The sequence below is a fragment of the Alteromonas sp. C1M14 genome, from assembly GCF_018860965.1.
GTDB lineage: Bacteria > Pseudomonadota > Gammaproteobacteria > Enterobacterales > Alteromonadaceae > Alteromonas.
The window spans coordinates 1-57,671 of sequence record NZ_JAHKQF010000018.1 but is presented as its reverse complement, the minus strand read 5'-3'; the positions used below and the strand labels follow the sequence as shown (position 1 = coordinate 57,671).

Genomic DNA, 57,671 nt, shown 5'->3' with positions numbered 1-57,671 from the left:
TACCCCGATACGACTGGGAGAAAGACTAAATCGCTCTTACCAATAGGTGAATGAAATACAGTTTTTCTTTCGATCTTTCATTGATGACAAAAGGATAAGCATCGTCCAGCCCCATACTACTGTTTAGTGCATTAAGTAGGTTGGTCAGCTTATCCCAATCTTCGATGAGGGTATTGAAGCTCTCATCGTTAAAGGTGGCTGTATGGGGATAATCATCGATAAGGGGGTTAGCCAGGGTTTTGTTTTCTAAGCTCGTGCCGTATTCATTGGCAGATTCTAACGTATCAACCATATGTAAATAATGAGCCCATGTTTCCGCCCAGTCTTCCCATGGATGCATACTGGCGTAAGCACTGATACAGCGGTCTGGCCAATCCGCGGCTGGCCCTTCATTATAATAGCGCTCTAAACTTTGCTGATAGTCTTGCCGCTCGTCACCAAACAATCGTCTAAACTCATCTAAGCAAGGACTGTGTTTGACTAAAATATCCCAATAATAATGCCCAGATTCATGACGAAAATGACCGATTAATGTACGGTATCTTTCGTTCATTTTCTCCCGCATTTCCAGTCGTTTAGTTTCTTCCGCTTCTTTGAGATTAATGGTGATCACGCCATTACTATGACCAGTGGTAACCGTGTTCTTAATGGTAAGCTCGCGACCGTATAAAGCCTCTTCCAGTTCATCTTCTAAAAATCGAAACGATAAACCATCACTGGCTTGAGCTTTGCCTATAATGGGGAGGCCCAGTTTATTGAGAGTATAGACAAGGTGCCGTTTAGCCTGCTCCATGCGGAACCATAATTTAAGATTATCGGGCTTGGATAAATCGGGAATGGTTTCGGTTAAGGCGCACGACTGACACAAACTATCCGCACTGTCTAACGGGATAAGCCAGTTGCAAATATTGAGGTCGGCGTAATTTGCACATTGCTTGTACGCTTTACCATTAAAGGTCGCGATCCAATGGCCATCACTGTTTATATCACAAGAAGATATCACCTGTGCATCGGTCAAAAAGCCCACTGGGCGCTGACACGACAAACACAAACTGTTGGTGAAGTATAATGTGTTTCCACATGTGCATTGGTATTTTTTCACACGATATCTTCTATCTGATTGTGGCTCAATGGGTATTTCAAGGGCACTTAAACTACACTACAACGGGTGCAAAAGATACAACACCCCCGCGCACCGTAAAAACGGATTAAGAGGATCGACGTTTAACATCCCCTTATTTTTTCGGCGCTGTTTTATCGTATTCCACAAAATCTTCTAAAGCAGCACCGGGATCTTCTTCTCCTGCCACCGAATCGCAATCATCGTCGTTCACGTCGGTTTCAGGCAAGGTGATTTCTCGTTCGTGTGGTGCGTGTTTGTCAGATGCTGTCATCATTTTACCCCTTAGTTGCAGGTCATTACAGCCGTTGATGTAATGTGTTTTTGACATATCCCGCATGGCGCCAACGTTATGGCGTTGCAATTAGCTATTGGTTAAGTTTATACGCAAAATCAGAAAAGTTGATCGAAACTCTCATGAATAAATCCTAAAAGGCAGCTCTGTTTATACTTCGTGCTGCATACAGATGGGTACGCAAGCGACGATTGGCTTTGTTAGGATCGCCCTAGCTGTGTTGATGCCATCTAACCGTGTTAATGCCAATTAGCAGCGTTGATGCCAACATGCCATTACAAAAACGCATGATGCTATAAAGTTTTATTGTTAGATCTGGTTGTTTTCTGCCTTTACACTCGTAGTCGTTATCTTCGGTATATATCACCAGCGAAACGTTTTCGTGAGTTCATACCCTAAACCTGTCTCTATTTATGTGTAATCGGAAGGCAACTAGTTCACCTTCCGTACTCCTTTAGACCCGCTTGTAGCGGGTCTTTTTTTATGGGGCAAAAAAACAATGGGGAAGGTTAATCTCGGTAAGATGGATCAGTACGGTCGAGTTTTCGTAGCATGGCTTGCCAGATCAGGTCGATACTTTGTGCCATGTAGCGAGGGCTAGACGCTTGTTGCGCCACATGTTCGCAAATCTCGTCGTCAGGAATAAGTAATTTACCGCCGGTTTTCATGGCTTCAATTTGAATTTCGCAGGCCTTATTTAAATAATACATACGATAATATGCTTCAGCGACCGTGCGCCCCACCGTTAACAACCCATGGTTACGTAAAATCATACTGTGCTTATTACCAAGGGCGGCAACAATGGCTTCTCGTTCGTCGCACTCAAGTGGGATCCCTTGGTAATCGTAATACGCCACACGGTTGAAAAACTCCATGCTGGTTTGATTAACCGGTAATAGCCCTTCTTCTAAGCCGGCAACGGCCATACCTGCCATGGTGTGGGTATGCATAACACAATGGGCATCATCCCGAGCCATGTGCACAGCGCTGTGTATGGTAAACCCTGCAGGGTTCACCGACGCCTCCTCAATACCTGCGTTTTCTCCCTGCACATCCACTTCAATAAGGTTACTTGCGCACACTTCTTCGGGCAGTAATCCGTAGCTATTCAGTAAAAAGTGGTGGGAATTTCCAGGACATCGAGCAGAGAGATGAGTAAATATATTATCGCTCCAGCCATGTAGAGCGAGTAATCGGTAAGCGGCAGCTAAATCTACGCGTAAATTTTCAGCTGCATTGTCACTAGGGGCAGGCATTGCAGACTCCTTGGCAATATAAGTATAGAGACTGCATGCACGTTAGATGACCATACGCCATCTGGCAAATCACTTTTTTGCAAAGTGCCATACCAAAAAGTCATAGGCTGGCATAAGCGTAGACCTGTGTTGCCTTGTCTAACCCCGTTATGGTGTCTCTGACATCATATATTGAATAGCGGCTGCAAGATCTTCTTCAGAACACGCTGCACACAAACCCATAGGCGGCATTTGATTGATACCCGACATCGCATTTTTCAGTAAGGTATCCATGCCCTTACTTTCCACTCGCTCTTCCCATTGTGCGGTGTTATGCGCAATGGGTGCATTAGAAATGCCCGCAGCATGACACATCACACAAGCCTGATTATATACCTGCTTGCCTTTATCAGCGGTATCGTCTGCGTACGCGGCCTGAAACATGCCCAAACCAAGGATGGCGATAAAACATTGTTTTTGTAACATGAACTTTCCCGTTATCAATATGAACCTGCAAATGCAGAAAAGTTAACACACACCGCTTGAACGGGGTTATACACTAAAGTCCCTTTTTTCATGCTACTTTTTCCTATTTTTTCTACTACTTCCGTCATAGTCGTAACACGCTTTTGATCAACAGCGGCTAATTAAACAATAGCTTTTCAAAATGTGCATAGTGGCTAAATGACGTACATAGCAAATTGCTACCTCTACCATAGGGTAATCTTTCTTCACACGGTTCTTTGGTGTCGTCATAGTAATGCGGACTGCTGCACAAGATATGTTTTATGTATTTTAGCTTGTGAGACAGCAGTAAAGTCTGCAGGAAACAATAACAATACGAATTGTCCTGGCAATACGGATGTAAATACGCAAGAGGTCAAATAGAAACCACTTTTTTGTCTTTATCAACTTCGGTGAAAGACAAAATGACTGACTACGCATAATAAAATGACCACTGCAGGCATACCTTCAACCGTCAGAAATAACAGGTATTGCCATGAAAGAGAAAACACCATTTTTAACCACAAAAAGGAAACTCAAGTTGGTAAGCGCGATAGGTCTGGCATTAGCGACCAATCATGCTTCATCACAAGAGTCAGACACTGATGCTGCTGCCATCAGTGATGTAGAAAGGATCGCGGTTATAGGCGCAAAAACAACGCGTACCACCGCAACAATTGATCAAGATTACATAGACGCGCAAGCGCCGGGTATCGCACCACAGAACCTGCTTAGAGATCTTCCCGGTGTTACGGTACAAACGTCCGATCCTTACGGCATGTACGAACTCATTAACACCATATCGATACGGGGCTTCGATGCGGGTCAGTTGGGTATCACCATCGATGGTGTTCCCCTTGAATCGGTAAATAACAGCGAAGGTGGCACCATTGCTCGCTATGTTTTAAGCGAAAACATTGCAGGCGTAGAAGTATCACCGGGTTCCGGTGATGTTAGCCAGCCCACCCAACACGCGCTAGGCGGAGCCATTCGTTATTTTAGTAGCGATCCAGAAGATGAAGTGGGCGGAAGCGCTTCATTTACCGTTGGTTCTTTTAACTTTCAACGTAGCTTCATTCGGGTAGATACCGGCGAACTATGGAAAGGTGGTCCAACGGCTTATATTTCAGGCGCCCGTTTACGTTCAAACACCTTCGAAATCGACAATGCCACATTAGCGAACGACCACGTAGAAGCGAAGATTAAGCAAACTTGGGATGAAAATAGTCTGACGTTTCATATGACATGGGATAACCGTGACGATCACGATTACATGGAATATGACCTAGATGGAAACCCCGCGGCATGGTGGACCATTATTGATGGGCTTACTGGCGATCCTGAAATCGATTGGATGTATTACGAGTATTGGAAAAACGGCCGCCGTACTTGGCTTTACAATCTTGTGGGCGATTTTTGGCTAACGGAAAACTTCAACGTAAAAGTCACGCCCTATTATGAAAGAAAGCACGGCTATGCTTGGTACTCAGTAACACCAGCAAATGCCCAGTCACTTTACGATAGCGCCATTGAAGGCGGGCGTACCGATATCGAGTACGAACCCAACGGTATTATGGCTCAGCGTAAAGGCCAACGCCCAGGCGAACGCTACGGTACGACGGTAAATGCGGTGTGGGAAATTTCCATGGACAACACCTTGGAATTTGGTGCCTGGTACGAAGATTACGATTATGATCCGAACCTGCCTTTGCAAAACTCCAGTTTAGAAGATGGCAGAATCACCGATGAAATTATCGGTTGGAGCTACGATCGTCACTTCAGTACCCAAACCACGAACTTCTATATCAAAGACACATTACGTTTTCTTGATGACGATTTAAGTGTGGAAATTGGCGCAAAAGCCCTAATGGTTGACCGTCATTTTGAAGGCATCGCTAACCTTACCGACTACAATTCCAATACTTACCGCGACTTTAGTGTTGAAAATGAAGACTTGTTTCAACCCCAGCTTGGTGTGAGTTATTTTGTCACCCCAGATACGCAAGTCTTTGCAAACTATGCTGAAAACTATGCGGGTACGCCAAGCGAAGCCTTGGTATCGACAATATTTAACCCCGATATTTCGCCAGAACAATCAACCAATATAGATGTAGGTTTGCGTACTAGCGGCGAGACATGGAGTGGTTACATCGCCTTGTACAGTATCGATTATCAAGATCGTATCATCTCTATTTCGTCTCGTGACATTCAAACCATTTCAGGGTCGGCATACACCAATGTGGGCGACATGGAAACCTACGGTGCCGAATTGTCTGGGGAATACCGCCCTAACAACCAGTGGAAGTACACCGCATCGATTTCTTATAACAGCTCGAAATTTGAAGACGACTATTACACTTACGACGCCGATACCGATTCGGACGTACTGGTTCCAGTTGCCGGAAATGATATTTTCGACCAACCCGAAGTAACAGGAAGCTTTGTTGCCGCCTATAAAGGTGACAACTACTTCTTCAACCTCGACGTGAAGTACACAGGTTCACGCTACGCAAACTCTATCAATACCGAAGAAACCGACGCCTACACCTTGGTGAATGGCTCTGTGGGTTGGGAAGGTGACGATATGAGTCATTTCTCGAATATGCGCTTTCAACTCGCTTTCTACAACTTGCTTGATACTGACTATTTGTCAGCCATTAGCACCAGTGAAACCGGCGGCGGCTCATACAAGATGGGGACGCCCAGAACAGTTTATGCCAGCGTTGAATACAACTTCTGATAACACTAGCCGGCAGGCAGCAATGGCTGTCGGCTAAAGGCTAAGGATCACATGCGTTGAGTTACTGATCTTAGAATTTAATGAGGAAAATTATGAAATTACGAAAGCTGATCTCCGTTTGTTCGGCAGTCTCTAGCTTCGCTTTTGCGAGTACCGCTGTTGCCGAACTGGAAATAGAAAAGGTAGGACTAATTAAAAACCTACCCGATACCCCCCATATTATTGTGTCGGAGTATAGCCGCTCTCATGTGCTAGACCCAGAAACATTTAGCCATCAGGGCACCATTTCTGAAGCAACACAAAAAGTGTTGTCGTTAGATGGTAAAACCTTATACACCACCCGTACTTATTACGATAAAGGTCGTGAAGGCGCAAAACACGACAATGTGCGTTTCTGGGATATGGAAACCCTTTCGCCCACCATCGAAGTTCCTGTGGTCGACAAGTTAGCCATGACCGGAATGCAAATACCCTTCATGCAGGGCTCGGCTAAACAGAAATGGTTATTCTTGCAAAATGCGACACCAGCAACGTCGGTAACTGTGTTTGATGTAGCCGGCAAAAAACAGGCTGCAGAAGTACCCTTACCGGGCTGCTGGGGCATTTACCCCATCATGAACGATGAGAACCGCTTTGTTTCTTTGTGTGGTGATGGTCGCTTGTCGGCAATCACGCTAAAAGAAAACGGTGAGTATGGTTCTACGGTACGAAGCGAGGTTATTTTTGATGTAGATAGTGACCCCTTGTTTGTGTTTGCTGAACGTGAAGGCGACACCCTATTTTTTGTTTCGTTTAACGGCAATTTCTACACCATTGACATTAGTGGCGAACGCCCTGTGCTAGCAAGTAAAAAGCAGATGGTGCCAGACGGTACGCCGGGTAACTACAAACCCAGTGGCTATCAGCTAATGAGTAAAATCGCGGGCACCAGTTACCTGTATATCCTTATGCAGGAAGAAGCCTGGGACGGCTCCCACGTAGAGCCCGCCACTGAAGCATGGGTTTACGACTACAAAAATAACAAGATTGTGTCTCGCAGCACCATTGCCGATGGAATATCCCTGCAATATTACTCTGGCGAAGGCAAATACGTATTTTTAGGCACGAAGAAACACGGTCTAGTTCGCTATTTTGTCGATCCAAATGCGGCTTATACCCTGCGTCGGGATAAGTTCATGAAAATGGAACGTCCTTCAGCCTTTACCCTATAGGGAAATATTATGGACTCAGGAATCGCAATACTTTCTGCCATCAGCGCTGGGTTAATCGCATTGATTTTCGCCAAAGCGGCTGTGGGTAAGTTATTCAACTTTTTTGAAACCCAGGGCATTATCCGCGACTACAAATTGTTTCCAGAAAAAATGGCTCCAGCACTGGCCGTATTGGTGTTGAGCCTAGAACTGGCTACGGTTGTTTTAGTGTTAATCCCGTCATTTAGAAGCGTTGGCGCCCTACTAGCTATGGCTCTGTTAGTTGGCTATGCCGCTGCCATTGGTATCAATCTTAAGCGCGGTCGCGTGTCCATTGATTGTGGCTGCGGTGGATCAGGTCAGGGTATCAGCCCTTGGCACCTGTTACGCAATGCTATTTATGCCGGCATCGCTAGCCTCGCCGCCTTTTTACCCGTCGAACAAATAAGCGGTTTTGTACCGGCTACCACCTGCGTAATGAGCATCATTATGCTGTGGGGTGCAATTATGCTGTTTGAACAATTACTAAAAATTAAAGCCCACATTGTGGTTTCAGATTTACGTTAATAAGGAAAATATTATGGAAGCGATTAACATTATTGTTGGTGTTTTATTTGTTGTGGTAATGGGTCTGGTTGTTGCTATGTGGGCACTGGCTCGTCAAACGGGTATCTTATTTGAGCGGGTCGCCCCTCTTGGTGCTTTGGTTACCGACAGTGGCCCTGCGGTTGGACAGCCGGCTCCCCAATTCGATATTCAATCATTAAGTGGTACAGGTGCAGTAAGTGTAGGCGGCCCTCAGTCTCACAGTACCTTGCTGTTTTTCCTCTCTCCCACCTGCCCGGTATGTAAAAAGCTGATCCCCTTGCTCACTAAGATCCAAAACGATGAACGTTCATGGTTAAAAGTGGTATTGGCCAGTGACGGCAAGGCCGACGAACATGCTCGTTTCATTGAATCTCACAAGTTATCCGCCTTTCCTTACTTATTGTCGACCGAGCTAGGCATGGCGTTTCGTGTGAGTCGTTTACCTTTTGCACTGCTCATTGGTGAAAACGGAAACGTGCTAGCGAAAGGGCTGGTAAATAACAGAGAACAAATTGAAAGTTTGTTTAACGCAAAAGAAATGGGTATTGCCTCTGTGCAGACCTACATTGAGCAGGCTGAAAATTCTGCTCACGCATAATACCCAAGGAGAAATCAATGACCAATATTTTATCTAAACTTAAAGACAGATTAGATAGCATGACGGAGAAATCAGTCCGCCGTCAGGCTACTAACTCTGGCCGCCGTAGCTTTCTTGCCAAAGCCGGCCAAGCAATGGTGGGCATGGCTGTGGTTCCCATGCTGCCCTACGACCGCCTAGGCGAAGCATCTGCAGCGGAATTCACTCAAAAAGGTGACAGTGCTTTTGATGCCGACGATCAACAATGTGATTATTGGCGCTACTGTGCGTTGTCGGGCACCCTTTGTACTTGTTGTGGTGGCTCGGTAACCGACTGCCCCCCTGGCAGTGATATTTCTAAAGTGTCGTGGATTGGTACGTGTGAAAACCCCGTGGACGAAAAATCTTACCTCATTAGCTACAACGACTGTTGCGGCAAGATGTCGTGTAACGGTTGCCGCTGTAGTAACCACGAACGTGAACGTCCTGGTTATCGCTTGGGCCTTCATAATGGCATTAACTGGTGTATGGCGAATAATAAAAACGCCTACCACTGTACCGTTGCTGCCATTGTAGGAACAGCATAAACATTCCGTTATAGCCGGCTTCGGCCGGCGCTTTGGAGGTAAGAATGATCATTCTGAAACCCCGTGTTTTTATACTGGCCGTAGCCACGGCTGTTTCTTTTATCGGTAGTTCTGCTGTTGCCAATAGCAATTTGTCATCCATTCATGGTATTTCAGATAATGCACCGGTCGCGAATAAATACGCCCTTTTTTGTGGCGGTTGTCATGGTTTAGACGGCATGGGTGAAATAGAAGCCGATGTTCCCCAAATGCCACCAAACATTGGTGCATTTTTATATGATGAAGAGGGCGCCTGGTACATGGTTAACGTGGGAGGCGTAATGAGCGCAGGCATCAGCGACAAAGATGCAGCAGATATCATGAACTATGTCATTACGTCATTCGGAGCAAACAGTGTACCTAATTCAACGTATAGATTTACCGAACAACAGATTGCTAAACTACGTAAGCAACCCCCAGACGATCTGGTGAAATTGCGCAGAGATATCGCAAAACGACTCGAAAAACGCGGTATAGCGTTACCCGATCATTACCCGTGGAATTAACTACTCTTTTGAAGCATTAACACTCAGGACTTTGCCAGCAGTACCGGCACATTACCGAACCGCCTAGACCCTATTGGTAAGGCGCTTTTCATGTATCCCGTGAGCTATCAGGTAAAAAGGAAAGTGACTGATGAATTTCAAACAACTTCAATACTTTGTATCAACTGCAAAACATGGAAGTATCACCGCTGCAGCAAGAGAATTAGACGTTGCTCAGCCAAGTATTAGCCAACAACTTGCGAATCTTGAATTTGAACTAAAAAACACGCTTTTCGAACGCAATTATAAGGGCGTGCATTTAACAGAAAGCGGTCGGGTGTTTTATTCCCATGCCACCGAGCTGCTTAATCGCATGATTTTTGCTAAAAACGCCATTACCGATATGGCCAAGTACCCCAGTGGCACGGTGTCGTTAGGACTGACCCAGTCTATAGACAATATTTTGGCCATTCCTCTTGTGGATGAATTATCAAAAATATTCCCAGACATCAAAGTTCAAATTACCACCCTACCCTCCAAATGCTTAAACAAGGCATTAGCAGACAAAGAAATCGATATCGCCCTTAGCTATAAAGAAGAAGTACCCACGGCCAATATCATTCGCAAACCACTGATTCGTGAAGATCTGTTCGTAGTAGTAGGTATTCACGGGGCAAAAGCTTATAAAGAATTGCTTTCCGTGGATGCCCTTACCTTTGATGCTATTTGTCATTTAGCAGTGCTGGCCCCCGGCCATAAAGACACTTTACTAGACACCCTTAAAAACATGGAAGTGAAAAAAGAGAAGAAACTGAAATTACTGGCTGGATTTGGGCAATTATCAACAGCTTTACGTGTGGTGGCCCAAGGCACAGGAATTATGATTGCGCCATCGTCGGCGTCGTATCACTTAGCAGAAAAAGGGTTAGTAAAATTAATCCCTTTAATTGATGATGAGCTAAAACGAGAAGTCACCATTAATACCCACGTAGACAGCTCGATTACCAAAGCAATGAGTATTGTTATGAGTAAAATTATTAGCCTAGCGCGGATTGCAAACCAGAATAGTTCATGGGCAGGAGAGTTTGTTTATGCTGATGGTGAAGCCAGACAAAGTATTCCAAGCGCCAGTGTCAGCGAGCTTGTTATGTGCAAATAAAGAGTAAGTAATTACTTACTTATGGGCATAACCTACATTTAAGATGGATTTCGGCGAACGAGACAAGGGTTCGCCATCAATGTTGGCGGTATCCGACATTTGATAATCGGCAAAGCGAGCATCACCACGGTGCAGCAACCCATAAAAGAGCTGGCAGCCCGCAGTACCGAGTTATTGATTAATCGAGTGTTAAACCGCGCGGTAGAGAAAACGAACAAGGTGTTTGATTGCAAGGTGATCACCCGGGAATCCACCAGTGCCAACACGAAAAATCATGAGCAATAAGATTTAAACAATTGTTTTTAAGTACTTTTTTAGATTTATAGGTGTGCAGGTGTGCAGGTAAAAAATGCAATTAGTATTTGAAACCAATAAAAAAATCCATTAGTTTAAATTATGTACTTACTCAAAGGGAATTGAGATGTTACCCCGCTACGGATAGTTTGTAAGCATCTTCCATCTACCCGCAGCTAAGTATTCAAAACTCTCTTTTTAAGTACATAAGTGGGGCCTAATTCAGGGTTTGACGCTCTACGTTTTTTCAGGGATGTTTATGAAAGGTTTTATAGTTTTTTTACTCGCGTCTTTTTTTGCACCTCTTTGTACCAGTGCTACTTTCAAAACACACTTAACCGTGAATGATATTACGGATCTCGGTTTTGACTTTAAGGTTCCCCGACTCATTATTGTTGATACAAGTGCCCCCTGTATTGTCTACGACGGCGTGGGCTCTGTAATTGAAAACAAACTGAATAGCCACGTCGATTTCACTCAAGATGAATGCTTAAGCCAGCATAGCCAGGGGTTAGAAAATACCACCAAGTTAAAAGCGCTGCTTAACCTAGAGGGTGAAAAAGATACAGAATACGAACTGTATTATATCAGCTTGGATAGCAACGCTATGCCCTGCCCGCCTTGTAAAACCATAGATGAGAAAATCAGTCGTACCCAATTTAGCCATAAAACGGCGGTATTTCAGTTTATAATTACTGGGTAAAAATTGTGATTTTTTATCACTTTTTACAAAATATCTATCGTAAAAATGCGCTTCAATTTAGGGTGATCATCTTTCTCATCACCACCAACATTTGTGCCCTATTTATCAGCCATAGTATTGATTCAAACAATAATTCGCTGTTTAGTGAAAAAGAAAGCTTACATAGCATTATATTTAATGGAAGTGCCATAGAAAAAAGCGCGCTTCTGTCTTTGATCTCTGCCCTAGAAAGAGAACAAGACAGCATAATTTTAGCGAAAAAAAGCCTTATTAGTTTTACCATAAGCCGCCAGCACGTACTCAATGCCTTGTACTTTTCTAATGAAGCCTCGTTCAAACAAAATATCAATACTTGTACATCTTCCAAGTGCATCTATTTTAGAACAGATATCCACCAGAAATTAGCCGAAGAAGTGGATAAAAACCAGGTTATAACCATTGACGAAAAAAAATATTACTTCAATGGTTCATTTGGAAATGACAGTGACGATAGCCTCCCAGAAGCGATAATCATTAGTGATTATTCTGCAATCATTGAAGAGTCAGAAGTTGAATCCCTATCCATTATTGTTAAAGCAAAGCCAGATCTATCCGCTAATCAGGATAAGTTAATAGAGAAAATAGGACAATTCATACCGACAGAAGACGTCGTGGTAACTGATGGCATTTACTATTCTTCGTTAGAATATAAATTCGATAGAAAAGTTAATTTGTTTGATAAAAGCATTCAACGTTTTTTTTACGGCTTACTAATTTTAGAGTGCCTAATTTTCTCTTATTTAGTTTATACGTCCTTTAGAAGAGACCTGGGCATCATCAGTAAACTCGGTTGGACAAGCAAAACCTTGACGCAGTTTATCGCAATAGCATCGTTATTTGCGGCTTCAAAACTCATTAAATATAGCATTATAGTAGGGTTATTTTTCTATCTTGGCCTAAGCTTTTTAAGCTATCGATTTTCAATCAATCTTTTTGGCACAGGTGTTTACCCTTTCCTTTATAAGCAACTCTTTTTCATTATCCCTTTTATTCTTATCGTTATTGCCGCCGTTTCGCTATTTAGCGCCGTTTTCTTTACATCATCGATAACGCAACACCGTGTTACAGCCAAAATTATCAATGAATTTAAATTTGGCATCTACGTCACTTTGTCTGTGAGTATCGTAACCTTATTGCTCTTAAGTACGTATAGCGCTTTGCGTGAGTTTGATTTTCTCAAAGATATGATTTTTAAAGAGAATATAGAAAACATTGCCGTTATCGAACTTAACAACAACAGCTTCAATTTTGATAACACCGGTAATATTGTTGTTTCAAAGAGCGTGGCACCGATTACTAGCGTTTTAGATAAATTGATGGAAAACCAGGCTATTGAAGATTATTCCATGTCTACCATGTTTCCCTACCTGACAAGGGATCTCCTTTCACCTTTCATTGTAGATGGAAAGAAAATCAACGTAAGAATGAACGCCATCTATGGCGATTACTTCAAAATACTCACCAATAGTGACAACTATGACAAGGTGGTAAAAAACAGTGACGAGCGCTTTGATGTCAATGCTTCCCCCCAATTACAGAGGCTTATAAGCCAGTCGATAACGCAAAAGCTTTACATGGAATACCTTACCCTCGATGAAGACAAAGTTACCACTAATCGGCAAAAATACCTCATGCACATTAATGCCATTGAAGCTGAGTTCCCCTATGCGGGCCTGCTAGATGACACTGACTTGGTGGCTTACCAGAAGCTTAAGTCCATTTCCCAGTTAGAGTTTATTGCCATCAATACCACCGCCAACAATTTAAGCCTTGTGGTGGAAAAGATTAAATCCGTTTTACCACCCGAACTAAAAATAGCCAAAATCATCGATTATACTGACTTTAAAAATAAAGAAATCATTAACCAGCTCTTCTATTTATTCTTCCTTTTCTTGCTGACTGGTTTTCTTATTTTTCTTGCCATATTCGGCTGCTATGCGGCGGCAGAATCGACATTAAACTTTTATAAATCGAATATAAATACACTGCTAAGCATTGGTGCCTCTGAGGGTCAAACTTTGAGTTACATAGTGGGCCGGGTAGCCTTTGCTACCTTTGCCTGTTTTTGTGCATCCATATTCATTGTTTACCGATTGAATTTATGGCCGTCTTTTAAAATCTATTGTTTTGTATTTATCGCCGTTGTCTCTGTCATTCTCATTTTTATTCTGTTTATGTTCTTACGTAAAATAAAGGTAGTTTTAAACCATGGATGTAGTAATAGCGCCGCGTTCTAACCTAAAAAAACGCCTTTTTGTCGTGATTTTAGTTGTGGTTATTTTAGCTTTCTTTTTCTTAAAAACAGACCGCATAGACGTACCAAAAAGCAAAATTTTATCGCTGCAAACGAAGCCATCAAATAGTGTAGTGGTTGCCTCGGCAGTACTTGAATCTGCATCCTACAGAAGTGTGGCAGCCTCCTCGTCGGGCATTGTTAAAACCGTGGAGGTTAACAGTGGCTCTACCATCGAGGCAGGACAAATTGCGGTGGAAATCGTCAACAGCGCTTTAATCGATGAATATGACACCGCCCTGTACGAATATGAAACAGAACAAATTAATTTGGAGATCCGAAAGTCAGAATTACGTGAAGATATCATCGATTTAGAAGGCAAAATTGGCATAGCGCAACTTGAGCTTGAGGAAGCAGAGCTTAATCATCGGGCGTATATGGAACTCATCGATACCGGTTCCTACTCAAAATTAACCTTTACCAAGTCTGAGTTTTTGGTCAAACGGTTAACCGCCCAATTGGCGTCATTGGCTAACCTTAAGAAGGTGAAGTCTGGGATTTACGAGAGCCAAATAGACAACTTTAATAAGAAGCTTGCTTTAAAAAAGCGCGCCCTTGATATATTAAAAAGAAAAGTCGAAGCACTAAAAATAGTATCGCCATTAACCGGCATCGTTTCACAGGCGAATGTTAATATAGGGGACAGCGTAACCAATGGTCAGTTTTTATTCGACATTAGCGACCCGCAAAATTTAAGTTTTTCTATCCGCATTCCCGAATTTTATTTTAACGCCGTAGATGTAGGGAACCGCGTGCGCTTTTATAATCCCCGAACGGAAAAGTCGGTTAATCTTCCCATTTCATCGGTGAACAAAATAAGCGTAAATGGCCATTTTGTCGCCCGCGCACAACTGGCATCGGCGAACAACGTAGACTCGCTCATTGGCAGTGAATGGACAGCTAAAATTCGCTCAAATAAACTGATCAACGCAATAGAAGTGCCCCGGCTATCATGGTTTGACGGTGGGGACTTTATTAAACTCTATGTACTGACTGATGACCACACTGCCACCGCCCAATTAGCCGAATTTAAGGTGATTGAAGCAAAGCAAGACACCTTAGTGTTAGCCACGGATACCATTAGCCCATTAACCGTGGTGCTTATCTCTCCGGCACAAATGGACAATAAAAGCCACCTCAACCTGAATATAGGAGGGTAAATGATAGCGTTTTCGAGCGTCACCTTAGATTATGTTTCTGACACGGTAAAAACGACCCCCCTTAACGGGCTAAACCTCACTATTTCAGACGGTGATTTCATTGCCATTACCGGCCCTTCAGGAAGCGGTAAATCATCGTTTGTTAACGTGGCCGCCGGGCTATTAAAACCCACCGCAGGCTCGGTAACTTATAACGGCACCGATTTATATGGCCTTTCACGAAAAAGCTTAGCCCTTACCCGGCTGTCTAACGTTGGCATTGTTTTTCAAGATTTTAGACTCATCGACCATTTGAATGTTTTAGACAATATTGTGCTGCCCGCAAAACTGTTACATGGCAAAGTCAGTGATGAGAAAACCGAACATGCCAAAACCTTGGCCGAACAGTTAGGCATAAATCACCGGCTTCACCATTTCCCCAGCCAGTTATCCGGCGGCCAGCAACAGCGGGTCTCTATTGCCCGAGCGTTAATGAATAACCCAACACTGGTTATTGCCGATGAACCAACCGGTAACCTGGACCACAAAAACACCCTAGCCATAGGGGAAATTCTAAAAAACCTAAACACCCAAGGCACCACCATACTACTGGTTACCCATGATGCCGAAATCGCCAGCATGGCCACAAGTACATTCACGATTTTCGATGGGAAGTTGGAAAGGCGGTGAGCCTTGTTGTGATTTAAAGCTGTGCTTCGAATCTATAACTCTTGCCTCCGGAGGGCAAATTAGACTCATTGAAAAAACAACAGCTTTTTCACAGGGGCAGATGCACCAAGGGATTTGGAGACACCAATAATAACTAACTATCACTATACATTACTTTGGCGTTGCCCCACAATTGTCCCAAATGCATTTAAGTTTCAACTTCCTCAAGGAAGCGCTTTTCAAAACTCAACAATTGCAATATATCTTCTGAATGCTCACTTAACCGGCCAAATGGCTTGCCCTTATTAAAACCTTCATTGAGCTTTGCTTTTGCTATGGCATGCTCTACCGATATGAATATATCAGGATCATAACTCCACAAACGTACTACGATGTGATTTCCTACTTCTGGCTATAGCAAAAGCGGGCATACTGACTTTATGCTCAATAAGGCTGCACATAGCCAGAAGATGACATCTACGGCGAGACTCGATTCCGAACTAAGTTCGCCATTACACTGTTAGTAATTAATGCCTAATAGGAATACAATATATGGCTTTGTCGTTGGTAATATGCATATTTTAGAATGCAATATTGTCCGGCCTCTATAATTTCAGTCATTAAATAAAGAATAGGGATGATGTATCCAAATAACGTAGTCCATGATGGAATCAGTTCAATAGAAGTAGAAATTGATGGTATCGCTCAAGTATTTCCTCTCGATCATTTATTTGACCACGTTGTAAAAGTTGAAAATTTTAAGTTTGAAGATCAACGAATAGAAACGATCTCCATTGAAGTTCGCCCAACGAACCATGTGTACAGCCGTGCGCTGGAAAGATCAGATAATGAGAAGCAACTTTCGGACTCCGGCCATTTACTTATTAAGTATGAGCATCACGAAGATAGGCCTCATATTGCGAAACTTGACAGATATGGGCAAAAAATAGTCTCCTCTGATAAAAGAGTTTTTTGCAGTGAAAAATATCTCAGTAGCCAAAACATCCCTCTGTTCGTTAAATCTCTCCAAGAGTCGTCTTCCAATTTTTGTATTCTGGCTAATAAAGGGGATGATCGTACATGCCTTACAGGTTTCTTTGAATTTGAGCATGGTGAAAGTGAAAAGCATTGTTATGTTGTTCTTTTCAAGCTTCACAGGTTAAGCGCCAGAGATCTCTCTATGGTTATAGAAACCGCCTTTTTAGTTGACGAAGACGACTTTCGAGTCAAACTGCTTCAAGGAAAGGACACAAAACCTTTTTTAATTGCAGTTAGAAACGTTTTCGCCAAGAGACCACCCTTTCAAGGGCCAGCACTACAGAAGTCAAAGAAAGGCTATAAAAAGAAAAAAAAGGCAAGAAGAAAAATCTGAACCCGCTTCACGTAAAGTAATTAGTGAATAAAAACAAAAAACCCAAACAATTTGAGTTGCTTGGGCTTTCGAATACAATAGATTTTTCCGAGATCCCTATCACTACATGAGTAGTTGTCTCTGTCTTGCAGAGCGCCACCATCTAAAATATTAAAGCTACTTTAGTTAACTAGATGACGGGAGGCAGGGTATATAGGAGTGTATTAGCTCCGCAATCCGAACGTTCCTGCTCTTACTTGACTCAAAGTATAACGCAGGAACCCCCATTTAACTCATCCGACCAGTTAACTTAATCGTTCTATTTTTTAATACGTCTAAATCTAACTGCTCACTATCTAGAAACAATAACACTGATTTCGTTTATTAGCTACAGTTTAAATAGTTACTGAATCTAACTCCACTTCAATTTGTCTTGCCCATTGTTGAGCTAGCACTTTAGTAGGGAAGGTCTTAGAAATCGTTTCTATACCTTTTCTTCTGATTTTGGCTTGCCATTGGCGCTCTTTTCGTTTTGTGATAGTTGCCATTACATTCCCCCCGCTAAGGGAGATGATAATTGAAGCTTGATTTTCATTTTCATTACCTCTTGTGAAACATGAGGTAATGATGGAGCTAAAAAGAAATTGGGGCGATGAACTGTTTTCGTCAAAAATAGTTCAATTTTGAGTAATGTGGGTATGTTGGACATTTTATAGAACCTCTAACTAAATTAGTTTGAGGTGTCCCCAAATTGTCCCAAAAGGTCTTACGATACAAAAAAGTAACGCTAAGCCCTTTAAGATTCGCAATCACCAACGTTCACAAAAAAGCCCTTAAAAAAGGGCTTTGTTTGTTCTGTTTGCGGGCTCATGCTAAAAGCGATGCTTGGCGTTAAAAATCATACACTTCAAGATTATCCAACGACATGGCATACGCGGCGATGCCGGTTTCATTACTGGTGGTTTCAATGTTAATGGTGCCTTCAAACCAAAACGCCACATCAAGCCGCTCTAAGTCTACACCATCTTCAAAAGTAACATGTATCATTTGATTGGGGGGTGGAGGCGGCATATGCAGGCAAGCCCCAAAGTAAGGCACAATGAAAAACTCTACCACCTGCTGATCGTCGTTCGCATTTAGGGGCACAATAAAGCCAGGAATACGCACCTTTCTTTGGTTAAAGTCTTCGATAACACGGGTAGACGTTAACGCCTGTTGAAAGCGCTGGGCATTCTCACTTTTCCCTTCCATATCTGACAACGCGGCAACGGAATCTTGCTCACTGCCGTCTTTAATTTCCCCTAAAAATTCTGGCGGATCAAGTAACGCCTCAAGATCACTTTCCGGCATTAGTGCCACCCATTCAACTTCTTCATAAGTGGGGTTACTAGCTGCTTGGGTAAAAGTGGATATAAGTAAAAGCAAAGACATCATGCCGTATCGATAACAACGACGTGCAGCTATATTAGTGTTCAATTTTAATACCACGCTTAAATTGTAGTTCGTAGAAATGAAAGACTTAAATACCACAGTCTAAATAGCATACTACTGCATAACACCGGTGAAGTGTAGGGCGTACATTCACACTATTCCCATAGTACTGACAACACGTTAGATACCAAGCAACCTACCTAGCAACCCCGTTACGCTAGCCCATAGGCTAGCAATACCCCTTGACCAAAACACAATCTATTTGCTAGGTTAGAATTTAACCATCTTGGTTGTATCGGTTATTTGTCACCAGAATCTTCTGTTAGAAACAATAAAGTACGTTGGTTTTGCTTACTACGCAGCGGCCAATTATTGAATTTTTTACTGCGGGTATATCGATAAACTTTTTACTACTCGAAAAACAAATTAGGCATGATGATGATAAAACGCTCTCTTTTTCTTGGGTACTTTTTTTGTGTACTGTTTTCGGCATCTAGCCTAGCCTGCCAGTATCACGACTATGGCACCAGCAAAATACCCCAGTTTCCCCCCTTATCACCCGCATTGCACCCGGTAATGCTGCAACACTTTAAGCCACCTAAAGGCGTCCCTTTGGATGTCTCCCTATCCTCTAACTACAATACTTCTGTGAATAAAGGCGCATTTACCATTCACTATAATATTCACCCCGACTACCACAATGTAAAAGTAGAAGTGGTCAGCAGTAAAGGGGTACAGATATTAGAAAACTCTCCAATTTACTTAACCCGTATAAGCGGTGATCGGTCGGTACAGTTTCAAGCGGCGCCTGATGATGCAAAGAATGTTCGCGTAAGAATTTCTGCCGTGCGTAAAGACATGCCCATTATTGTGGAAAAACGGCTTAGAATTTCTGCGACATAGTCAATTAGATTTAAAGGAAATCGCCCGCCCCAGAGGATTCGAACCTCTGACCTCAGCCTCCGGAGGGCGCCACTTAGGACCCATCAAATCGGTCGTGGTCACACTTTAGATCACAAAAGTGGTACTTTCAGTATGGACAATTTGTCCACTTTTCACCCTGACGCAAGCGTAACGCCATAATTTAGCGCGTTGCAAAATTCGGGAAAGTCATATCAATCAACACTGTTGGCCTAGTTAGTGTAGGAATTGACGCTTTGACTAGGTTGGTTTTCTTATACATAAATCTGTATAAACTTGATTTATACATATTTACGTATATAGTGAATTTATACATAAATTCGTATATTTTTGTTTTATACAAAAATCGGTATAAGAGACGAACATGAAGATTAATACGCCCAAGGATCTTAGCGCCATTATCAAGGACAGTAGAAAAGCCAAAGGATGGACTCAAGCTGATTTAGCAAAACGCATTGGCGTATATCAACGGGATATTTCTAACTGTGAAACCAAGACTGAAAAAGTATCGGTCGATATGCTCATCAAACTTTGTGCGTCACTAGACTTAGCGTTGAAGGTCGACAACCCGTCCAAGGATGAAGTATTCACACTGACTACCCCACTGGCGAAAAAATCACTGAGATTCTGATGGGACGAAAATCATATACCCGCACACTCTTTTGCTCAATGAACGGATTTCCTGTGGGTGAGTTGTATCTAAAAAATGGACGTATGAGCTTTAAGTACGACCCCAACTGGCTAGAGGTAGAGGGAGGTCGCGCTATCTCCCTAAGCTTACCTATGCAACGAGCTGAAATAACAGGAGAAGCTGTACATGCTTATTTTGATAATTTGCTGCCGGATACAAGCGCTATCAGAGAGCATATGAAAGACCGCTTAGGAGCTGATAGTGCCAAGCCCTTCGATTTGTTAGCCAAGGTTGGAAAAGATTGTGTGGGTGCGCTCACATTCACTCAAACGCCTGCAACAGGAGAAATGCCTCCGCTGTCGCTTACTCCATTATCTGAAGGTGAAGTCGCACAAATTATCAGAGAAACTCGTCTTGAAAAGGTGTTAGGTATGAATTCAGATGATGACTTCAGAATTTCTCTTGCTGGAGCGCAGGAGAAGACCGCACTAACCCTATGGAAAGGAAGATGGTATCGACCACATGGCTCAACCCCAACCACACATATCTTTAAGCCACCCATTCTTCATCATGAAAGCTTGGGAATAGACTTATCTTCGAGTGTAGACAACGAATGGTTCTGCCAGACGTTTATGAAAAACCTGGGCTTGAATGTGGCAGATTGTGAAATTGCGCAATTTGAAGACCAGAAGGTATTGGTGGTGGAACGCTTTGATCGCAGAATCGAGGGCGACACTATTTTCCGGCTTCCCCAAGAGGATATGTGTCAGGCATTAGGGAAAGTGAGTGGCTCAAAGTACGAGGAAAATGGTGGCCCGGGTTCTCAGCAGGTCATGGAACTGCTGTCTAGCTCAAAAAACGCATACGACGATCGACTCGAATTCTTTCGTGTGCAAATCGTATTTTGGTTGCTTGCTGCGATTGATGGGCATGCAAAAAACTTCAGCATCGCACTGAATCAGGATGGATACCGTCTAACGCCCTTCTACGATGTGTTAAGTGCTTATCCCTACTTCGGCCAAGGGAACATCCAGGCAAAAAAAATAAAAATGGCAATGAAAGTCCATAGTAAAAATACACACTACAAATGGAATGAAATTATGCCTCTGCACTGGCCAGAGCACGGCAAGCGGCAAGGTATAGATAAGGAGCAAACACTCGGCATATTAGCCTCCTTAGACGAAAAGGTAGAGGAAGCACTGACTTCCACCCTCAAGCAGGCGAATGCACATTTTGATATGGGTGTAGGTGAGATCATAACCGAACGCACGATCACTTGCCTGCGCAAAATAACGACTTTTCTGAAAGGATAGCGGACAGCTCTGCTATTTGCTCACTAGTTCACAAACTCGTTCATCAGAACAAAAAAGAGAGAAATGGCCCGCCCCAGAGGATTCGAACCTCTGACCTCAGCCTCCGGAGGGCTGCGCTCTATCCAGCTGAGCTAGGGGCGGATATCTTACGTATAAGGCAGTGCAAAGGCTCGAAGACGAGCAGCCTTAATTGGGAGCGATATCATACTGATGCAACGCCCTCGCTTCAACCTCTTTGTCGCCTTTAGCACGAGATTAGCGTTAAATCAGCATTTCACACACTTTTTATAGGTATTTGTGTGCAAAATGTTGTCGGAGACTTTTTAACCGCTATAATCAGGCGATTACCGATTAATAAGACCGTAGCCTGGAGACAGATGTGAAACTAAATGCATTGTTAGGTGTTGTAGTATTGGCAATGGGTGTAACCACAGCCCACGCTCAGGAAATGACAGACGAAGCGATAAAAGAACGTATTAAACCCTACGGCAGCTTAAATGTGGCAGGTGCACAAACCGCTGCAGCTGGGGCATCTGCAGCCCGTTCAGGGGAAGACGTGTACAACGGTGCCTGTGTGGCATGTCACGGCTCAGGCGTACTTGGTGCACCACGCCTTCACAACGCTGAAGACTGGACACCACGTTTAGACGAACGAGGTTTAGACGGCGTATGGGCTAACGCGTTAAATGGCTTAAATGCCATGCCGCCACGAGGAACTTGTGGCAACTGTAGCGATGATGAAATTAAAGCCGCCATCGAATACATGATCGAAGGTATCTAAATAGCCTTCACGGCCAGTAACCCTTACTGGCCGACATGTATTCCCTTTCATACCTTTCCCCACATTTACGAATTTCCGCTCAAAATTGCTGCAAAAAGTGGCGTTATTTGCACAAATCGGTTAATTTAATACTGAACAATACCTAAAATAATAATACGGCACATCAGTATGACTTCAGGGTCGACGCAGTACGAGTTGTCAGAGGAAGAGCTTAGAGAACTCATCCCGCAATTACAGAAACTTACGGAAAAGTACAAACGCTCAGAACGGGTACAAAAGGCATTATTTGATATTTCAGAGCTTGCAAGCTCTGTCAGTAATCTTAGCCGCCTTTATCCGGCCATACACGAAATCATCGGCGACTTCATGAATGCTGATAATTTTTTCGTGGCCTTTTATGAGCCTGATGCAAACGTAATTAACTTTGCTTACTTTGTTGATGAGTTCGACGAACAAACCATTAAGCAAATACCTGCCGAAACACTAATGGACGGTCTTACCGGCCATATTCTCCGCTCTGGCGAGCACCTCTTTATTCATGGTGAAGATCACAAGTCTTTTACTGAACGTACTGGCATCAAAATGGTAGGCGCCGTTCCCCATCAGTTTCTTGGTGTTCCTCTTAAGCGTGGCTCACAAGTGATTGGTGCCATGGTGGTACAAACCTATGACAATACCGTGTTCTATTCTCAAGAAGATTTAGAAGTACTACTATTTGTTTCCCAGCACATTGTTACCGCTGTCGATAGGGTAAAAAACCGAGAACTTACCGAACGCACCATACGTGACCGTACCCGCCAATTACGTAAAATTAATGACGAACTGCAAGAAGAAATCTTAGAGCGCCAAAAAATAGAAACCCTGCAGCATGCGTTATTTGAAATATCGGAATTAGCCGCCAACCTTGAAGGCGACATGAATGCCTTTTATGCCAGCATTCATGAAATACTCACGCGCCTGATTAGTGCACCAAACTGTTTTATCGCTACTTTGGATCAATCCGGCAGTTATCTTGATTTTCCTTACTACAACGACACGACCACGAAAGGTCCGTCAAGGCGTGCGTTAGGGCTGGGACTGACAGAACTGGTACTACGCACTGGGCAAACCGAATTGGTAAACCCCTCGCGGGTGTTAGAATTGGCAGAAGCTGGGGAACTGGATGTCACCGTTGCCCAGAACATGTTAAAAAGTGCCAATTCTTGGTTGGGCTCACCGCTTGTGGTAGACGGCGCCATTTGTGGTGTTATTGCAGTTCAAACCTACGGCAAACTGGCAAAGTACACATCCCGCGATTTAGAGCTACTACGCTTTGTGTCACATCACATTGCCACGGCAATGGAAAGAAAACGCAGCACAGAAGCTATTCAACGCTATAACGCCCAATTAGAAGAACGAGTAAAAGAACGAACACGAGAGCTCGATCGCACCAACGCGTTTCTTACCCAACAAATCGAAGAGCGTAAAGAAATTGAGCTTAAGCTTATTCACGATGCCCATCACGATAGTTTAACCGACTTGCCCAATCGGGCCATGTTTACCAATCGGTTAGATTTAGCCATTGCCAGCAAGCAACGCTACGCAGATAACCTATTTGCCGTACTGTTTATCGACCTTGATCGATTTAAAATTATTAACGATACCCTTGGCCACCATGCCGGAGACGAATTCTTAATTGAGGTTGCTCGGCGTATTTCATTGTGTATTCGCGGTCACGATTTACTTGCCCGTCTTGGCGGTGACGAATTTGTGGTGTTATTGGATAATTTTGCCAGTGCCGAAGATGTTGAAGAGGTGGCCTGCCGCATCATTGAATCTATTTCCGAGCCCTTTATTTTAGACGACAAAGAAATGTACTCTGGGGCCAGTATTGGTATTGCTCACCTAGAACCTTATTACAGCTCTGCGGACGAAATACTCCGCGACGCCGACGCCGCAATGTACCAAGCAAAAACGCTGGGCCGCGGGCGCTTTGTGATGTTCGACAAATCCATGCGCGAACGCTTATTAGAAGAATTAGAGCTAGAAAACGAATTTCGACGCGCCTTGCGGGATGAAGAGTTTGAATGCTTTTTACAACCGGTTGTTGATTTAAAAGCCCAGCAAGTGCTGTATCACGAATTGTATGTACGCTGGGTAGATCCCCACTATGGCAAAGTAAACCGAGAACAATTCCGCATAGTGGCAGAGCAAAGCGGGTTAACGCTGGATTTGGATCTTTACCAATTACGCAGAGCATGTGTGCTGCTAAATAACAGCGAAAGCGAAAAGGGCAATATCACAAAAATAGCGGTGAATATTTCCATCAATCACCTTTTGCAGGCGTCGTTGGTATCAAAAATACTCAATTTGATTAAAGGGTTAGAAGTCCCTGCAGACCGTTTGGTCTTTGAATTCGATGAAAATGATTTAAACCGTCGTTCAAGCTTTATCTTACCGGCCATCAAAAAGCTTAAACGCGCCGGTGTAACCTTAGTACTTGATAATTTTGGTAGCGGCCTTGCTTCGTTGAGTTATTTATTTGCTTACCCTTTCGACTTTATCAAAATAGACCATCGATTTATAAAGTCGTTACCTCGGTCTCAGCGCAATCTTAAGTTGATTCAATCGGTGATGCTGGTTTCTGAACACCTGCACTTTGACGTTATCGCCGAAGGCGTCGATTCAAAAACCCAACTTAAAGCCCTCAATGAAATAGAATGCCATTATGGGCAAGGTAAAGCCCTTAGCGAACCTCAGCCAATTTAGTCCCTGCCCTACTATTCAGATTTCCCTAACATCGCTTTTAAGCTGGCAAGCCCAGCTTCATTGGTTTTTTTGCGCTGCTCGGCTGACGGCTTCACTTTTTTCTCGTCCCAGTGCAAATCATCGCTAGGAAGCTCATAAAGAAACCGGCTGGGCTCTGGATTGATTATTTCACCAAATTGTCGACGTTCTTTTGCCAAACTGAAAATAAGTTCACGTTGGGCCCGAGTGATCCCCACATAAGCCAATCTGCGCTCTTCTTCTACATTGTCCTCGTCGATACTGCTTTGATGAGGCAGCAACCCTTCTTCCATGCCCACTAAAAACACCACCGGAAATTCCAGTCCTTTTGATGCATGTAAGGTCATCAGTTGCACTTGATCGGTTTCGCCGTCTTCTTCTGCCCGCTCCATCATGTCACGTAGGATTAACCGGTTTACCACTTCCTGCATGGTCATCGGCGGGTCTAAATCGTTGCCCTCTAGCATATCGGTTACCCAACCAAATAAGGTACTGACATTGGCCATGGCCATCTCAGCCGCTTTAGGGCTAGGGCTTTGTTCATACAAAAATTCTTCGTACTGCATAGAGCGGATCATATCCCGCAATACCGCTTTGCTATCGCCACGGTTTATGTTGTCGGCGGTTTCTACCACCCATCGGCCAAACCCAGCCACTCGCTGATACGCCGCTTCCGGTAACACACCGGATAACCCTGAATGAGTAGCGGCCGCAAACAGCGACATTTTTAATTCATTGGCAAAATTACCTAACTTTTCCAAAGTGGCACGGCCAATACCTCGATTGGGTGTATTTACCACCCGCAAAAAGGCATTGTCGTCATCCTGATTCACCAGCAACCGTAAGTACGCCATGATGTCTTTAACTTCGGTGCGGCCAAAGAAAGACATACCGCCATTAATGCGATAGGGAATACGGTTACTCATAAGCAGCTTTTCGAACAACCGGCTTTGATGATTCCCTCGATACAAGATGGCGTAATCTTTATAATTGGTGCGATTCATAAACTTATGCGCTATTAGCTCCGCCACCACACGCTCGGCTTCGTGCTCTTCATTTTTAGCGGTAATTACGCGCAACGGTTCGCCGTAACCCATTTCTGAAAATAAGGTTTTATCAAATAAATGTGGGTTGTTTTGAATCAGAATATTGGCGCTGTGCAAAATACGCCCCGATGAACGATAGTTCTGTTGCAGCTTTACCACATTAAGGCGCGGGAAATCCTGCTGCAGCAAATGCAAATTTTGCGGCCGCGCGCCACGCCAAGAATAAATAGACTGATCATCGTCACCTACCACGGTAAACCGTGCACGCTCTCCTACTAGCAGCTTTACCAATTCATACTGACTGGTATTCGTATCCTGATATTCATCCACCAGCAAATAACGAATTTTGTTTTGCCATTTCTGTCGTACGGTTTCGTTGTGACGTAAAAGCAAGGTGGGCAACAATATCAAATCATCAAAGTCTAAGGCATTGTAGGCTCGCAAATGATTTTGATATTGACGATAGGCCTCAGCAAACTCGCCTTCCCCGGCACTTTTTGCCTGTTTAGCGAGGGCATCAGGCAGGATCAAATCGTTCTTCCAGTTGGAAATACAGCTTTGTAGCATCTTAAGTTGGTCTTTATCACCATCGATGGTATCAGCGGTCAAATCGTTTAGCAGCGCCATCGAGTCTTTATCATCAAAGAGTGAAAAACCCGGTTTAAGCCCCAATTCTTTGACATGGGCTTTAATGATGGTTAACCCTAGCGTGTGAAACGTAGAGACTTTTAATCCACGCGCTTCTTTTTTCCCCAAGGTTTGCCCTACTCGCTCTTTCATTTCCCGGGCAGCTTTATTAGTAAAGGTAACCGCCGCGATTTGTCTGGCAGGTAAGTCACATTCACGCACCAAGTAAGCAATTTTATTGGTGATCACGCGAGTTTTTCCACTGCCCGCTCCGGCCAGTACCAAACAGGGACCAGAGACAAACGTCACAGCAGATTGTTGTGCATCATTGAGTTTCATAGGCAGTGGGAATGACGTAATTCGGTTATGAGAAAGATAGTTTTCGTTGCATGTGCTCCGCATCTCTTTAAAATACGTAGCAACTACATGATGACGCGCATTATAAAGGAAATCCTATGCTTGATCCGAAAAAACTGGAAGAAATAGCCAAACAAATTTCTGAAGCCGTACCCCCAGGCGTACGCTCTATGGCTGAAAATGCCGAGTCACGGATAAAGCAGGTTCTTCAATCTCAGCTCGGTAAATTAGACTTAGTTAGTCGCGAAGAATTTGATATTCAAAGCCAGGTATTAATACGTACCCGCGAAAAGCTTGAAGCCATGGAAAGCCGTTTAGCGGCCCTGGAAGCCGAACAAAACGCTAAAATAAAGTAATGCTAAGCATTCTGTGTACGGGTTATATTTGCACTAAAAAGTACGTTATCCTGCAAGTATAACCCGGTCGAGCACCAGTGCGACTGCTAACACCAATCCCACATAATGATTATCTAAAAAGGCTTTAAAGCACGCCATACGCGCTTTGTGTCGGGTTTGATACCTCTGCGCCATAAACAATCCACTACACACACCTAGCCCCGCATACACCACCCAACCGTAATGCAAGCGCATTGCGATAATTGCCAGCAATACCAGTGTTATCACCTGTAATAAACCAATGATAGTGCGATCGTAGCGACCAAATAAAATGGCCGACGATTTTACCCCTATCTTGACATCGTCGTCTCTGTCTACCATGGCATAATAAGTATCGTAAGCAATAGTCCAGCTAAGGTTCGCCACAAAAAGCAACCAGCCTTCAATGGCCACTGTCCCGGTAACAGCTGCAAATGCCATGGGTATGCTCCACCCAAATGCAGCCCCTAACACGGCTTGCGGCATGTGGGTATAGCGTTTCATAAACGGGTAACAAGCGGCTAAGAGTAACGCCACCACCGAAAGCGCAATGGTTTGCCAATTCAGCATTAAAACCAGCAAAAATGAAATAAACACTAACAACGCAAATAACTGAAGCGCCTCTTTTTCCGTAACCGCACCTGAAACAAGGGGACGAGACGCCGTGCGTTTAACACTGCCGTCGACTTTCCTATCAGCATAGTCGTTTATGATGCACCCTGCCGAGCGCATAAGCACCACACCAGCAATGAATATGGCGGTGATGCCAATATCAGGCACGCCATCGGCGGCAATAATCAGCGCCCAAACGGTGGGCCACAACAATAAATATATCCCAATGGGTTTATCCAGTCGGGTAAGTTGTACATATGCTCGCCAGTTTGAGGCCGACAGTGCTATTGCCATGATCACGGCGCCTTTTCGTAAATAGGTGAAGTGGGTAGAAAGATCTCAGCCACCAGCAATTCAAGGTTTTGAAAGTGGAAACACGAGCGACGCCCCCACAGCAAGGTTGACGGTGCGCCAAACAACGATGACATACAGACTTGGCATAGCTCGAATTCGCCACGGCTAAAACGGGCATCGTTAAACAGGCGCTTACCTAGTGGTTGGTTACCTAAGCCGGCAAACTCAGAAGTGACTAACGCTTGTGGGATCACCGAACGCGCGAATACCCAAGGGGTATGGTTATGATGCAAAAAGACTTCTCTTACTCGGTAGTCTTCTGCGGGCCCTTTTAACACATTGGTTTCATTGGCGTGTAAAGGTACATCACCTTCGCCCACTACGTGCACAGCAAAGTCATCGGCCATGCTTTCAATACGCTCGGTTAACGAGCCGGTATCTAGCAGCCAAGATTGGGCCATAGCAGACAACGGGTTAAAAGCAGACACGTCTTGCCACTGTGTGTCTATGCCAACGGGAAATGAATATGCGAGTTCCAACAATACATACACCAATAATTAAGAAGCCGGTATCTTACCATTGGTATTCCATCACGCCCATATGCCCGCGTTTACATACTCATAGTTTTAGATTAATTCGTGTTTATTCGTTAGCTTTTGCTAAACTCTACATTCACTTGGTTTCTAACGCTTTTATTTGCTCATGCGCCCTATGAAAAAGTTATCCGCTCGTTTCTTACTATTACTTAGCCTGTTTACCGGCAGTTTTAGCCTTACCGCTTACGGCCAAACCCCACAGGAATACGCTTTCTTAGGGTTAGAGCCTGATATTATTACCAACTACATCAGCCCGTCTTCGCGCAAACTTGGATATATTCGCGTTACCGTAGAATTGATGATTGAAAATGTGGATATGCTGGAAATTGCCGAGCATCATATGCCGCTGCTGCGGGCCACCACCATTGAGATTTTTGGTCAGCAGCCAGAAGAAAAAGTAAAGTCGCTAACCGGAAGAGAAGATATTCGACTGGCCATCTTAAAAGCCTTGCAGGATCATATGCGTAAAGAAACCGGCGCAACCATTATCAAAGATGTCATCTTCACCAAGTATTTGGCGCAAGGTTAACGGGCTTTTTTGCGGTTCGACCCCAAGGCCAGTAACGCGGCCATGGCACAACCGCTAATTAAGCCCACCGTGTGCGCCGTATTTGCCATGCTCACCCAAAGTACATCAGCATAACCTAACACCAGCCAAACCAGCATAAAACCAACGATTGACCGGGGTATAAACAGCCCCCAAGCCGGTTTTAGCCACCCTGTCCACCAAACAAATCCTAACACCGCATACACCACGCCAGATAAGCCGCCAAATGCCGGCCCACTAACAATCGCCTGCGCCACGTTGGAACTTAACGCCGACACTAAAAAAAGCATTAGTAGCATAGACATGCCAAGCTTACGCTCGATTTGCGCCCCCAGCATACTCCACCACAGTACGTTGAAAATAAAATGTACCGCAGAAAAATGAAGAAACGCTGGTGTGATCAAGCGCCAGTATTCATGGTTTTGCCCCAATTGGGAAAAGGGCTCCATTTTAAGCAGTTGCCCCACTGTACCGAAAAAGCCAAGTATGGATAACACATACACCAAGGTGCACACGGCCAGAATGGTTGCGGTAAAGGGCGCGTCTTTCGCCCATTTAAGCAAAGACGCTAAATTTAAGTTACTGGATTTGGAGGGATGAAGATTTACCCTTTCACCGTTTTCCCAGGCTGCTTGCTGGTATTTAGGGTGTTGTGGTTGTCTGACAAATTCTTCACAGATATTACGTGCCGTCGCAAGATGAGACTCCTGTTCCAGTATGACAAGGTATTCACCGTCTTCTGAATAAGGCGCCACATGAGCTGGCATTTGTTGGCTTGTGAGGTAATTTGCCAGCAGATGGGCATACCCTTCGTTGCGAATTGCGATTAATGGCGAACTCACGTTTAGGCTGTCACTACCGGTTGGGTGAGTTTCCAAGCCTCAAAACCACCATCCATGCTAAATACGGTTTCGTAGCCCTGCTGAACGATGACGTTGGCTGCCTGTTGGCTGCTTACACCATGATAACAGACCACCAGCACCTGCTTTTCTGGCGGAGTGGCGGCCAGAAAATCAGCGAAATTCTCGTTATTCAAGTTTAATGCTGTGGGCATATGTCCGGCGGCAAAAGACTGAGGGTCACGAATGTCCACAATGACAAACTCTTCAAGTCGCTCGGCGGCATCTTGAATACTAATATGCTGAAACTCTGACATGCTAAACTACCAATTAAGAATGACTTTACCGGACTGGCCAGACCCCATAGTATCAAACCCACGCTGAAAGTCATCTATGTCAAACTGGTGGGTAATAATAGGCGAGAGATCTAAACCGCTTTGTAACAGACTAGCCATTTTGTACCAGGTTTCAAACATTTCACGACCGTAAATGCCTTTTATATTTAATCCTTTAAAAATAACCTGATTCCAGTCCACCGAAACATCACTCGGTGGAATACCCAACATGGCCACTTTACCACCATGGTTCATTTTATTGAGCATGTCCCGAAAAGCCACGGGGACACCAGACATTTCCAGGCCCACATCGAAACCTTCACTCATGCCAAGCTCTTCCATTACCTCAGACAATTGTGTGGTTCCCACATTAACCGCGCGGGTAACGCCCATTTTTTCCGCCAACGCAAGACGGTAAGGGTTTAAATCGGTGATCACCACATGGCGAGCGCCCACATGTTTAGCCACCGCTGCCGCCATAATACCAATAGGGCCGGCGCCGGTAATAAGTACGTCTTCACCCACCAAATCGTAAGACAACGCGGTATGCACCGCATTACCGAAAGGATCGAAAATAGCCGCCATGTCATCGCTAATATTATCGGGAATACTAAACGCGTTAAACGCCGGAATAACCAAATACTCGGCAAAGGCACCAGCACGATTAACACCTACACCTTCCGTATTGCGACAAAGGTGACGACGCCCAGCTCGGCAGTTACGGCAGTGACCACAGGTAATATGGCCTTCTCCAGACACTCTGTCACCAATTTTAAAGCCGGCGACTTCTTGCCCCATACCAACCACTTCGCCTACGTACTCGTGACCAACGACCATCGGGACAGGAATGGTATTTTGCGACCACTCATCCCAATTATAGATATGCATGTCGGTGCCACAGATAGCGGTTTTACGGATCTTAATTAATAAATCGTTATGGCCAACTTCCGGTTTAGCCGTGTCTTGCATCCATATACCCGGCTCTCGGTGCGCTTTCACTAATGACTTCATTAGATAACCCCTAGCTCTTTACCCACTTCGATGAAAGCATCAACGGCTTTATCTACATGTGCCAACGTGTGGCCTGCGGACATTTGAGTGCGAATGCGAGCCTCTCCTTTCGGTACCACCGGGTAGGAAAAGCCAATCACGTAAATTCCTTTACTTAATAGCTTGTTTGCCATCTCGCTAGCTAACTTGGCATCGCCCAGCATTACCGGAATAATAGGGTGATCGTTACCTGCCAAAGTAAAGCCAGCTTCTTCCATACGGGTACGGAAATGAGCCGCATTACGCCATAATTGTTCCCGCAAAGCATGGCCATCGGCCATCATGTCGAATACTTTTAACGATGCGGCAACGATAGGCGGTGCCACAGAATTAGAAAACAAATAAGGACGCGAGCGCTGACGTAACCATTCAACCACTTCTTTTTTGCCTGAGGTATAACCGCCTGATGCGCCGCCCATGGCTTTACCTAACGTGCCGGTGATGATATCCACCCGCCCTATTACGTCACAGTATTCATGACTGCCTCGACCATTTTCGCCTAAAAAGCCGGTAGCATGGCAATCATCTACCATTACCATGGCATCGTACTTGTCGGCTAGATCACAAATGCCTTTTAAGTTGGCAATAACGCCATCCATAGAAAACACGCCATCAGTGGCAATCACTTTAAAGCGAGCACCATCTGCATTGGCTTGAATTAGCTGGTCTTCAAGGGAGGTCATGTCATTGTTTAAATAACGATACCGTTTGGCTTTACACAAACGTACGCCGTCTATAATACTGGCGTGATTTAAAGCGTCAGAAATGATGGCATCGCCTGGACCCAGCAGGGTTTCAAATAAACCACCATTGGCATCAAAGCAGGAAGGATAAAGAATAGTATCTTCGGTACCTAAAAAGCCGCTGATTTTTTGTTCCAGTGCCTTATGGATATCTTGGGTACCGCAGATAAAGCGCACTGACGCCATGCCAAAACCGTGACTGTCGAGCCCGTTTTTCGCCGCCTCAATCAATGCTTCATGATTGGCCAAACCCAGGTAATTATTCGCACAGAAGTTGATAACTTCATTACCTTCACCAACAGCGATATCCGCCTGTTGTTGTGATGTAATAACGCGCTCTTCTTTAAACAGCCCGTCTTGCTTCAATTCAGCTAATTGCCCACGTAAATGGGTAATGAATGCCTCTGACATGACGCTCTCCAATGAGAAAAAAACGTATTCTAATGAGAGACAGTGCAAGGGTACACCCTTTTTTTGCATTCCAATGCAAAACTACAGTCAACCCGTGTAAAAGAAGAGAAAAGCCCTTTTAAAAGAGCAAGTTAAAACTCGAATTGATGCTGGCCATCTGTACGGCTATTCTGGCCAACAGGCTTCCACTGGCCGTTGCTGACATTTTTGTCCAGCCGTTCCCATAATTGGGATTCCGGAATGGGCGGACTAATTAAATACCCCTGTGCCTGATGGCACTGAAATTCATTCAAGCGATCTAACTGCTCTTTGGTTTCTACCCCTTCCGCAATCACCGTGCGCCCTAAACTGCGCACCAAAGAAATGCTCGATTTAACAATGTTACTGTCTTCGGGGTTGTCCATCATGCCAGCAATAAAAGATTGATCGATTTTTACATAATCTACCGGTAGCGCTTTAAGATAACTGAACGATGAATAACCAGTACCGAAATCATCAATGGCCACTAGGCAGCCCATATCTTGCAGAGCTTTACAAACATCAATGGCCGAATCCATATCCGAGACCAGCGCGGTTTCGGTTAACTCTAACTCCACTTTTTCCGGGGCCAGTTCATACAAAGATAATTGCTGACGTAAGAAGTGCGGCAATGTGGCATCGGTAAATTGGGCGCCTGAAATATTAATGGCCATTTTAAGGTGGGAATAACCACTGGTACTGAGTTCATTTAATATGCGCAAGGAGCGGGTTAGTACCCAGTAATCAAGCTCTAGCATAAATGGGGTATTTTCTAGCAGCGGAATAAATACGCCCGGCGAGATGTAGCCTTTTACCGGGTGATACCAGCGAATTAACGCTTCAAAGCCTTCTAACTGGAAAGTGCTGATATTCACCTGAGGCTGTAATGCTAGGCTAAACTGGTTTTCTCGCAATGCTACCCGGGCCTCTTGCTCCAGTTCAACTTTACGCATGACCTTAATATTCATCGACGCATCGTAAAGCTTAAACACCGCCCCTTTTTGGGCTTTTGCTTCGTACATGGCGATATCGGCGTGGCGTAGTAATTCCATAGCCGAAGTTTCAGGTTGATTGGTGATGGCGACCCCAATACTGGTAGAAATATAAAAAGTAAGGTGGTCCACATCTAATGGCTTAGTAAAGGCGTTCAACAGCCGTTCTGCTGTTTTTTCTACCTCATCTTTGTCTTTGGCATCATCAAGCAGTACCACAAACTCATCGCCACCAAAGCGCCCCACCAAATGATGCTCTCCCACCGCATGGGTAATACGTTCTGCGGCGGCAAAAATTAGGTGGTCGCCGACATCATGGCCGTGGCTATCATTCACTTTTTTAAAATCGTCAAGATCAAGAAATAGAATTGCCGCCAACCCCCGTTCACGGGTAATCGCTGCCACCTGCTTTTCAATCTGGAAGGTCATCATGGTGCGGTTCGGCAAACCCGTTAACCCATCAAACATGGCCATATTTTCAAGCTGAGCATTGGATGCCGCTAGCTTGGTATCTTGCTCTTCAAGTTGTTTGGCTAAATCGGTGGCCGTATCTTCTAACAAATCGATTTCATCAGGAAATCGCTGCTTGGTTCGCTTGTAGTGTTTAGGGCTTAAATATTTGAATTCTTGGTAATTTTGTTCGGCTAACAAGGGTAGCCGTTCGGCCAGTCGTACCAGTTTTCGTTTGTATTGCTGAATAATCAGTAACAACACTAAGGTGAACAGCGAAAACAAACCAATAGAGGTGCCAATAACCCGATTTTGATATTCGTTGACCGATTCAATACGCTCAGAAATATCGCGAACAAAAACAATGTAATAGTCTTGCGTCACCACTTCCGACATGGGTAACAAACTGACTAACAAGTAGCGATTATCTTGGTTTACCAAGGCGCCCTTTTCCACCATGCTTCTGGTGGTGGCCGTGGCAGGAAGGTTAGACAAAATATCACCGATAAGATCGTAATTATCTTGTGACAAGCGACTAACAATATTTAGCTTTATGTTGTTTGTGGTATAGCCGGCATGTTCCACTACCGCAATGCGATAGGCACTAGAAAACTGCGAGAGCGCCGCTAATAATTCATTAAAACTTGAGCTTAACACCAACACTGCCACTTCTTGCCCGGCAATCATAATGGGGGCCGAAATGTACCGAGAGCATCGGGTGTCACATTGAAACCGATCCTGAGGACGCATGGTATTCCCCGTTTCTCGTTCCATGGTCGGAACAAAATCGGGCATATTTTGCGTATTGCCCAGCAGTAACGAGCCATTCGCCCCAAATAACCACATGTCGCTGATTTGTAAGCTAACATTTAAAGCATCTTTTGATTCTTCCAGCGCTTGTACCAGTTGTTCTTGTGACAGGGTTTCTGTTTTACCCCAGCGTGAAAAGGTCTCTACCCACACCAACAAGCGATCGGATAACAGTTGATCCATTAACCCTAACTGGCGCTGATTTTTAAGTTGAAAGTCTTTATGTTGCTGCTCTATTGATGATTGAGACTGGGCAATAAGCATAACCGCAATAGCCACCGTCACCGACAGCATCATCACGATGACAACGGTAATTAACTTGGTGGTAATTGACAGCCTGACTTTCATTTCAGAACCTGTACATTGCTTGGATTGCCCACATTTGCCAGTATTCCTCGGTGAACGGGGTGTTTCCGGGACTAGGAACGCTTGTCAGCCGTCCGGCGCCATTCACCCAATGGTATTCTGCCTGCACCCGCCATTGAGGAAGCGGCTCCCATTGCACGCCCACGGTGGTAGTTTTCATGTAACCAAAATACGCAGGGATCACCCCTTGTGAACGTTCCTCGAGTTTTTTTCCATCACGGTCGTTTCTGTCAGCTACGAAATAGTCGTACCCGACCAGCACACTAACATTGTTATTAAACATATACCTAAACTGGCCGTATCCGCCTTCACCGTGTTCTTCAAGGAAATAGGATGGACTAAATCCGCCATAATCCTGCTTTGTATTGCGTTGAAATTCGGTAGTAAACTCCCAATTCTCGGAATAATACACTGCAGACAAGGTATAAAACTGTACTGAACGTCCACCATCCACTAAAAAATCGTCGGTCACAGCATTATAAGTAAAATCGGAGTCAAGCCAGCTGGCGCCAACTTGCCAATTTAACGAGGGGGGCTGCCAATACACACTGACTTGCTGAACAAAGTCTTGCTCTAATTTACCTTGGGCAAATTCCCCTAATAACGCTTTTGTTTGGTAATTGCTCATTGGCGCATTGCCGTAACTCCAGTTTAGTCGCAAGTTTCCTTGCTCTGAAGGTCGGCTTAACTGTATCAGTACGCCGTCACTGCCTAACGCCGCATCGCGGAAGTTATCGAAGTAAACCGATTGCGGCAATACGATGGTTGACCGGGTTTGGGGCACGTCTCGGGTAGCAGAATACAACCAATGGGGGCTTTTAAAACGCCCTAGGTGCATGTGGGTGTCCCAATGACCGAGTTTGGGTAAATGCCAGTCGACAAACAGATAATCAAGCCGGGCCCCACGTTCATAGCGATTCCCCCCATTTAAATAGACACCTTGCCCCACCACCGCTAGCGACGAATTAATGTCGTAGCGCATATTCAGGCCAATTTCAGTGAGATCGAAGCTAATTTCGTCATCTTCACTGATAAAGTCGCTGCCGATAGATTGATTGACACCTTGGGCAATAAAACCGTGCCAACTAAAGGATGATTCAGCCAAGCACATACTGGTATAAACAAGAAAAGGAACCGCTATCAACTTGTTGATCTTCATTGTATCGCGACCTCCTGAACACCTGAATGAATGACACCTCGATAGGCATAACCGACGGCGCCTGGCGTACGAGCAACAGCATCAATCATTTCGGCTTCTGAATCGACTGTTACAGGTCTGTCACCTTGACCGGAATAAATAATTTGATTCCATAATCGTTCTAATTGATAGGGAAAGATCCGCAATATTTCCCGACAAAACACTTGGTGTGTAGGGGTATTAGAGCCAAGTACATAAACAGTAATTTTAGTGCCGTCACTCCAATACTGCTGCCGTGCGGAGAATATTTGTCGTACCTCGGTATGGGAAAGTGACGTCTGGGTTAACTCGGGGTTTAAGATCACTTTGACGTCTGTGGCCAAAGCAGGGAAAGCAACACATATGGCAAAGCTGGCGGCGTAAAAACGCAGCATCGTGGCGCAACATCCGGTTCGAAACCACTGCCTGAAAAGGTTGAACAATTGACACCTCATTTTAAGAAATGTGTCTTTGTGACTCTTGCTTACGTTAAGTGTAGATAAACAGTGCTTTTTTCGCGATTTTTTTATCGTAAAAAAGAGCTAACTCCGCTTAATCTAACAACTGGTCAACCAATGCTACTACACTATTGGTTGTAATCCGAGACATCAATTTCTTCCCTTTAGCTCTGCTCCCCCAAGGTAGCTTTTCCCACCCTTTGCCTTTTTGCTCTTCAATACACTCATCGTATACTGAGGCCACGTGTGCAAGGCTGTTATAAGGGCCTGTGCGGCGTGGATTAGAATGCGTATATAAACCAATAACCGGCGTGCCGACAGTGGTAGCCATATGTGCAGGCCCGGTATCAGGGGCGATAACCAAACTAGCATTACGCAAAATCGCCAGCATTTCATGCAGGGTGGTTTGCCCAACAAGGTTTTCATTAATGTTGCCGGTATAAGATAAAATAGCCGTAGCTAGCGATTTATCCATATTCGCGGGCCCGCCACACAAAATAACCGCGACATTTTTAGACCGAAGATAATCTGCCACTTCGGCATAACGCTCTGGTAACCAATTACGTTCTTCTTTGCTGGCAGCAGGGCTAATCACAGCATAACGCCCAAGTCGTTTGGCTAATTCATTGGCCTTTTCTTCTGCTTCTGCGGGCACAGGAATATGCCATTGAGGCGGCTGTTGTGCCGGCACGCCAAGGGCATCGCCAAAATCCATAAAGCCATCAAGTACATGGGCGTGTTTGTGGGGAGCCACCCGTTTATTGGCAAATAGCCAATGCAATTCTTTACTGCGCGCCCAGTCAAAACCAATTCGTTCTTTTGCTTTAATCACCCGGGAGGCGAGATTTGCCCGCAGCGCCACCTGCATCATCAGTAAGGCATCAAAATGCTCGTCTTTTACCGCTTCTTGTAATTGACGTATCGCGGCTTTTCCCTGCTTTTTATCAAACACGATAAAGCGTACATCCGGCAAGGTTTTCATTAATTGATACTCGACCTTACCTATAATCCAAGTAAGCTGTGCATCGGGCCAATGTGTTTTTATCCGATGGACTAACGCTGCTGCATGACAACAATCACCAATGGCAGACAACCTCATCAAACAAATCTTTTTCTTCAAGGAATCACCTCTAAGGCTGAAAACTATGAAATTTTCATTACAATGGACAATTTACCACATTAACGATGTAGCATGACGATAAAACAGATTTCCATGGGCAACGGCCATCATGTCATGATGGATAGCGACGCATATCCAAATTTGACCCTTGATTGGTTTGATCCTGCCTATTGGGAAAGTCAGAATGCGGTGACCGGACAAGCAAAAGGCAGAGGCACGACCCTGTTTGTTAAAGCCAATAATGATACATTGGTTTTGCGTCATTATCAGCGGGGAGGGCTACCTGGCAAAGTATTATCTGATCAATATTTATTTGCTGGGCTAGAAAAAACCCGCCCGTTTAGGGAATTTCGCTTGTTAAAAGCAATGCGGCAACGGGATCTACTTGTTCCCCAACCCATTGCCGTACATGTAAAACGCCAAGGCTGCGTGTATCGGGGCGACTTAATCACCGCCATGATCCCCAATAGCGAGGATCTCCATGCTGTGTTATGCCGTCAGCCCTTGTCATCGAATCAATGGTACGCCGTAGGCAATGCCGTTGCGCAAATGCACGACGCTGGGGTTTATCACCACGACCTGAATGTTAGAAATGTCATGGTGGATAAAGCACAAAAGGTATGGATTATCGATTTTGATCGCTGTGGTTTTAGACAGGGTGATAAATGGAAAAGTGATAACATTGCCCGCTTTTTACGCTCATTAGAGAAAGAAAAAGCCAAGCATGAACAATTTTTCTGGCAGAAAGCCCATTGGGACTCTTTCTTACAAGGTCTCAAAGGGGCATGATGAACAGCGATTTAAATACTGGCTATGGCCAATACGGAACCCATGAGTAAGCCTATGACTATGCACACAAGAGCAATTTATCCCGGCACCTTTGATCCCATTACCAATGGGCATGCCGATCTCATTGAACGTGCCTCACAAATGTTCTCTCATGTGATCGTCGCCATTGCGGCCAACCCCAGTAAAAAACCCCTCTTTACGTTAGCAGAGCGGGTAGAAATGATCACGGAGGTGACCCGAAAGTTGCCCAATGTGGAAGTGCAAGGCTTTACCGGTTTATTGGCAGCATTTGCCGATGAAATTGATGCCACCATATTAATTCGTGGGCTGCGGGCAGTGTCAGATTTCGAGTATGAATTTCAACTCGCGAATATGAACCGGCGGTTAAATCCAAAGTTGGAAAGCGTGTTTTTAACCCCCTCAGAAGAAAACTCTTTTATTTCATCCACCCTGGTGAAAGAGGTTGCTCTGCATAATGGTAAGGTCAGTGAATTTTGTCACCCTGTGGTAGAACAAGCCCTTATCGAACGGTTACGCAACAAAGATCCAAAAGCGTAATTTAACGTTGGCATGAAGGGCAATAAAACGTATTTCGTTGCCCTATAACCACACTTTTAATTGGCGTGTCACATTGCAAGCACTCATCGCCAGCACGACCATACACTTGTAATTGTTGGGCAAAGTAGCCTGGATTACCGTCGCTTTGAGCGAAATCTTTTAACGTTGTCCCACCTTGTTCAATGGCCTTGGCTAGCACGGCTTTTATGGCTTGGGTAAGGACCTCAAGCCGCTTTACACTAACTCGTCCGGCAGCGCGACGGGGGTCAATACCCGCTAAAAATAACGCCTCATTGGCGTAGATATTCCCCACACCCACCACCACAGCGTTATCCATAATAAACGACTTAATCGGTGACTTTCTTCCTTTTGCTAAGGCCACTAAATGGTCAGAATTAAAGGCCTCGGTTAAGGGTTCTGGCCCTAGCTTGGTCAGTAACGGTAAAGTATCGCCAACCGGTTGCCATAAACACGCCCCAAAACGACGAGGATCGTTAAAGCGCAAACACTTACCTGATGCCAGCACGATATCAATATGATCGTGCTTCGCCACGGGATAATTAGCGTCGATTACCCGCAGCTTACCAGACATACCTAAATGCATGACAATACTGCCAAGGTCAGTTTCTATCAGTAGATATTTTGCCCGCCGATGAATCTGTTTAATAACCTGACCAGAGGCCAATTGCACCTCTTGTGGCACCGGCCAGCGCAACCGCTTATCTCTGACAATAACACGGGTAATGGTTTGGTCTTTAAGCCAGGGTGTGATCCCTAAGCGGCTTACCTCAACTTCAGGTAATTCAGGCATACGTTCTCTCTTAGTTAATGTTCCACGGCAGCAACTGGGTCAAAGTGGTATTAGCCAGCGTAAACCACTGGTCGTTGTGGCGTACATACGTTGCCTCTGGCTGAGGATAAAAGGCGAACACTTGTCCATCAGATTGCCCGGCTAACCACACCACCACGATCAATGGCTCCTCAGAGAAGCCCTGAGCCATTGTTGTACTTTCTAACACTGCCTGTTGCCAAGCCCTTAGTTGTGCTTGTGGCGTCGCCTTGATGTCGCCTGACGACGCCACCTGCTGCCAGCTCTGTCCTTGGCGAACGAGTTGGTTTTGGCCTTGCTCAATTTTCAGAATATAGGCATCAGTAGGCACAAGAGGCACGATGGCCTGACTGGCTTGTTGAGGTAGAAATTGATCAATATTGAATAGCGCAATCATAATTAACATGGCAAAGATAACCACGTTATTCATTGCCCGCTGGGAAATTCTGGCCATAGGGTATGGTTTTTAGTTCAATTCAATGAGTACGCTCAAGAGTAACGCAGATATTACCCGAACACCAAACGCAAAAAACCCAGCCAAAGCTGGGTTTTCATGGAGACAAAAGCAAGTTTTATTACTTGATTTTTGCCTCTTTGAACATAACGTGCTTACGTACAACGGGATCAAACTTTTTGATTTCCATTTTACCAGGCATGTTACGTTTGTTTTTATCTGTGGTGTAGAAAAAGCCAGTACCTGCAGAAGAAACTAATTTAATTTTATCACGCATTGTTAGGCTTCCTTAGATTTTCTCACCACGGGCACGCATATCAGTTAATACTGATTCGATACCCTTTTTGTCGATAATACGCATGCCTTTAGCAGACAAACGCAGTTTAACGAAACGGTTTTCGCTCTCAACCCAAAAACGGTGAGATTGAAGGTTCGGCAAAAAGCGACGACGAGTCGCATTGCGCGCGTGCGAACGGTTGTTACCTACCGCTGGACGCTTACCAGTAACTTGGCATACTCTTGACATTGTATTTGTCTCCAGAACTACAAAACTGTCGCGCCAATCGATCCCACCTAATAAGTCTTCTGGGTCAGTTGACGATATAACGATAAATAAGAGGGCGCATTTTATACAGCAAAACGAAGCATAATTCAACAAAAAAGGCCAAAAACCTTTATTGAAACCACTTTTTTTGCTTTACCCGCTATATCTCTAGGTACTCAGGCAACCTACTATGCCTGCACTGAGCACAATTGGGGGCGCATAATAGCACCTAAAAACGATCCTGTAACGATCTGATCGCAGATCTTTCATAAAACTTGTCGATCAGTCGTAAAAAGAGGATCGAGTATTAGTAAAATCAAACAACCGGATTGGGCGATTTAACATTTGACCACCGTCTCGGGAAATTGGTACCCAAGGGAAGGTTCCCCGTCCTTTTGATGGTGTTAAAGTAAACAAATCTAAAGGCACGGAAATATAGAAACCTTTGGTAAAGCTACCTTCACCATAGTCTGCTGACGACGCATCGGTGAATGCCGCGTAGGCGCCAACCACAATGCCGCTGTCAAAGCGTTTCGCAAAGTCGATGTTAACCCCTTTGTCTTTTGCCAAAAACTGCCCAGCACTTATCGTAAGCAAGGTATCTGGCAAAAATTCAGGTTCCCAGTAAACACTGGCAAAGCCGGTAATGACGTCATAATCAAAGAAGTCTGTTTGACTGTCATAGTCACGCTGTTTGGCATAGTTAATATCTACCCCAAAGGCAATATTGCTATCCACAGGACGCCACAATGCTTCACCACCTACACCCCCATACATGGTTTCCAGATAACCACCGTAAACTTGTACGAACCAGTCGTTGTCCAACTGTTCATTCCACTGTAAGAAGGCGCTATCTAACCAGACATCATTGCTTACGTATTCACGCACATAGGTACGTACCCGCGGTAACGTAGAGTCTGCCTGATCGATGGTGTAGTTAAACTTATCAAAGTTGTCGAACAAGGTGGTACGGATGGTAGAAATGGCCGACCAGTTCTCATCAAAGGCATAACCACCACTAAACAGAAGCCCGCCTTGATAGAGATAGAAATCTTCTGCACTACCAAACGTCTGGGTATAGAAGAAATCCGTTGAATAGAAGAATCCACTGGTTTTAGCGGGATCGTATGCCGCTAACACATCGCTATCTGGTGCTTGGCGTGTATACGTATCGGTAATATCCGCTTCAATATCTTCATACTTTGCAGCGACTTTAAAGCGTTTGGCGTCGATGACGGTATCCACAATGGGTAACCTACCGGCGTTTTCCACAATATGGTATGACGCAACGGAATCGGGCAGCTCTGCCGCCGCAATTCGGCCAATACGCTGAGTCGCTTCGTCCTTGTCTCGGTACGCAATTTGGTTACCGTAGAAGATGGCTCTGTCTTCGGTAATATCTGCATCCGATAAGATAAATCCTGAATCATAGGCCAAGGCGCGATAAAGCTGCTTTTTGTCCATTTTAACGAGGCTTTCAGGTGGCGCTACATTGGTGATATCCCTTGGCGGCTTATCAATTTTAACCTGCTTGTAGGTATTCATATTAAAGCGATAGCTCACACCAAAACCAAACGTATTCCCCCGCTGGTAATTCATGGAAAAGTCGAAGCCTTTCCATTTATAAACAGCGCCGATATTCCAGCGAGAATCTTGCTCTAATTCGCCGGCCCGATCTTGGGAATAATCATTACCTTCAAATTCCAGCTTTAAGCTTAAAGGCTCCCAAGGCGTTTGATACTCCAATCCACCAAACACCGCCATTGACCCTTTGAAAAACTGCTCGTAATCAATTTTTCCGCCTTCGCCAGAATACCCGGTAGGACGCTCACAATAACTGTCTTTAATTTTACACAGAGGATTGGTGAAATCGTCTGAGGTACCCAAGTACCCCCAGCCAAGTCCAAGGTGAAGATCAAAAGGACCATACGCTTTAGATGCGGTGACATATTCACTTTCAAAAAAGCCCGTGCCCCCAAAATCGCGAAAACCAAGCGACACCTCAGGCAAATAGTAACTTTCTTTCCAAAGCCTAAACTTCACGTCTAACCCTTTGTCTTTAAGGGTTTGATCGCCGCTAAAGGATTCGACGTCACTGTACAATTGAGTACGCACGTCGGTATACCTAGCCGTGGCTTGCATCCAATCGAAGAGTTGTAAATTCACCGACCAGAATCGATATTCTTCATTGTCGGTATAATTAATATAAAGATCTCCCGCCTTGCCCATACGGGAGGTAGGAGTTTGAATAAGGCCCGTTCCGCCCTGAACCATTTGAGAAGGCGTAACAGACAAGGTTACCGGTTCTTCACTGCGGGCGGTTTGACTGAAAATGGCGGCGGCCACCGCCAGTGCGCAACGGCTGCGCGATACATTCAACAACTTCATGGTAACACCCTGTGAACCGCTAACTCGGCTATCTTTCTGTTTAGTTCATCCACATCCGGTGACAATAGCCAGCTAAAAAGTGGCACATAAATTTGACTGCCCGGCATAACCTGAGAAAAAGACTTACCCCAATACGCAATGTTTTGCTTACTCACTTCACCCCGCGGTGAAATAACATAGACGTAATCAGGATCAGCGTCAGCGCGACGTTCAATACCCTTTGCATACTCAAAAGGTGCCATCGTATTTTGATACTCGTAAGCGCCTGGGGTATTCACCAAACCACTTACCCACACCTCTTGGGGTCGTCCGCGCAAAGACAAGATATAATTACCTGGCTGTAACATGGGGTTTTTAGAGGCATCTAAACGCGCAGCATCAAAATGAATATCCACCGGCAGCCGCTTCGCCAGCTTCCAGCTAGCAATTTGTCGGCCCAATGCACTTAATGCCATGGCTTTTTCATCGGTAGGCTTAAGCGCATAGGCCAAAGCATCAATATCTTGAAGAATTGCTTGTCTTTGGGCTTCCACGGCCTCGGTTTGGGTACTGTAAATCGCACAAGCAGGCCAATACCATTGACCATTCTTACCCACCGTATGTAACACTAACGATAAGCGAACGGGATTAATATAACGATACTGCTGGCCATTTACCGTCACGTTCACTGAAGCCTGTACAGACGACATGGTGGCCAGCAAACAGCAAAAAATCAAAGCACGTTTTATCATTGTGCCACCTCGTCAATTAAGCGCTGCGCCCGACTTAGAAAAACCATCTTAAGAGGTTCGCCAACTGGCGAAACCTGCTGTTCAGACTGCAATAATTCACCGTTTTCTTTGCTAAACCAAAAACGGTTTGTCCACTGTCTGTGAATATCAATATAAGGTGTAACTTGAGGATACGTCACCGATTCCTCCACCATATAAACGGCAAAATCATGATCTAAAATGTTTATTGTGGCATCTCCCATACGCTGCCACTGCGTTTCAATATCAAGCCCATACCCATAGTGTTCAATGTCGGTGGTGTATGTCCAACTAACTGGGCTAATTACACTGTCGGCCAGAGGGTTCGTCCCTTGCCCCTGATGATACACACTGTCGTTTTCAAAGCCGTAAGTGTGAGTGATTAACCCATAATGCATGGTTAATATAGCGTGATCCGCAGAGACCCACTTGTAGGCATTATCTTCAATAAATGCCAGTGCCATGATTACCTGAGCTCGCTCTCCGTGAGTTACCCCAAGTAAATCAGCACGACTTTGCCTGATCTGCTCTGCAGATACGGTGTTGTCCGTTTGGGTAAACGCCAATTTAAGGGTGTCATAATAAGCTTTGTTGGTACTTGAACAGCTGAACATCAGCAAGCACGTAACAAGCATGAAAAAGGTGCGTCGAAAATTACTTATTAGCATCATACGATTTTTGAAATGAGATCACCGGAAGGAGCCATAGAAATAAAAAAGCCGCTCCATAGAGGGGCGGCTTTCAGAATACTGCAAGTTATTACTGTACAGTAGGTAAATAAGTATATGTCACAGTAATAGGAGTAGTAACAGTAATGGTATTAGTACCAGAAACCGTAACTGTATCTGTCACTGTGGTAGTAGTACCGACACAGACGCCGTCTACCAATCCATCATCACCATCACAGCTTGCTTCATCAGAATCATCAACAACAGATGAACCACGGTTGTTACTTACTACTGCAGCCAGTACGCCGATACCAACGACGCCTGTTGCAACGGCGCCGGCAGTTAAACCACCAACAGCTGATGACCCAGAAGCTTCTCCGCCAGATACATCTTGTGCAACTGCACCAAATGCCATAGTGGCACCGATGACTAATGAAATTAATGACTGTTTCATAATTGTCCTTTCTATAAAATCCACCGACGCACTATCCTAAAGCATTTGTCAGAATGAGACTACTCTCTAGGCATAATTAGGTCGTAAAATGAATACGTTTCACATGCTCATCACATGGATCGCCGACGATCTATTTTCAAGGATCGCTTCGGTAGTATAGCAAGGTTGATAATTACATCAATCCTTTCTGTGCTAAAGATACTACTCCGGCATCCCCTACAATAAAATGATCGAGCACGCTGACATCAATTAATGCCAACGCTTGGGAAACGTCCTTGGTCAGCCGAATGTCAGCATCACTAGGTTCTGGTACGCCAGAGGGATGATTATGGACCAAAATAACCGCGGCTGCATTATCGTCAATAACCTGCCTGACAATTTCTCTAGGATACACAGCAGCGGCATTAATTGTGCCTGAAAACAGCAACCTAAAGGCAATAAGGTGATGCTGACTGTTTAAACATAATAACCCAAAGTGCTCTTTTTTCTCGTGCCGTAATGTGGTCAGCAAAAACGTTTTTACCTCACTGACCTGCTGAAACACCGGTTGGCGCTTTAACGGACTTTCGAGCACTCGCTTGGCAATCTCCCATACCACCGTAATCTGGGCATATCGGTTCTCGCCTAAACCGGGCATGTCGCACAGTTGCGCTTGGGTACCATGAATAATATTGCGTAAGGAACCAAACCGGTCGATAAGTGTATTGGCTAACATAAGCGCCCCTTGGCCTCCGGCACTATTGCCAAACAACACCGCTAGTACCTCGGCATCGGATAAGCTTTGCGGGCCTTTTGTCAGTAGTTTTTCCCGTGGCCGTTCAGATAAAGGCCAACATTGTAATTCGGTCATAGCGTCTCCCTTCACATTGCCCACAGAGTACAAACATCACATTCTTGTCTCTACTGGCTTGATTACCAGATCGACTGTTGGCGCTATCGGTGAACTCAAACATCTGGTAGTCTTACTATTATCAAACTGCTCAAATACTAGCCTATGCAATTGTTCAATAAAAAGATTCTGTTGGGTGTAACAGGTGGGATCGCGGCCTATAAAACACCTGATTTAGTACGCAAATTAAAAGCTCAAGGGGCTGATGTTCGGGTGGTATTAACCCATGGCGCGGCAGAATTCGTAAGCCCGTTATCTCTACAGGCCGTATCCGGCAATGTGGTGCACAGTAAACTATTAGATGAGCAAGCTGAAGCTGGCATGGGCCATATTGAACTGGCTAAATGGGCAGATATACTGCTGATTGCACCAGCATCGGCTCATTGTATGGCTAAATTAGCCAATGGTTTAGCAGACGACTTATTATCAACCTTGTATCTAGCCACCACCGCCAAGGTCTTTTTAGCGCCGGCAATGAACCAGCAAATGTGGCGCGCTCCGGCAACTCAGAATAACCTTAACCGTCTACAACACCACGGCATACACTTTATTGGTCCTGCTGAAGGCGAACAAGCCTGCGGTGATACCGGTCCAGGCAGAATGTCAGAACCCGAAGACATTGTGCTTGCGCTAATTAATCAGGTGCCTGTTGGGAAGTTAACCGGCAATAAGGTAGTCATTACTGCAGGTCCTACCCGAGAAGCCATCGACCCGGTACGATATTTATCAAATCATAGCTCAGGTAAAATGGGTTATGCTGTAGCTCAAGCGGCTCATCAAGCAGGAGCCAAGGTAGTGATTGTTTCTGGACCGGTTTCTTTATCGCCCCCTCCCGGCGTAACTTGCCGTTACGTCAATACTGCTGCAGAAATGCTTAGCGCAGTGATGGAAGAGATAACAGATGCTGATATCTTTATTGCCGCAGCTGCCGTGGCCGATTACAGGGTGGCAGAAGTGGCACCAAACAAAATAAAGAAATCCAATGATGAGTTAACACTTACTTTTGTTAAGAACCCTGATATTCTAAAAAACGTTGCCGCTTTACCCCAAGGACCATTTACTGTTGGTTTTGCCGCAGAAAGCCAAGATGTAGAAACCTATGCCCGGGCAAAGTTAACAAACAAAAAACTCGATATGATTGCGGCTAATGATATAACCCAAGAAGGGTTGGGCTTTAACAGTGAAGAGAATGCCCTTCATGTTATTTGGCGCAATGGCGACACGCACCTGCCACCAGATAGCAAGGTTAATATCGCTAGGTCACTAATTACATTAATAACAGAACAGTACAATAAACTGTCAACATAATGGTTATGGTGTCGATAACCTTCTTATTGAGATAAAAACCGTACACCGGCCACTTTAATATGGAATGGGGTAACTTCTTATACCCTGAAACGGAGGAATTACTCGCGTTATGCCTGCAGTTAAAAAAACAAATCGCCGTGCGCAAATATTACAAGCGCTGGCTGGCATGCTGGAATCTCACCAGGGCCAAAGAATAACAACAGCTAAACTCGCAGAAACAGTGGGAGTATCAGAAGCAGCACTTTACCGGCATTTTCCTAGTAAAGCCCGCATGTTTGAAGGCCTGATAGAATTCATTGAAGAAACGTTGTTTTCCCGTATTAATAAAATTCTGAACGAAGAAAAAGATGCTGCCGCTCGATGCCAGCTGATTTTGCACCTTTTATTGGGCTTTGCAGAAAAAAATCCGGGGATTACCCGAATTTTAAATGGCGATGCCTTAATGGGCGAGCAAGACCGACTACGGGCACGGATAGCCAAACTGTTCGAACGTCTTGAAACCCAGCTTAAGCAAATATTGCGAGAGCGAAAGCTACGTGAAGGGAAATCTCTTGCTGCCGAGGAAGGGGTAATTGCAAACCTGATGGTTTGCTATGTTGATGGGCGAATTAACCAGTTTATTCGCAGCGGCTTTACCCGCAAACCCACTGAGCAATTCAACGAACAGTGGCACCTACTTAAACAGGTTTTTATCTAACCTTACAACCTGAACAAATATTAAAGGTAAGGGCTAAGCCCTTACCTTTTTCATATCTAAAACCTACTGCCCAAAGGTGTTACCAAAAAAGTCTCCCTCATTCCATTTCGGGGCTTTCTCTTGCGTGGCCAACGTATATCCAATTTCAGCATTTACCTCCGTAAAGGTTTTCGCCGCATCCCAGTTAAATGGCTGGCTCGTATCATCACTAGGCTTGTGATAATGGGTCGCTAAAAACTGACCAAATGCTTTGCCTCCGTCGATATTCGGGTCTTTTGAGGTCAACCCCGGCACCATAAACACTGCAGGAATTCCCTGTTTTACAAAAGCATAATGATCAGAACGGGTAAATAAAGCCTGCTGGGGCCAGGGATCAGGACTTAGGGTAATACCCGCGTTGCCTGCTGCCTTTTCCACCGAGGCTTTCATGTCACTGTGGCTGGCCCCAAAGGCAATCACATCCGCAAAGGGATAAGTCAGAATAGGCATATCCAAATTCACGTTCGCCACCATAGATTTTAGCGGTACGGTGGGATTACGAGCGAAATAATCGGCCCCAAGTAGTCCTTTTTCTTCTCCGGTAACAGAAACAAACAATACAGAGCGTTTCGGTTTTTCCGCTAACCCACTAAATAACCTCGCTGTTTCCAACATCACCGCCGTGCCCGATGCGTTATCCATGGCCCCATTATTAATGTTGTCTTTTTTCACTGTTTTGGCAAAACCAATGTGGTCAGAATGAGCAGAAAACACCACATATTCATTTTTTAAAACCGGATCTGTGCCTTCAATCATACCTACCACGTTAGGGCTGGATATTTGCGAGTGCAAACTCTGCTTTGACATTTCCACCGTGCCGGGAAGATCAAACCCCTCGGGCACTTTATCTTCTTCTAGCAAGTGATAAATACTTTCAAGAGATTGAGGCGCATGGGCAAATAACGTCTCTGCCGCAGGGCGACTAAGGTAAGCAGAGTTCTTAATTTGGGCAAACGTATTTGCCGGTTCGCCGTTGCTATCTAACCATGCCATACGGGGAGTATGAATGTAATTGAGTAAGCTTTGATAAGGCCTGACTTTTTCTCGAATGGGCGTTGAAAGGGTAATGACACCGATAGCGCCACGTTCAGCTGCATATTTGTTTTTCTGGTAACCGGAAGCCAAATGGGCCCCTTCTTCGCTAGGAAACGACAAGGGTTTACCAGACAAAATCACCACAACTTTGCCAGATACATCCAAATTTTTATAATCATTATGGTTTAGCTCGTCGGCGACGATACCGTAGCCAGCAAAGACCATTTCCCCCTTAAGCGATGACGTCGTCGCCAAGAGATCTGGGCTGGTAATATAGTCTTTGGGGTAATCTAACGTAACCGTATCATCACCAAACTGGAAAGCCAATTTGGGCGAATCCTGTATCAAGCTAGCTTTTCGAAATGGTACCTGCTGGAAATATCCCTCGGTTCCCATCGGCGTTAAACCATATTTAGCAAATTCTGTAGCGATATACAGCGTTGCAATATCATGGCCCCGAGACCCCGTATCTCGCCCTTCAAGTAAATCATCTGCCAGAAAAAACAGATGGGACTTAATACGATTCGTATCCGGGGAAAACTGACTAGAGGTTGTCACCTCGCTTTGGGCAAAAGCCTTTAATGTCATAACAGCCAACAAGCTGCAAAATATCATTTTTCTTATCATAACTATCTTCGTTAGGTGTATAAATCCTAGGCATGTTACCCCAGGCATTCATTTAAGCAAGGTGTATGACATCAGCCTTGATAGTTACTTAGTTTGCGCTAGGCTAATGGTAATCACTACCTACTTTTTTATTATGCCCAGAAGCGCTCAGTACGATATAGATAATATACTGCAACAGGCTGTGGAGATTTTTCTCGAACACAGCTTTCATGGTGCTGTCATGGATGAAATTATCTCCCGTACTGCATTTAATCGCAGGGGGTTCTATTTAGAGTTTGGTTCTAAACAGCAATTTTTGTATAAGGTGCTGAACTATTACCAACAAAATGAACTGCTGCCCATCGTTAGTGAGCTGGAAAACCACCAAGGCATTGTTGCCATCAACACCTTCTTTTTACGTTACATCCCCCTCGTCTATAGCCGAGGATGTTTATTGATTAACTGTGTCTGTGAACTCGGTAAACAAGACGATGTTGTCCGCGAAATGGGTCGGCATTATCTTGATCGCCTACAACTGGATTTTATTGGCTGCCTAGAAAAAGCCCGCTTAGCCAATGAAATAAAAGCCGATGTCAATATTGAGTCGGCGGCACTGCAGCTTACCAGCTATGTTCAGGGTTTTGCCGTTAATGGTATCCTTGCCGAAAGCTCAGAAGAAATGATTATCGCCACAGAAGCCCTACTCACCCCATTGCAGGTTTGACAGAAAACCGTAAAATCAGCCCCCTAAACTAGGTATCAACAGGTGATTTCATGAGTAGTAATGAACCCCTTTATCGTATTCAGTTTGTCAGTAACGGCGAGCGTTATGAGCTTTATGTACGTGAAGTCAGTCAAGGTAGTTTGTTTGGCTTCGTAGAAATCGGTGAGTTTGTTTGGGATACCCACACCAGCTTGGTGTTAGATCCCAGTCACGAAAAATTAAAAGATGAGTTTGCAGATGTAGAACGCACTTATGTGCCCATGCACAATGTGTTGCGCATCGATGCGGTGAAAAAACAAGGTAGTGCAAAGATTACTAAATTGTCCGATAAGGTCACGGCTTTACCAAGCCCGATATATACGCCGAAAAAAGATTAATGTTCAAAAGTAAGTAACCACTTACTTTATTTTTACTCCCTATTTAAACTACACCTTCCTACATTAATATGAAGTTCGAGGGGCTACCTGGCCCCTTACTCTCGTTGTTATTCAAACAGAAGACCATTGAAGGTGAGATAAATTTGCCTATAATACTGTATATACATACAGGTAAAATATTATGGCAAAATCACTGACTTTGATTGAGCAACATCCCGCTGTCTGGCGGGGAAACCAATCCCCTAGCTTATTGGCTAAGCGCGTTCCTACGTGCATAGCCGACTTAGACACGGCGCTATCTGGCGGCTTTCCTGAGTGGGGAGTTATCCGTATTCGTGCCCGTCAAGGCACTGGCGAACTGTCTTTTTTAAAACACTTGGTAGGGCAAAAGCCTGCAGACAAACTCATTACCTTTATTAACGCCCCTGGGCATATTCTTGCTCCGTGGTTAAAAAACTTAGGGGTTGAGCCTATACACTGCTGGCTAATCGATACCACAGACGAATTCAGTAAATGGAGCGCAGAAGAAAGTATCCGTTCAGGTGCCTGCCACTGTGTTTTTTTATGGGTTAATAACCTTTCACCGAAACAAGCTCGCCGTCTTCAGGTGGCCACCGAACAGCATCATTGCCAGGTAATTATTTACGAAGCCCTGTCCTGCTCCAGACGCGCTTTACCCATTCCCTTAGATCTCTCCTTGTATGCCACCGAAGAAGGCCTGAAGGTCGATATTCATAAACAACAAGGCGGATGGGCTAAGGACGACATCTACTTTTCCTTTTCTTACACCCCTAATAATCAAAAACTGCACGATATGATGGGACGCTATGGCTCTTCTGTCACTGCGGCTTCCACACTCAGGGGTTAATTAACATGCTGTGGTTGCACCTACATTTCTATCAATTGTCTCTTGAGCACTGTGCCCAAGCAATAAACAGTGAAGATCCTTGGGTGGTTTACCAAGCATCTTCAAACGAAATTAAACAATTGAACCATTCGGCAAAAAAGGCCGGCATAGAAATAGGTATGGGGCTGGCCGAAGCGGCGGCTCTCACCACTCCGTTACGTATTACTGACTACTGTGAACAAACAGAACGCCAACTGCTTAATTATCTCGCTTGCAGCTTGTATCAATGTGCCGCAGAAATAGCCCTTATTCCTCCCCATTCTTTGACCATTAGAATCGATACCCTGACACGGTATTACGGAGGAGTAAATAACGTGTGGTTTGCCCTTAAGTCGTTATTGAGCCAACTAGAACATCAGTATCATTTTGCCTCGGCTTGGACACCTGAGGCTGCTGAAGCGTTGGCGCGGGCACAAACCAATAGGTTTTTTACACAACAAGCGGATATTAAAAAAGCACTTTATAGCTTACCTTTAAGCCGTTTGCTTTTATCTAGTAAACAACATCACTCTCTGGCCCGTTCGGGGGTCAAACACGTCGGCCAACTTTTCGAATTACCCGGTACAGAATTAGGGAAACGCTTCGACAATAAACTGTTGCAATACTTGTATGCCTGTCGAGGAGAAACCTATCCTCAACGTCTTTTTTATCATCCGCCAGAACAATTCGATGAACACATCACGGTGCCCTTCGAAATAGAAAACACCCAGCATTTGTTGCCTTACATGACTAAAGTCATAGAGCGGATGGGGACATTTCTACGTTTACGTAATAAAGCCACGCAAGCTGTTGAGTTAACCTTGCATTATCGTGAAGCCGAGGCCACCGAACTGACAATACGAAAAGCCACGTTATATTTTTCTGATGACGAATGGCTACAACTAATCACCCTTAAATTGTCCACACTCATTTTGTCTGCCCCTGTTATATCCTTTCAGGTTACTGCCCTAGGCTTGCAGGAAGTCGGTGGTCAAGACAACGATTTTTTCCACAACCGGCGACACATTTTTGCCCGCCAGCAACTAGCAGGAAAGCTGGCAGCCCGACTAGGTGAAAGCAGTATCAACACCCCTAAGTGGCCTTATGATCATCGCATGCAGCCTGATAGCAAAACCATGACTCACCTAACCCGCTATTACAGCGACTTACCCGGAGTCGTATTAAAGCAGCCAGCCCCCTTAAGTGGCACACCGAAAATTGAGTTCGGCCCTGTTCGGGTTGAAACTGCATGGTGGAGTGATGAAAAACATAAAAGGGACTATTACATAGCAAAAAATCAACATGGCCAGCGCATGCAAATTTTTAGGGAAGATAACCGCTGGTTCATTAATGGGTGGTATGTGTAAATGGCCTTTGCCGAGCTGGTTTGCCAAAGCAACTTTAGTTTTTTAAAGGGGGCATCTAGCCCTGAGGAATTAGTCACCACCGCGGCTTTTCTTAACTACCGAGCTATCGCAATAACCGATGAATGCTCGGTAGCGGGCATCGTAAGAGCATACAGTGAAATAAAACGCCATAATCTACCCATTAACCTGATTGTCGGTAGTTACTTTTCCCTCGACACCTCATTTCAGTGCGTACTTTTATGCCCAACAAAACAAGCTTACGCAGAATTATGTCGTATTATCACCAATGCCAGAAGGCGCAGCCCTAAAGGCGAATACCATCTTGCAGAGTGGGATTTAAAATCCATCAAGCACTGCTTCATTATTTGGCTGCCTCAAAATCAAAACAACCAAACTCAACATTGGGGAAAATGGTTATTTACCTATCATAAAGACAGAACCTGGATTGCCGCCCCGCGTTATCTTGATAGTTGGGACAACGAACACTTTGCGCTGGTCGATAACTTACATACAGAGTATGGCTTTCCAATAATCGCCAGCTCCCATGTTCTTTTTCATCACCCAGACAGGCTGCCCCTACAGCATGTATTGCATGCGATAAAAGAAAATACCACCGTAGAAAGTTTAGGCACTAAAGCCCTAGCAAACGGGGAAAGAACATTAAGAAATATCAGTAAACTAGAAAAGCTTTTTCCCCATCAATGGATCACTAATAGCCTAACACTGGCGAACCAGTGCCACTTTACCTTAGATGAACTGCGCTATCAGTATCCAGCAGAAGTGGTACCCAACTCGATGACTCCCATAAACTATTTACGCGAATGTGTTGAAAAAGGCATTCTTAAACGCTTCCCCACAGGGATCAGTAACAACATTCGCGGGATCATTGAAAAAGAAATGAAGCTGATTGAAGCCCAAGGGTATGAATATTTCTTTCTCACCATTTATGACATTGTCCAATATGCGAAACAAAAGCACATTCTTTACCAAGGTAGAGGCTCTGCGGCTAATTCTGTGGTGTGTTATTGCTTGGAAATTACCGCCGTAGATCCAAGACAGATCAACGTACTATTCGAACGTTTTATTTCAAAAGAACGTAATGAACCGCCGGACATTGATGTAGATTTTGAACATAGTCGTCGAGAAGAAATTATTCAGTACATCTATGAAAAATATGGACGGGAACGAACGGCCTTGGCCGCCACCGTGATCACCTTCCGCTTTAAAAGCGCCTTTAGAGAAGTTGGCAAGGCCTTGGGTCTAGCCGAATCCCAGCTTAGCTATACACTAAAAAACATTAATCGGCGGGATAAAACCGTTCCTTGGAAAGCCCAACTAGCAGCTTGTGGCATGGATGTGACGTCAAAAAAAATACGTCAACTCATTGCCCTAGTGGATGATATTTTAGGCTTTCCTCGTCATCTTTCACAGCATGTAGGCGGCTTTGTGATCTCTTCTGGCCCCTTGTACGAATTGGTGCCCGTGGAAAACGCCGCGATGGACGAGCGTACCGTGATCCAATGGGACAAGGACGATTTAGAAACCCTGGGTTTATTAAAAGTAGATATTCTTGCCCTTGGCATGCTTTCAGCCATAAGAAAGACCTTTGATTTGCTAAATCAGCAATTCGATATACCGGTGTCTATTCCGTTTATTACCGCCTTAGGTGACGATCCTCAAGTTTACGACATGATATGTCGTGCCGATACTGTGGGTGTATTTCAAATTGAATCTCGCGCACAAATGACCATGCTACCTCGCCTAAAGCCACGTTGTTATTACGATCTGGTTGTTCAAATCGCCATCGTCAGACCCGGGCCAATACAAGGAGAAATGGTTCACCCTTATTTATTAAGACGACACGGAAAAGAAGCGATCAGTTACCCTTCACAGGCTGTACGCGATGTCTTGTCCCGAACCATGGGAGTACCGATCTTTCAAGAACAAGTAATTCAACTCGCCATGGTTGCCGCTGGCTTTTCCGGGGGAGAAGCAGACGAACTACGCCGCGCCATGGCTAACTGGAAGAAAAACGGACGTATATTCGAATTTAAAGAAAAGCTGATCAATGGAATGACAAGAAAAGGCTATGAAAACCGCTTCGCCGAACAATTGTTTGAACAGATAAAAGGTTTTGGTGGCTATGGTTTCCCTGAATCCCACTCCGCCTCTTTTGCCGTGCTGACTTATGTTTCTTGCTGGTTAAAATATTATTTTCCTGTGGAGTTCTTTGTTGCCTTACTTAATAGCTTGCCTATGGGCTTTTATACTCCCAGCCAATTGATTCAAGACGCAAAGCGCCACAATATAACCATCTTACCGGTATGCATCAATCACTCTGACTATGATCATAGTTTGGTTTATGACCAAGGTAAAAAAGCCATACGTTTAGGCTTTCGTATTGTAAATGGGTTATCCCTAGCAGCAGCAACCTCACTCGTAAAGCACCGCCCAGAGGAAGGTTATCAATCGATACAGGAAGTGCGCCAGACCTATCATCACCAACGAGATATGTCAGCCTTAGCCAGTGCCGATGCGTTTTCGTCTATTGCTGGAAACCGTTATCAAACGCGCTGGGCAATGATGGATAGTCAGGCTTCACTTCCCCTATTTAACACCAATGATGAGCAACTTACCCTAGACGTTGCGCCAAATGAGAAAGACACCCTAATAGAGGATTATGCCTCAACCTCATTGTCGTTACGCACCCATCCTATTGGGTTATTGCTTAAACATAAAAATTTGTCTACGTACACGTTTGCTGAAAATTTGCAGCACAAAAACAATAAGTCAGTGGTACATGTTTTAGGGTGCGTCACCGGCAGACAAGCACCAGGTACAGCATCTGGTGCAACATTTTTTACCTTAGAAGATCATACAGGCAATATGAATGTGGTGGTGTGGCAAGCCACGGCTCGCCATCAGCAGCAAGCCTATCTTAAATCACATATTCTACAGGTGGATGGGATCCTTGAACGCTCGCCGGAAGGTGTTACACATATTATTGCGGGAAAACTGACAGACAGAAGCCAATGGTTAGCGGATTTGGCTGTAAGTTCACGAGATTTCCATTGAAGTTGTTTACTATTTACACTGCTATTGTTTATTATCTAAACATAATACTAATAACATTGAAATCGAATGAATACGGTTATCAGATTACTAACCCTTTCCTACTTACTGATGATGGCCAATCTGGGTAGAGCAGAAACCTTTATCATTGGTGCTCAAGATATCCATTACTACCCCCATTACGATTTTACCTCACAACGAGATAAAGGATTAGCATGGGCAATACTGCAAGCCTTTGCGAAACACTCTGGACATGAGTTTATTTACCATGCCATGCCCATAGTACGTTTACAGCGTGAACTAAAAAAAGGAAGTATAGATTTTGTCTACCCAGATAATCCCGCTTGGTATAACCCTGTCACTGCTGCCAAAGATAAGTATTTTTCGTTACCCATTGTAGAAGCTTTCGGCGGTACCGTTGTACAGAAAAGTCATTTGGGACTGGGGATGGATCAAATAAAATATTTAGGGATCCCTAAAGGGTTCACCCCAGTAAACTGGCAGCAACGTATTGAAGAAAAGCAAATACACGTCGTACATGAAAACAATATAAAAAACTTACTTTTTTATGCGCAAACAGGGAAAGTTCAGGCCGTGAACTTAGAGTTCCACGTGATGCATTATTACGCTAGCAGGGTACCTGAACTAACAAACCTAACGTTAGATTTATCACTCCCTCACAATAATGTAGGCTTTATGCTTTCCACCATAAACCATCCCGCATTATTGCAGCAATTCAACGGCTTTTTGCAAAACCACCAAGCGCTTATCGAAAAGATAAAACAACAATACGACATTAAGTCCCGTTGTGAGGTGATAGCCTACCTGTCTAATACTGATAAATGCTAAACAAACAGATTACTTTCGATGGCCTAAAAGCCGTACTGAGGCCTTTGATAATTAAATTGCCTGTGTTTTTTTATCGTGCCCCAAACGCAAAAAAGGCCACTCGCATGAGTGGCCTTTTTCTTGAATTGGGAGCCTGGCGGTGTGCTACTCTCACATGGGGAAACCCCACACTACCATCGCCGCTAATGCGTTTCACTACTGAGTTCGGAATGGGATCAGGTGGTACCACATCGCTATTGCCGCCAGGCAAAAAACTTTGTTTAACAATTTCGGAAAGCTTGATATCAATGTCAATCAGAGTAACTACTACTCTAACT

At 44.6% G+C, this 57,671-nt stretch carries 58 protein-coding genes, 1 tRNA gene and 1 rRNA gene (1 of these 60 running past the window's edge); 31 read left to right on the top strand and 29 right to left on the bottom strand.

The window, feature by feature from the left end; genetic code table 11:
• Nucleotides 1-29, top strand: the end of a protein-coding gene (locus KO501_RS16745; RefSeq protein WP_216030838.1) for a peptidase. 709 nt of this gene lie to the left of the window's left edge; the window shows 29 of its 738 coding nt (coding positions 710-738); the start codon falls outside the window, past its left edge; it ends in the stop codon at nt 27-29.
• Here KO501_RS16745 and KO501_RS16740 read toward each other — a convergent pair.
• The 4 genes from KO501_RS16740 to KO501_RS16725 form a co-directional block, all read right to left on the bottom strand.
• Nucleotides 26-1,102, bottom strand: a complete 1,077-nt coding sequence (locus tag KO501_RS16740) for a putative zinc-binding metallopeptidase (RefSeq protein WP_216030837.1) — start codon at nt 1,100-1,102, stop codon at nt 26-28. The two genes, KO501_RS16745 and KO501_RS16740, sit on opposite strands and share 4 nt — an antisense overlap.
• Before the next feature lie 133 nt (nt 1,103-1,235).
• Complete coding sequence (locus KO501_RS16735) at nt 1,236-1,397, bottom strand: hypothetical protein (RefSeq protein ID WP_216030836.1); 162 nt, start codon at nt 1,395-1,397, stop codon at nt 1,236-1,238.
• 527 nt (nt 1,398-1,924) lie between these two features.
• Entirely contained in the window at nt 1,925-2,671 is a 747-nt protein-coding gene (locus KO501_RS16730) for a class II aldolase/adducin family protein (RefSeq protein WP_216030835.1), read from the bottom strand.
• A 147-nt stretch (nt 2,672-2,818) separates the two neighbouring features.
• Nucleotides 2,819-3,136, bottom strand: a complete 318-nt coding sequence (locus tag KO501_RS16725) for a c-type cytochrome (RefSeq protein ID WP_216030834.1) — start codon at nt 3,134-3,136, stop codon at nt 2,819-2,821.
• Between the two features lie 514 nt (nt 3,137-3,650).
• On the opposite strand from KO501_RS16725, the gene KO501_RS16720 reads away from it, so the two are divergent.
• The 13 genes from KO501_RS16720 to KO501_RS16660 all read left to right on the top strand — a co-directional run bounded on the left by KO501_RS16720 (nt 3,651) and on the right by KO501_RS16660 (nt 17,028).
• Nucleotides 3,651-5,894, top strand: a complete 2,244-nt coding sequence (locus KO501_RS16720) for a TonB-dependent receptor (RefSeq protein ID WP_216030833.1) — start codon at nt 3,651-3,653, stop codon at nt 5,892-5,894.
• A gap of 92 nt (nt 5,895-5,986) precedes the next feature.
• Nucleotides 5,987-7,105 (top strand): amine dehydrogenase large subunit, encoded by a 1,119-nt coding sequence (locus tag KO501_RS16715; RefSeq protein WP_216030832.1) that lies wholly within the window; start codon nt 5,987-5,989, stop codon nt 7,103-7,105.
• 9 nt (nt 7,106-7,114) lie between these two features.
• Entirely contained in the window at nt 7,115-7,651 is a 537-nt protein-coding gene (locus KO501_RS16710; protein ID WP_216030831.1) for a MauE/DoxX family redox-associated membrane protein, read from the top strand.
• A gap of 13 nt (nt 7,652-7,664) precedes the next feature.
• On the top strand, nt 7,665-8,270 hold the full coding sequence (locus KO501_RS16705; protein WP_216030830.1) for a redoxin domain-containing protein: 606 nt from the start codon (nt 7,665-7,667) through the stop codon (nt 8,268-8,270).
• 17 nt (nt 8,271-8,287) lie between these two features.
• On the top strand, nt 8,288-8,836 hold the full coding sequence (locus tag KO501_RS16700) for a methylamine dehydrogenase light chain (RefSeq protein WP_252728535.1): 549 nt from the start codon (nt 8,288-8,290) through the stop codon (nt 8,834-8,836).
• Nucleotides 8,837-8,880: 44 nt separating this feature from the next.
• On the top strand, nt 8,881-9,381 hold the full coding sequence (locus KO501_RS16695; protein WP_216030829.1) for a cytochrome c: 501 nt from the start codon (nt 8,881-8,883) through the stop codon (nt 9,379-9,381).
• Between the two features lie 130 nt (nt 9,382-9,511).
• Nucleotides 9,512-10,519: a LysR family transcriptional regulator gene (locus KO501_RS16690; RefSeq protein WP_216030828.1), complete on the top strand. Its 1,008-nt coding sequence runs from the start codon at nt 9,512-9,514 to the stop codon at nt 10,517-10,519.
• Nucleotides 10,520-10,618: 99 nt separating this feature from the next.
• Complete coding sequence (locus tag KO501_RS16685; protein WP_216030827.1) at nt 10,619-10,804, top strand: hypothetical protein; 186 nt, start codon at nt 10,619-10,621, stop codon at nt 10,802-10,804.
• A gap of 268 nt (nt 10,805-11,072) precedes the next feature.
• Nucleotides 11,073-11,516 carry a hypothetical protein gene (locus KO501_RS16680; RefSeq protein WP_216030826.1) on the top strand — a complete coding sequence of 148 codons (444 nt, stop codon included), beginning with the start codon at nt 11,073-11,075 and terminating at the stop codon, nt 11,514-11,516.
• A 5-nt stretch (nt 11,517-11,521) separates the two neighbouring features.
• Nucleotides 11,522-13,792: a hypothetical protein gene (locus KO501_RS16675; protein ID WP_216030825.1), complete on the top strand. Its 2,271-nt coding sequence runs from the start codon at nt 11,522-11,524 to the stop codon at nt 13,790-13,792.
• Entirely contained in the window at nt 13,764-15,008 is a 1,245-nt protein-coding gene (locus KO501_RS16670) for an HlyD family efflux transporter periplasmic adaptor subunit (protein WP_216030824.1), read from the top strand. The genes KO501_RS16675 and KO501_RS16670 overlap by 29 nt, the downstream gene beginning before the upstream one ends.
• On the top strand, nt 15,009-15,677 hold the full coding sequence (locus tag KO501_RS16665) for an ABC transporter ATP-binding protein (RefSeq protein ID WP_216030823.1): 669 nt from the start codon (nt 15,009-15,011) through the stop codon (nt 15,675-15,677).
• 616 nt (nt 15,678-16,293) lie between these two features.
• On the top strand, nt 16,294-17,028 hold the full coding sequence (locus KO501_RS16660; RefSeq protein WP_216030822.1) for a hypothetical protein: 735 nt from the start codon (nt 16,294-16,296) through the stop codon (nt 17,026-17,028).
• A gap of 374 nt (nt 17,029-17,402) precedes the next feature.
• Here the strand turns inward: KO501_RS16660 and KO501_RS16655 are convergent, their stop codons facing one another.
• Complete coding sequence (locus KO501_RS16655; RefSeq protein ID WP_216030821.1) at nt 17,403-17,555, bottom strand: hypothetical protein; 153 nt, start codon at nt 17,553-17,555, stop codon at nt 17,403-17,405.
• A gap of 343 nt (nt 17,556-17,898) precedes the next feature.
• Nucleotides 17,899-18,483 carry a DUF3299 domain-containing protein gene (locus KO501_RS16650; RefSeq protein WP_252728534.1) on the bottom strand — a complete coding sequence of 195 codons (585 nt, stop codon included), beginning with the start codon at nt 18,481-18,483 and terminating at the stop codon, nt 17,899-17,901.
• A 387-nt stretch (nt 18,484-18,870) separates the two neighbouring features.
• Here KO501_RS16650 and KO501_RS16645 point away from each other — a divergent pair, with 387 nt between their 5' ends.
• From KO501_RS16645 to KO501_RS16635, 3 genes are all read left to right on the top strand, one after another.
• On the top strand, nt 18,871-19,341 hold the full coding sequence (locus KO501_RS16645) for a hypothetical protein (protein ID WP_216030820.1): 471 nt from the start codon (nt 18,871-18,873) through the stop codon (nt 19,339-19,341).
• Nucleotides 19,342-19,723: 382 nt separating this feature from the next.
• The gene (locus tag KO501_RS16640) at nt 19,724-19,990 is read left to right on the top strand and encodes a helix-turn-helix domain-containing protein (RefSeq protein WP_216030819.1); all 267 of its coding nucleotides are present in this window, start codon (nt 19,724-19,726) and stop codon (nt 19,988-19,990) included.
• Nucleotides 19,990-21,303: a type II toxin-antitoxin system HipA family toxin gene (locus tag KO501_RS16635; protein WP_216030818.1), complete on the top strand. Its 1,314-nt coding sequence runs from the start codon at nt 19,990-19,992 to the stop codon at nt 21,301-21,303. Before KO501_RS16640 ends, KO501_RS16635 begins: the two co-directional genes overlap by 1 nt.
• A gap of 64 nt (nt 21,304-21,367) precedes the next feature.
• Here the strand turns inward: KO501_RS16635 and KO501_RS16630 are convergent.
• Nucleotides 21,368-21,444, bottom strand: a tRNA-Arg gene (locus KO501_RS16630).
• 277 nt (nt 21,445-21,721) lie between these two features.
• On the opposite strand from KO501_RS16630, the gene KO501_RS16625 reads away from it, so the two are divergent.
• Both KO501_RS16625 and KO501_RS16620 read left to right on the top strand, forming a co-directional pair.
• Nucleotides 21,722-22,084, top strand: coding sequence for a c-type cytochrome (locus tag KO501_RS16625; RefSeq protein ID WP_216031120.1), 363 nt, complete (start codon nt 21,722-21,724; stop codon nt 22,082-22,084).
• Between the two features lie 168 nt (nt 22,085-22,252).
• Complete coding sequence (locus tag KO501_RS16620) at nt 22,253-24,832, top strand: EAL domain-containing protein (RefSeq protein WP_216030817.1); 2,580 nt, start codon at nt 22,253-22,255, stop codon at nt 24,830-24,832.
• Nucleotides 24,833-24,843: 11 nt separating this feature from the next.
• Here KO501_RS16620 and rep read toward each other — a convergent pair whose 3' ends face one another.
• Complete coding sequence (gene rep, locus KO501_RS16615; protein WP_216030816.1) at nt 24,844-26,862, bottom strand: DNA helicase Rep; 2,019 nt, start codon at nt 26,860-26,862, stop codon at nt 24,844-24,846.
• A gap of 116 nt (nt 26,863-26,978) precedes the next feature.
• Between rep and KO501_RS16610 the strand changes: the two genes are divergently transcribed.
• Complete coding sequence (locus KO501_RS16610; protein WP_216030815.1) at nt 26,979-27,236, top strand: accessory factor UbiK family protein; 258 nt, start codon at nt 26,979-26,981, stop codon at nt 27,234-27,236.
• Nucleotides 27,237-27,281: 45 nt separating this feature from the next.
• On the opposite strand, the gene ubiA is transcribed toward KO501_RS16610, so the two are convergent.
• Complete coding sequence (gene ubiA, locus KO501_RS16605) at nt 27,282-28,160, bottom strand: 4-hydroxybenzoate octaprenyltransferase (protein ID WP_216030814.1); 879 nt, start codon at nt 28,158-28,160, stop codon at nt 27,282-27,284.
• Between the two features lie 2 nt (nt 28,161-28,162).
• Nucleotides 28,163-28,702 (bottom strand): chorismate lyase, encoded by a 540-nt coding sequence (locus KO501_RS16600; protein ID WP_216030813.1) that lies wholly within the window; start codon nt 28,700-28,702, stop codon nt 28,163-28,165.
• 169 nt (nt 28,703-28,871) lie between these two features.
• Here KO501_RS16600 and KO501_RS16595 point away from each other — a divergent pair, with 169 nt between their 5' ends.
• Complete coding sequence (locus KO501_RS16595) at nt 28,872-29,285, top strand: flagellar basal body-associated protein FliL (RefSeq protein ID WP_216030812.1); 414 nt, start codon at nt 28,872-28,874, stop codon at nt 29,283-29,285.
• Here the strand turns inward: KO501_RS16595 and glpG are convergent.
• From glpG to KO501_RS16555, 8 genes are all read right to left on the bottom strand, one after another.
• A complete protein-coding gene (glpG, locus tag KO501_RS16590) occupies nt 29,282-30,145 on the bottom strand; it encodes a rhomboid family intramembrane serine protease GlpG (RefSeq protein WP_216030811.1) in 864 nt (287 codons plus the stop codon). The genes KO501_RS16595 and glpG overlap by 4 nt on opposite strands.
• A gap of 2 nt (nt 30,146-30,147) precedes the next feature.
• The gene (gene glpE / locus KO501_RS16585) at nt 30,148-30,459 is read right to left on the bottom strand and encodes a thiosulfate sulfurtransferase GlpE (RefSeq protein ID WP_216030810.1); all 312 of its coding nucleotides are present in this window, start codon (nt 30,457-30,459) and stop codon (nt 30,148-30,150) included.
• Between the two features lie 6 nt (nt 30,460-30,465).
• A complete protein-coding gene (gene tdh, locus KO501_RS16580) occupies nt 30,466-31,488 on the bottom strand; it encodes an L-threonine 3-dehydrogenase (protein WP_216030809.1) in 1,023 nt (340 codons plus the stop codon).
• Nucleotides 31,488-32,681 carry a glycine C-acetyltransferase gene (locus tag KO501_RS16575; protein WP_216030808.1) on the bottom strand — a complete coding sequence of 398 codons (1,194 nt, stop codon included), beginning with the start codon at nt 32,679-32,681 and terminating at the stop codon, nt 31,488-31,490. The genes tdh and KO501_RS16575 overlap by 1 nt, the downstream gene beginning before the upstream one ends.
• A gap of 131 nt (nt 32,682-32,812) precedes the next feature.
• On the bottom strand, nt 32,813-35,299 hold the full coding sequence (locus tag KO501_RS16570; RefSeq protein ID WP_216030807.1) for a bifunctional diguanylate cyclase/phosphodiesterase: 2,487 nt from the start codon (nt 35,297-35,299) through the stop codon (nt 32,813-32,815).
• A gap of 1 nt (nt 35,300) precedes the next feature.
• Nucleotides 35,301-36,476, bottom strand: coding sequence for a hypothetical protein (locus KO501_RS16565; RefSeq protein ID WP_252728533.1), 1,176 nt, complete (start codon nt 36,474-36,476; stop codon nt 35,301-35,303).
• The gene (locus KO501_RS16560) at nt 36,473-36,889 is read right to left on the bottom strand and encodes a hypothetical protein (RefSeq protein ID WP_216030806.1); all 417 of its coding nucleotides are present in this window, start codon (nt 36,887-36,889) and stop codon (nt 36,473-36,475) included. The genes KO501_RS16565 and KO501_RS16560 overlap by 4 nt, the downstream gene beginning before the upstream one ends.
• Before the next feature lie 157 nt (nt 36,890-37,046).
• The gene (locus KO501_RS16555) at nt 37,047-38,072 is read right to left on the bottom strand and encodes a glycosyltransferase family 9 protein (RefSeq protein WP_252728531.1); all 1,026 of its coding nucleotides are present in this window, start codon (nt 38,070-38,072) and stop codon (nt 37,047-37,049) included.
• 72 nt (nt 38,073-38,144) lie between these two features.
• On the opposite strand from KO501_RS16555, the gene KO501_RS16550 reads away from it, so the two are divergent.
• Nucleotides 38,145-38,861, top strand: coding sequence for a 3-deoxy-D-manno-octulosonic acid kinase (locus tag KO501_RS16550; RefSeq protein ID WP_216030805.1), 717 nt, complete (start codon nt 38,145-38,147; stop codon nt 38,859-38,861).
• Nucleotides 38,862-38,921: 60 nt separating this feature from the next.
• Nucleotides 38,922-39,419, top strand: coding sequence for a pantetheine-phosphate adenylyltransferase (coaD, locus tag KO501_RS16545; protein ID WP_216031117.1), 498 nt, complete (start codon nt 38,922-38,924; stop codon nt 39,417-39,419).
• Nucleotide 39,420: 1 nt separating this feature from the next.
• Here coaD and mutM read toward each other — a convergent pair whose 3' ends face one another.
• The 9 genes from mutM to radC all read right to left on the bottom strand — a co-directional run bounded on the left by mutM (nt 39,421) and on the right by radC (nt 46,355).
• Nucleotides 39,421-40,230 carry a bifunctional DNA-formamidopyrimidine glycosylase/DNA-(apurinic or apyrimidinic site) lyase gene (gene mutM, locus KO501_RS16540; RefSeq protein ID WP_216030804.1) on the bottom strand — a complete coding sequence of 270 codons (810 nt, stop codon included), beginning with the start codon at nt 40,228-40,230 and terminating at the stop codon, nt 39,421-39,423.
• A gap of 10 nt (nt 40,231-40,240) precedes the next feature.
• On the bottom strand, nt 40,241-40,702 hold the full coding sequence (locus tag KO501_RS16535; protein ID WP_252728530.1) for a hypothetical protein: 462 nt from the start codon (nt 40,700-40,702) through the stop codon (nt 40,241-40,243).
• A gap of 121 nt (nt 40,703-40,823) precedes the next feature.
• Complete coding sequence (gene rpmG / locus KO501_RS16530; protein ID WP_013786148.1) at nt 40,824-40,979, bottom strand: 50S ribosomal protein L33; 156 nt, start codon at nt 40,977-40,979, stop codon at nt 40,824-40,826.
• Between the two features lie 12 nt (nt 40,980-40,991).
• Nucleotides 40,992-41,228 (bottom strand): 50S ribosomal protein L28, encoded by a 237-nt coding sequence (rpmB, locus tag KO501_RS16525; protein WP_216030803.1) that lies wholly within the window; start codon nt 41,226-41,228, stop codon nt 40,992-40,994.
• Between the two features lie 300 nt (nt 41,229-41,528).
• Nucleotides 41,529-43,520 (bottom strand): YjbH domain-containing protein, encoded by a 1,992-nt coding sequence (locus KO501_RS16520; RefSeq protein WP_216031115.1) that lies wholly within the window; start codon nt 43,518-43,520, stop codon nt 41,529-41,531.
• 110 nt (nt 43,521-43,630) lie between these two features.
• The gene (locus KO501_RS16515) at nt 43,631-44,365 is read right to left on the bottom strand and encodes a capsule biosynthesis GfcC family protein (RefSeq protein WP_216030802.1); all 735 of its coding nucleotides are present in this window, start codon (nt 44,363-44,365) and stop codon (nt 43,631-43,633) included.
• Nucleotides 44,362-44,997: a YjbF family lipoprotein gene (locus tag KO501_RS16510; RefSeq protein ID WP_216030801.1), complete on the bottom strand. Its 636-nt coding sequence runs from the start codon at nt 44,995-44,997 to the stop codon at nt 44,362-44,364. The genes KO501_RS16515 and KO501_RS16510 overlap by 4 nt, the downstream gene beginning before the upstream one ends.
• A gap of 145 nt (nt 44,998-45,142) precedes the next feature.
• Entirely contained in the window at nt 45,143-45,505 is a 363-nt protein-coding gene (locus KO501_RS16505) for a hypothetical protein (RefSeq protein ID WP_216030800.1), read from the bottom strand.
• Nucleotides 45,506-45,677: 172 nt separating this feature from the next.
• Nucleotides 45,678-46,355, bottom strand: a complete 678-nt coding sequence (radC, locus tag KO501_RS16500; RefSeq protein WP_216030799.1) for a DNA repair protein RadC — start codon at nt 46,353-46,355, stop codon at nt 45,678-45,680.
• Between the two features lie 144 nt (nt 46,356-46,499).
• On the opposite strand from radC, the gene coaBC reads away from it, so the two are divergent.
• Both coaBC and slmA read left to right on the top strand, forming a co-directional pair.
• Complete coding sequence (gene coaBC / locus KO501_RS16495; RefSeq protein WP_216030798.1) at nt 46,500-47,702, top strand: bifunctional phosphopantothenoylcysteine decarboxylase/phosphopantothenate--cysteine ligase CoaBC; 1,203 nt, start codon at nt 46,500-46,502, stop codon at nt 47,700-47,702.
• A 109-nt stretch (nt 47,703-47,811) separates the two neighbouring features.
• The gene (gene slmA / locus KO501_RS16490) at nt 47,812-48,399 is read left to right on the top strand and encodes a nucleoid occlusion factor SlmA (protein WP_216030797.1); all 588 of its coding nucleotides are present in this window, start codon (nt 47,812-47,814) and stop codon (nt 48,397-48,399) included.
• Between the two features lie 63 nt (nt 48,400-48,462).
• Here slmA and KO501_RS16485 read toward each other — a convergent pair whose 3' ends face one another.
• A complete protein-coding gene (locus tag KO501_RS16485) occupies nt 48,463-50,100 on the bottom strand; it encodes a M28 family metallopeptidase (RefSeq protein ID WP_216030796.1) in 1,638 nt (545 codons plus the stop codon).
• 106 nt (nt 50,101-50,206) lie between these two features.
• Between KO501_RS16485 and KO501_RS16480 the strand changes: the two genes are divergently transcribed.
• The 6 genes from KO501_RS16480 to KO501_RS16455 all read left to right on the top strand — a co-directional run bounded on the left by KO501_RS16480 (nt 50,207) and on the right by KO501_RS16455 (nt 57,354).
• Complete coding sequence (locus KO501_RS16480; RefSeq protein ID WP_252728529.1) at nt 50,207-50,803, top strand: TetR family transcriptional regulator; 597 nt, start codon at nt 50,207-50,209, stop codon at nt 50,801-50,803.
• Between the two features lie 50 nt (nt 50,804-50,853).
• Nucleotides 50,854-51,180, top strand: coding sequence for a DUF1820 family protein (locus tag KO501_RS16475; protein ID WP_216030795.1), 327 nt, complete (start codon nt 50,854-50,856; stop codon nt 51,178-51,180).
• A 181-nt stretch (nt 51,181-51,361) separates the two neighbouring features.
• Nucleotides 51,362-52,048, top strand: a complete 687-nt coding sequence (locus tag KO501_RS16470) for a hypothetical protein (RefSeq protein ID WP_216030794.1) — start codon at nt 51,362-51,364, stop codon at nt 52,046-52,048.
• A 5-nt stretch (nt 52,049-52,053) separates the two neighbouring features.
• Nucleotides 52,054-53,433: a DNA polymerase Y family protein gene (locus KO501_RS16465; protein ID WP_216030793.1), complete on the top strand. Its 1,380-nt coding sequence runs from the start codon at nt 52,054-52,056 to the stop codon at nt 53,431-53,433.
• On the top strand, nt 53,434-56,508 hold the full coding sequence (locus KO501_RS16460) for an error-prone DNA polymerase (RefSeq protein ID WP_216030792.1): 3,075 nt from the start codon (nt 53,434-53,436) through the stop codon (nt 56,506-56,508). It begins immediately after the preceding gene.
• Between the two features lie 66 nt (nt 56,509-56,574).
• Entirely contained in the window at nt 56,575-57,354 is a 780-nt protein-coding gene (locus KO501_RS16455) for a transporter substrate-binding domain-containing protein (RefSeq protein ID WP_216030791.1), read from the top strand.
• Between the two features lie 131 nt (nt 57,355-57,485).
• Here the strand turns inward: KO501_RS16455 and rrf are convergent.
• A 5S ribosomal RNA gene (gene rrf / locus KO501_RS16450) occupies nt 57,486-57,601 on the bottom strand.
• Nucleotides 57,602-57,671: the final 70 nt, after the last annotated feature.

Coding starts and splice junctions, on each gene's coding strand:
- KO501_RS16735 (WP_216030836.1), bottom strand. CDS start 1,397: ATGATGACAGCATCTGACAAACACGCACCACACGAACGAGAAATCACC.
- KO501_RS16730 (WP_216030835.1), bottom strand. CDS start 2,671: ATGCCTGCCCCTAGTGACAATGCAGCTGAAAATTTACGCGTAGATTTA.
- KO501_RS16725 (WP_216030834.1), bottom strand. CDS start 3,136: ATGTTACAAAAACAATGTTTTATCGCCATCCTTGGTTTGGGCATGTTT.
- KO501_RS16720 (WP_216030833.1), top strand. CDS start 3,651: ATGAAAGAGAAAACACCATTTTTAACCACAAAAAGGAAACTCAAGTTG.
- KO501_RS16715 (WP_216030832.1), top strand. CDS start 5,987: ATGAAATTACGAAAGCTGATCTCCGTTTGTTCGGCAGTCTCTAGCTTC.
- KO501_RS16710 (WP_216030831.1), top strand. CDS start 7,115: ATGGACTCAGGAATCGCAATACTTTCTGCCATCAGCGCTGGGTTAATC.
- KO501_RS16705 (WP_216030830.1), top strand. CDS start 7,665: ATGGAAGCGATTAACATTATTGTTGGTGTTTTATTTGTTGTGGTAATG.
- KO501_RS16700 (WP_252728535.1), top strand. CDS start 8,288: ATGACCAATATTTTATCTAAACTTAAAGACAGATTAGATAGCATGACG.
- KO501_RS16695 (WP_216030829.1), top strand. CDS start 8,881: ATGATCATTCTGAAACCCCGTGTTTTTATACTGGCCGTAGCCACGGCT.
- KO501_RS16690 (WP_216030828.1), top strand. CDS start 9,512: ATGAATTTCAAACAACTTCAATACTTTGTATCAACTGCAAAACATGGA.
- KO501_RS16680 (WP_216030826.1), top strand. CDS start 11,073: ATGAAAGGTTTTATAGTTTTTTTACTCGCGTCTTTTTTTGCACCTCTT.
- KO501_RS16670 (WP_216030824.1), top strand. CDS start 13,764: ATGGATGTAGTAATAGCGCCGCGTTCTAACCTAAAAAAACGCCTTTTT.
- KO501_RS16665 (WP_216030823.1), top strand. CDS start 15,009: ATGATAGCGTTTTCGAGCGTCACCTTAGATTATGTTTCTGACACGGTA.
- KO501_RS16660 (WP_216030822.1), top strand. CDS start 16,294: ATGATGTATCCAAATAACGTAGTCCATGATGGAATCAGTTCAATAGAA.
- KO501_RS16655 (WP_216030821.1), bottom strand. CDS start 17,555: ATGGCAACTATCACAAAACGAAAAGAGCGCCAATGGCAAGCCAAAATC.
- KO501_RS16645 (WP_216030820.1), top strand. CDS start 18,871: ATGATGATGATAAAACGCTCTCTTTTTCTTGGGTACTTTTTTTGTGTA.
- KO501_RS16640 (WP_216030819.1), top strand. CDS start 19,724: ATGAAGATTAATACGCCCAAGGATCTTAGCGCCATTATCAAGGACAGT.
- KO501_RS16635 (WP_216030818.1), top strand. CDS start 19,990: ATGGGACGAAAATCATATACCCGCACACTCTTTTGCTCAATGAACGGA.
- KO501_RS16625 (WP_216031120.1), top strand. CDS start 21,722: ATGGGTGTAACCACAGCCCACGCTCAGGAAATGACAGACGAAGCGATA.
- KO501_RS16620 (WP_216030817.1), top strand. CDS start 22,253: ATGACTTCAGGGTCGACGCAGTACGAGTTGTCAGAGGAAGAGCTTAGA.
- rep (WP_216030816.1), bottom strand. CDS start 26,862: ATGAAACTCAATGATGCACAACAATCTGCTGTGACGTTTGTCTCTGGT.
- KO501_RS16610 (WP_216030815.1), top strand. CDS start 26,979: ATGCTTGATCCGAAAAAACTGGAAGAAATAGCCAAACAAATTTCTGAA.
- ubiA (WP_216030814.1), bottom strand. CDS start 28,160: ATGGCAATAGCACTGTCGGCCTCAAACTGGCGAGCATATGTACAACTT.
- KO501_RS16595 (WP_216030812.1), top strand. CDS start 28,872: ATGAAAAAGTTATCCGCTCGTTTCTTACTATTACTTAGCCTGTTTACC.
- glpE (WP_216030810.1), bottom strand. CDS start 30,459: ATGTCAGAGTTTCAGCATATTAGTATTCAAGATGCCGCCGAGCGACTT.
- tdh (WP_216030809.1), bottom strand. CDS start 31,488: ATGAAGTCATTAGTGAAAGCGCACCGAGAGCCGGGTATATGGATGCAA.
- KO501_RS16575 (WP_216030808.1), bottom strand. CDS start 32,681: ATGTCAGAGGCATTCATTACCCATTTACGTGGGCAATTAGCTGAATTG.
- KO501_RS16570 (WP_216030807.1), bottom strand. CDS start 35,299: ATGAAAGTCAGGCTGTCAATTACCACCAAGTTAATTACCGTTGTCATC.
- KO501_RS16565 (WP_252728533.1), bottom strand. CDS start 36,476: ATGAAGATCAACAAGTTGATAGCGGTTCCTTTTCTTGTTTATACCAGT.
- KO501_RS16560 (WP_216030806.1), bottom strand. CDS start 36,889: ATGCTGCGTTTTTACGCCGCCAGCTTTGCCATATGTGTTGCTTTCCCT.
- KO501_RS16550 (WP_216030805.1), top strand. CDS start 38,145: ATGACGATAAAACAGATTTCCATGGGCAACGGCCATCATGTCATGATG.
- coaD (WP_216031117.1), top strand. CDS start 38,922: ATGCACACAAGAGCAATTTATCCCGGCACCTTTGATCCCATTACCAAT.
- mutM (WP_216030804.1), bottom strand. CDS start 40,230: ATGCCTGAATTACCTGAAGTTGAGGTAAGCCGCTTAGGGATCACACCC.
- KO501_RS16535 (WP_252728530.1), bottom strand. CDS start 40,702: ATGGCCAGAATTTCCCAGCGGGCAATGAATAACGTGGTTATCTTTGCC.
- rpmG (WP_013786148.1), bottom strand. CDS start 40,979: ATGCGTGATAAAATTAAATTAGTTTCTTCTGCAGGTACTGGCTTTTTC.
- rpmB (WP_216030803.1), bottom strand. CDS start 41,228: ATGTCAAGAGTATGCCAAGTTACTGGTAAGCGTCCAGCGGTAGGTAAC.
- KO501_RS16520 (WP_216031115.1), bottom strand. CDS start 43,520: ATGGTTCAGGGCGGAACGGGCCTTATTCAAACTCCTACCTCCCGTATG.
- KO501_RS16515 (WP_216030802.1), bottom strand. CDS start 44,365: ATGATAAAACGTGCTTTGATTTTTTGCTGTTTGCTGGCCACCATGTCG.
- KO501_RS16510 (WP_216030801.1), bottom strand. CDS start 44,997: ATGTTCAGCTGTTCAAGTACCAACAAAGCTTATTATGACACCCTTAAA.
- KO501_RS16505 (WP_216030800.1), bottom strand. CDS start 45,505: ATGAAACAGTCATTAATTTCATTAGTCATCGGTGCCACTATGGCATTT.
- radC (WP_216030799.1), bottom strand. CDS start 46,355: ATGACCGAATTACAATGTTGGCCTTTATCTGAACGGCCACGGGAAAAA.
- coaBC (WP_216030798.1), top strand. CDS start 46,500: ATGCAATTGTTCAATAAAAAGATTCTGTTGGGTGTAACAGGTGGGATC.
- slmA (WP_216030797.1), top strand. CDS start 47,812: ATGCCTGCAGTTAAAAAAACAAATCGCCGTGCGCAAATATTACAAGCG.
- KO501_RS16485 (WP_216030796.1), bottom strand. CDS start 50,100: ATGATAAGAAAAATGATATTTTGCAGCTTGTTGGCTGTTATGACATTA.
- KO501_RS16480 (WP_252728529.1), top strand. CDS start 50,207: ATGGTAATCACTACCTACTTTTTTATTATGCCCAGAAGCGCTCAGTAC.
- KO501_RS16475 (WP_216030795.1), top strand. CDS start 50,854: ATGAGTAGTAATGAACCCCTTTATCGTATTCAGTTTGTCAGTAACGGC.
- KO501_RS16470 (WP_216030794.1), top strand. CDS start 51,362: ATGGCAAAATCACTGACTTTGATTGAGCAACATCCCGCTGTCTGGCGG.
- KO501_RS16465 (WP_216030793.1), top strand. CDS start 52,054: ATGCTGTGGTTGCACCTACATTTCTATCAATTGTCTCTTGAGCACTGT.
- KO501_RS16460 (WP_216030792.1), top strand. CDS start 53,434: ATGGCCTTTGCCGAGCTGGTTTGCCAAAGCAACTTTAGTTTTTTAAAG.
- KO501_RS16455 (WP_216030791.1), top strand. CDS start 56,575: ATGAATACGGTTATCAGATTACTAACCCTTTCCTACTTACTGATGATG.